The sequence below is a fragment of the Halovivax asiaticus JCM 14624 genome (assembly GCF_000337515.1).
In the GTDB taxonomy this organism is placed as follows: domain Archaea; phylum Halobacteriota; class Halobacteria; order Halobacteriales; family Natrialbaceae; genus Halovivax; species Halovivax asiaticus.
Map to the genome: position 1 here is coordinate 1 of NZ_AOIQ01000011.1, position 57,671 is coordinate 57,671.

The 57,671-nt window shown below is 66.1% G+C and carries 44 protein-coding genes and 2 pseudogenes (1 of these 46 running past the window's edge); 17 read left to right on the plus strand and 29 right to left on the minus strand.

Annotated elements, in window-relative coordinates; translation table 11 throughout:
* Positions 1-729: pseudogene (locus C479_RS06200) on the minus strand (hypothetical protein); the annotation flags it as partial.
* A 192-nt stretch (positions 730-921) separates the two neighbouring features.
* Here C479_RS06200 and C479_RS06205 point away from each other — a divergent pair.
* The 4 genes from C479_RS06205 (at position 922) to C479_RS06220 (ending at position 5,509) form a co-directional block, all read left to right on the plus strand.
* A complete protein-coding gene (locus C479_RS06205; protein ID WP_007699517.1) occupies positions 922-1,788 on the plus strand; it encodes a sulfite exporter TauE/SafE family protein in 867 nt (288 codons plus the stop codon).
* A 191-nt stretch (positions 1,789-1,979) separates the two neighbouring features.
* Entirely contained in the window at positions 1,980-3,164 is a 1,185-nt protein-coding gene (locus C479_RS06210) for a glycosyltransferase family 2 protein (protein ID WP_241430169.1), read from the plus strand.
* A gap of 2 nt (positions 3,165-3,166) precedes the next feature.
* Complete coding sequence (wecB, locus tag C479_RS06215; protein ID WP_007699521.1) at positions 3,167-4,381, plus strand: non-hydrolyzing UDP-N-acetylglucosamine 2-epimerase; 1,215 nt, start codon at positions 3,167-3,169, stop codon at positions 4,379-4,381.
* Between the two features lie 39 nt (positions 4,382-4,420).
* Positions 4,421-5,509, plus strand: a complete 1,089-nt coding sequence (locus C479_RS06220; RefSeq protein ID WP_007699523.1) for a polysaccharide deacetylase family protein — start codon at positions 4,421-4,423, stop codon at positions 5,507-5,509.
* A 77-nt stretch (positions 5,510-5,586) separates the two neighbouring features.
* Here the strand turns inward: C479_RS06220 and C479_RS06225 are convergent, their stop codons facing one another.
* The 3 genes from C479_RS06225 to C479_RS06235 all read right to left on the minus strand — a co-directional run bounded on the left by C479_RS06225 (position 5,587) and on the right by C479_RS06235 (position 9,861).
* A complete protein-coding gene (locus C479_RS06225) occupies positions 5,587-6,834 on the minus strand; it encodes a hypothetical protein (protein ID WP_007699526.1) in 1,248 nt (415 codons plus the stop codon).
* A gap of 187 nt (positions 6,835-7,021) precedes the next feature.
* Positions 7,022-8,239 (minus strand): polysaccharide deacetylase family protein, encoded by a 1,218-nt coding sequence (locus C479_RS06230; RefSeq protein ID WP_049907121.1) that lies wholly within the window; start codon positions 8,237-8,239, stop codon positions 7,022-7,024.
* Positions 8,240-8,388: 149 nt separating this feature from the next.
* Positions 8,389-9,861: a flippase gene (locus C479_RS06235; RefSeq protein ID WP_007699530.1), complete on the minus strand. Its 1,473-nt coding sequence runs from the start codon at positions 9,859-9,861 to the stop codon at positions 8,389-8,391.
* Between the two features lie 482 nt (positions 9,862-10,343).
* Here C479_RS06235 and C479_RS06240 point away from each other — a divergent pair, with 482 nt between their 5' ends.
* The gene (locus C479_RS06240) at positions 10,344-12,206 is read left to right on the plus strand and encodes a hypothetical protein (RefSeq protein ID WP_007699531.1); all 1,863 of its coding nucleotides are present in this window, start codon (positions 10,344-10,346) and stop codon (positions 12,204-12,206) included.
* A gap of 58 nt (positions 12,207-12,264) precedes the next feature.
* On the opposite strand, the gene C479_RS06245 is transcribed toward C479_RS06240, so the two are convergent.
* Entirely contained in the window at positions 12,265-14,055 is a 1,791-nt protein-coding gene (locus C479_RS06245) for a hypothetical protein (RefSeq protein WP_007699534.1), read from the minus strand.
* Positions 14,056-14,273: 218 nt separating this feature from the next.
* Positions 14,274-14,480, minus strand: a complete 207-nt coding sequence (locus tag C479_RS06250; RefSeq protein WP_007699538.1) for a cold-shock protein — start codon at positions 14,478-14,480, stop codon at positions 14,274-14,276.
* A 222-nt stretch (positions 14,481-14,702) separates the two neighbouring features.
* Here C479_RS06250 and C479_RS15805 point away from each other — a divergent pair, with 222 nt between their 5' ends.
* On the plus strand, positions 14,703-14,972 hold the full coding sequence (locus C479_RS15805) for a DUF7571 family protein (RefSeq protein ID WP_083893834.1): 270 nt from the start codon (positions 14,703-14,705) through the stop codon (positions 14,970-14,972).
* 165 nt (positions 14,973-15,137) lie between these two features.
* Positions 15,138-15,554, plus strand: a complete 417-nt coding sequence (locus tag C479_RS16225) for a hypothetical protein (RefSeq protein ID WP_161607162.1) — start codon at positions 15,138-15,140, stop codon at positions 15,552-15,554.
* A gap of 129 nt (positions 15,555-15,683) precedes the next feature.
* Here C479_RS16225 and C479_RS06260 read toward each other — a convergent pair whose 3' ends face one another.
* Positions 15,684-16,223: a metalloprotease family protein gene (locus C479_RS06260; RefSeq protein WP_007699542.1), complete on the minus strand. Its 540-nt coding sequence runs from the start codon at positions 16,221-16,223 to the stop codon at positions 15,684-15,686.
* 134 nt (positions 16,224-16,357) lie between these two features.
* Positions 16,358-17,464 (minus strand): CARDB domain-containing protein, encoded by a 1,107-nt coding sequence (locus tag C479_RS06265; protein ID WP_007699545.1) that lies wholly within the window; start codon positions 17,462-17,464, stop codon positions 16,358-16,360.
* 120 nt (positions 17,465-17,584) lie between these two features.
* On the opposite strand from C479_RS06265, the gene C479_RS06270 reads away from it, so the two are divergent.
* Both C479_RS06270 and C479_RS06275 read left to right on the plus strand, forming a co-directional pair.
* Positions 17,585-18,649 (plus strand): GNAT family N-acetyltransferase, encoded by a 1,065-nt coding sequence (locus C479_RS06270; protein ID WP_007699548.1) that lies wholly within the window; start codon positions 17,585-17,587, stop codon positions 18,647-18,649.
* A 40-nt stretch (positions 18,650-18,689) separates the two neighbouring features.
* Positions 18,690-19,604: a glycosyltransferase gene (locus C479_RS06275; RefSeq protein WP_007699551.1), complete on the plus strand. Its 915-nt coding sequence runs from the start codon at positions 18,690-18,692 to the stop codon at positions 19,602-19,604.
* A gap of 136 nt (positions 19,605-19,740) precedes the next feature.
* Here C479_RS06275 and C479_RS06280 read toward each other — a convergent pair whose 3' ends face one another.
* Positions 19,741-20,874: a hypothetical protein gene (locus C479_RS06280; RefSeq protein WP_007699554.1), complete on the minus strand. Its 1,134-nt coding sequence runs from the start codon at positions 20,872-20,874 to the stop codon at positions 19,741-19,743.
* A gap of 196 nt (positions 20,875-21,070) precedes the next feature.
* On the minus strand, positions 21,071-22,405 hold the full coding sequence (locus C479_RS06285) for a DUF1616 domain-containing protein (protein WP_007699557.1): 1,335 nt from the start codon (positions 22,403-22,405) through the stop codon (positions 21,071-21,073).
* A gap of 371 nt (positions 22,406-22,776) precedes the next feature.
* Between C479_RS06285 and C479_RS06290 the strand changes: the two genes are divergently transcribed.
* Positions 22,777-23,808, plus strand: coding sequence for a GNAT family N-acetyltransferase (locus C479_RS06290; RefSeq protein WP_007699559.1), 1,032 nt, complete (start codon positions 22,777-22,779; stop codon positions 23,806-23,808).
* A gap of 139 nt (positions 23,809-23,947) precedes the next feature.
* The gene (locus C479_RS06295; protein WP_007699563.1) at positions 23,948-25,579 is read left to right on the plus strand and encodes an alkaline phosphatase family protein; all 1,632 of its coding nucleotides are present in this window, start codon (positions 23,948-23,950) and stop codon (positions 25,577-25,579) included.
* A 116-nt stretch (positions 25,580-25,695) separates the two neighbouring features.
* Here C479_RS06295 and C479_RS06300 read toward each other — a convergent pair whose 3' ends face one another.
* The 7 genes and pseudogenes from C479_RS06300 to C479_RS17120 all read right to left on the minus strand — a co-directional run.
* Positions 25,696-26,928 carry an ABC transporter substrate-binding protein gene (locus tag C479_RS06300; RefSeq protein WP_152415825.1) on the minus strand — a complete coding sequence of 411 codons (1,233 nt, stop codon included), beginning with the start codon at positions 26,926-26,928 and terminating at the stop codon, positions 25,696-25,698.
* Positions 26,929-26,930: 2 nt separating this feature from the next.
* Positions 26,931-28,145 (minus strand): ABC transporter substrate-binding protein, encoded by a 1,215-nt coding sequence (locus C479_RS06305; protein WP_007699570.1) that lies wholly within the window; start codon positions 28,143-28,145, stop codon positions 26,931-26,933.
* Positions 28,146-28,147: 2 nt separating this feature from the next.
* Complete coding sequence (locus C479_RS06310; RefSeq protein WP_007699572.1) at positions 28,148-29,392, minus strand: ABC transporter substrate-binding protein; 1,245 nt, start codon at positions 29,390-29,392, stop codon at positions 28,148-28,150.
* A 232-nt stretch (positions 29,393-29,624) separates the two neighbouring features.
* Complete coding sequence (locus C479_RS06315; protein ID WP_007699589.1) at positions 29,625-30,590, minus strand: ABC transporter ATP-binding protein; 966 nt, start codon at positions 30,588-30,590, stop codon at positions 29,625-29,627.
* Entirely contained in the window at positions 30,590-31,750 is a 1,161-nt protein-coding gene (locus C479_RS06320) for a FecCD family ABC transporter permease (protein WP_007699592.1), read from the minus strand. Before C479_RS06320 ends, C479_RS06315 begins: the two co-directional genes overlap by 1 nt.
* A gap of 2 nt (positions 31,751-31,752) precedes the next feature.
* Complete coding sequence (locus C479_RS06325; protein WP_007699595.1) at positions 31,753-32,736, minus strand: NAD(P)/FAD-dependent oxidoreductase; 984 nt, start codon at positions 32,734-32,736, stop codon at positions 31,753-31,755.
* Positions 32,733-32,920, minus strand: a pseudogene (locus C479_RS17120) (ABC transporter substrate-binding protein); the annotation flags it as partial. The pseudogene C479_RS17120 and the gene C479_RS06325, both read right to left, overlap by 4 nt.
* 784 nt (positions 32,921-33,704) lie before the next feature.
* Between C479_RS17120 and C479_RS06335 the strand changes: the two are divergent.
* From C479_RS06335 to C479_RS06345, 3 genes are all read left to right on the plus strand, one after another.
* Complete coding sequence (locus C479_RS06335; protein ID WP_241430170.1) at positions 33,705-34,583, plus strand: hypothetical protein; 879 nt, start codon at positions 33,705-33,707, stop codon at positions 34,581-34,583.
* A 42-nt stretch (positions 34,584-34,625) separates the two neighbouring features.
* A complete protein-coding gene (locus C479_RS06340) occupies positions 34,626-37,376 on the plus strand; it encodes a heavy metal translocating P-type ATPase (RefSeq protein ID WP_007699604.1) in 2,751 nt (916 codons plus the stop codon).
* Positions 37,377-37,559: 183 nt separating this feature from the next.
* The gene (locus tag C479_RS06345; RefSeq protein WP_007699607.1) at positions 37,560-38,333 is read left to right on the plus strand and encodes an enoyl-CoA hydratase/isomerase family protein; all 774 of its coding nucleotides are present in this window, start codon (positions 37,560-37,562) and stop codon (positions 38,331-38,333) included.
* A 54-nt stretch (positions 38,334-38,387) separates the two neighbouring features.
* Here the strand turns inward: C479_RS06345 and C479_RS06350 are convergent, their stop codons facing one another.
* Positions 38,388-39,692, minus strand: a complete 1,305-nt coding sequence (locus tag C479_RS06350; protein ID WP_007699609.1) for a cobyrinic acid a,c-diamide synthase — start codon at positions 39,690-39,692, stop codon at positions 38,388-38,390.
* Positions 39,693-40,111: 419 nt separating this feature from the next.
* On the opposite strand from C479_RS06350, the gene C479_RS06355 reads away from it, so the two are divergent.
* The gene (locus C479_RS06355) at positions 40,112-40,807 is read left to right on the plus strand and encodes a hypothetical protein (RefSeq protein ID WP_007699613.1); all 696 of its coding nucleotides are present in this window, start codon (positions 40,112-40,114) and stop codon (positions 40,805-40,807) included.
* Between the two features lie 311 nt (positions 40,808-41,118).
* On the opposite strand, the gene C479_RS06360 is transcribed toward C479_RS06355, so the two are convergent.
* The 4 genes from C479_RS06360 to C479_RS06375 form a co-directional block, all read right to left on the minus strand.
* On the minus strand, positions 41,119-41,946 hold the full coding sequence (locus tag C479_RS06360) for a cobalt-precorrin-7 (C(5))-methyltransferase (RefSeq protein WP_007699615.1): 828 nt from the start codon (positions 41,944-41,946) through the stop codon (positions 41,119-41,121).
* The gene (locus C479_RS06365; protein ID WP_007699616.1) at positions 41,943-42,692 is read right to left on the minus strand and encodes a precorrin-8X methylmutase; all 750 of its coding nucleotides are present in this window, start codon (positions 42,690-42,692) and stop codon (positions 41,943-41,945) included. Before C479_RS06365 ends, C479_RS06360 begins: the two co-directional genes overlap by 4 nt.
* Positions 42,685-46,581, minus strand: a complete 3,897-nt coding sequence (gene cobN, locus C479_RS06370) for a cobaltochelatase subunit CobN (protein WP_007699618.1) — start codon at positions 46,579-46,581, stop codon at positions 42,685-42,687. Before cobN ends, C479_RS06365 begins: the two co-directional genes overlap by 8 nt.
* A 207-nt stretch (positions 46,582-46,788) precedes the next feature.
* Positions 46,789-47,412 carry a hypothetical protein gene (locus C479_RS06375; protein ID WP_152415826.1) on the minus strand — a complete coding sequence of 208 codons (624 nt, stop codon included), beginning with the start codon at positions 47,410-47,412 and terminating at the stop codon, positions 46,789-46,791.
* Positions 47,413-47,595: 183 nt separating this feature from the next.
* Between C479_RS06375 and C479_RS06380 the strand changes: the two genes are divergently transcribed.
* A complete protein-coding gene (locus C479_RS06380; RefSeq protein ID WP_007699622.1) occupies positions 47,596-49,818 on the plus strand; it encodes a VWA domain-containing protein in 2,223 nt (740 codons plus the stop codon).
* Positions 49,819-49,931: 113 nt separating this feature from the next.
* Entirely contained in the window at positions 49,932-52,025 is a 2,094-nt protein-coding gene (locus tag C479_RS06385) for a hypothetical protein (protein ID WP_007699627.1), read from the plus strand.
* Between the two features lie 10 nt (positions 52,026-52,035).
* On the opposite strand, the gene C479_RS06390 is transcribed toward C479_RS06385, so the two are convergent.
* The 7 genes in view from C479_RS06390 to C479_RS06420 are tightly spaced (at most 24 nt apart) and all read right to left on the minus strand, a layout consistent with a single transcriptional unit that may run on beyond the window.
* Positions 52,036-53,376 carry an outer membrane protein assembly factor BamB family protein gene (locus C479_RS06390; protein ID WP_338034091.1) on the minus strand — a complete coding sequence of 447 codons (1,341 nt, stop codon included), beginning with the start codon at positions 53,374-53,376 and terminating at the stop codon, positions 52,036-52,038.
* Positions 53,377-53,378: 2 nt separating this feature from the next.
* Entirely contained in the window at positions 53,379-53,756 is a 378-nt protein-coding gene (locus C479_RS06395; protein ID WP_007699639.1) for a DUF3209 family protein, read from the minus strand.
* Between the two features lie 24 nt (positions 53,757-53,780).
* Positions 53,781-55,127 carry a CbiX/SirB N-terminal domain-containing protein gene (locus C479_RS06400; RefSeq protein WP_007699642.1) on the minus strand — a complete coding sequence of 449 codons (1,347 nt, stop codon included), beginning with the start codon at positions 55,125-55,127 and terminating at the stop codon, positions 53,781-53,783.
* Positions 55,124-55,807 (minus strand): hypothetical protein, encoded by a 684-nt coding sequence (locus C479_RS06405; protein ID WP_007699645.1) that lies wholly within the window; start codon positions 55,805-55,807, stop codon positions 55,124-55,126. Before C479_RS06405 ends, C479_RS06400 begins: the two co-directional genes overlap by 4 nt.
* Complete coding sequence (locus C479_RS06410) at positions 55,804-56,118, minus strand: ferredoxin (protein ID WP_007699649.1); 315 nt, start codon at positions 56,116-56,118, stop codon at positions 55,804-55,806. The genes C479_RS06405 and C479_RS06410 overlap by 4 nt, the downstream gene beginning before the upstream one ends.
* A gap of 20 nt (positions 56,119-56,138) precedes the next feature.
* Complete coding sequence (gene cobJ, locus C479_RS06415) at positions 56,139-57,140, minus strand: precorrin-3B C(17)-methyltransferase (RefSeq protein WP_007699652.1); 1,002 nt, start codon at positions 57,138-57,140, stop codon at positions 56,139-56,141.
* Positions 57,141-57,159: 19 nt separating this feature from the next.
* Positions 57,160-57,671, minus strand: partial view of a precorrin-3B C(17)-methyltransferase gene (locus C479_RS06420; RefSeq protein ID WP_007699654.1) — the 3' portion only. Its footprint extends 418 nt past the window's final position; 512 of the gene's 930 nt are visible here — the last part of the coding sequence; its start codon lies beyond the right edge, outside the window; the stop codon is at positions 57,160-57,162.

Genomic DNA, 57,671 nt, shown 5'->3' on the forward strand with positions numbered 1-57,671 from the left:
GCCGAAGTCGTCGCCCTGGTCTCCGGTCTCCGGAACGTCCATCGCGAATGTGATGAGTCCCTCCGTGGTGTCCTCGAACGTCTCGAGGAGCGTGCCGGAGACCGGTTCTGCACCCTCGTAGCTGACGTCGAGCGACGCCGTCACGGCGGCCTTCGTGCCGATCACGTACTGGCCGTCGTCGTGTTCACCGATGTACATTGGATCGCTCATCGCATCCGGGTTCGCCGGCTTCCACAGCACGTCTTCACCAGCGTACTCGGTCTGTTCGAGGGTCGTCTCGGCGTCCTCGTTCAGCGCGTCGATAAGCGTCTCGGTGTCCCAGTCGGCGTCGATGAGGACGGCAAACTCGCTCTCGGTAGCGGCTTCGGTGTCCGTCATCCCGAACATCGTCGTCTGATTGAGATCCTGGAGGTCAAGTCCGGTTTCGTCTCTGAACTCCGTGTACATTTCTTCCATCTCAGCGGCGCTACTGCCGGTCCCGTCACCGAGACCGTCGAGCAGCGCCGTCGTTTCCTCGTCCGCAAAGATCGCCATATCGACGTTGACGAGCATATCCGCCTCGGCCGGCACTTTGACCGTCTGTTTCGAGGCGTCGGCGTTCGCCTGCTCCTCGTCGGACAGCATGCTTAGACAGCCAGCACTCGCGACGACCATGGCCACGACGGCCAGGACGAGCAGCACTCGGCGGCCCGCACCGTCCGACCACGGTAAGCGTGTAGAGAATTTCATCTATCCATCCGTTTGTCTGAATTCTAAATAAACATTCGGATCTCCGTGCCGGTTCTAGAGCACCGTCTCGCCGAACGCCCGGCGACGGCGGTCAGTTGCCGATGGCGAAGACCAGAGAGATTGTGGGAGGGTGTGAGAAAGACGCCCGCCCGAACGTAAGACGCATACGATGCCCGGCCCAAATTCCACGTAATGACGGCGTTCGCAGCGGTCCTGGCGGCGATCGGGACGGGTCGTTCGATGGCGGCACTCGACGGGGTCGTCGCCATGGCCGGCCACGGGTCGGCGGGCCTCGAAGCCAACGTCGATCTCGCGGTCTTTCTCGTCGTCGGCGTCCTCGCCGGAGCGCACTGTCTCGGGATGTGCGGCCCGCTGGTGACCACGTACGGCGATCGGATGTCCGCAGGGTCGTCGACGCGGCGAGACGACGATCTCTCGGTCTTCGAGGTTCGCCAGCACCTGCTTTTCAACCTGGGTCGGACGGCGAGTTACGCGCTGATCGGTGGACTCTTCGGCCTTCTGGGCGCGCTGGCTTTTGCCTCCCTCGACGCGACGATGGCCGTTGGCAACGGCGTTCGTGCTGCCACCGGGGTCCTCGTCGGCATCGCGATCATCGCGAGCGGACTCTACTACCTCCGCGAGCGCGCTGGCGTGCCCGGTCACGGCCTCCCGATCGTCGGCCCCCTCTTCGCGACGGTCTCGGGAGCGCTCACGAGCCACGTCGATCGGCTGGCGAACGGCCCCGGGATCGTCCTCCTCGGGGGCCTGCACGGCCTGTTGCCTTGCCCGATCATCTATCCCGCCTACCTCTACGCCTTCGCCCAGGGCACCCCGCTTCGGGGCGCGCTCTCGCTTGCCGTCCTCGGACTGGGGACGATCCCGACGTTGTTCGTCTACGGCACGCTCGTGAGTGCGATCGGCCCCAGTACCAGAGTACACCTTCACCGCGTCCTCGGCGTCGCGTTCGTCGCGCTGGGGTACTTCCCGCTCAAGATGGGACTGATGGCCTTCGGCGTCGACCTTCCCGGCCCGTCACTGCCGTTCTACAGCGGACTCTGACTCGATCTTCGGTTCGGTTCGTACGAGACAGATACCCGAGCCGTTCGCCAGGTAGCGACCACGTTCTCACGGCCGGGGGTGCAGTATCGACCGCGTACCGACCCGCGCAGACGGTTCGTACCCGGCAACTGTCCGGAATGCCGTTCGTTACTATGGCCGTGGTTCTCCGATTCTCGGAACGGTTCACCAGCATGTACGAAGGGCAAACAGTCGGTGTCGTGATTCCCGCGTACAACGAGGCGGGATTCGTCGGCGAGGTGATCGAGACGCTCCCGGCGATCGTCGACCGGGCCTACGTGGTCGACGACTGCTCGACCGACGACACCTGGTCGGAAATCGAGGCGGCAGCCATGCGCGTCACCGCCGCGGCCGAAATGTCCGGTACTGCAGAGTCGTCCGCTGCACCCGAGTCGGTCGGCGCGGCGGAATCAGCCGACACGGCGGACTCAGCCGGCCCAGCGGAATCGGCCGGCGCGGCGGGGACGATCGAGACGACTGCCGAGACGGGGGTGAGTGGACAGGCGACTGTCTCGACAGCCGAGACGGCGACGTTGCACCCCGATGGCGGCGGTCTCGACGGGCCACCGATCGTGACGGTCCGCCACGAACGGAATCGCGGCGTCGGCGGGGCGATCAAGACCGGCTACCGGCTGGCCAGCGAGGACGAATTGGACGTGGTCGCCGTGATGAACGGCGACGGGCAGATGGACCCGACGCTTCTCGAACGAATCGTCGACCCCGTGGTCCAGGGCCACGCCGCGTACGCGAAGGGCAACCGACTCGACAACCCAGACGATCGGGCGGGGATGCCATCCTGGCGGCTGTTCGGCAACGGCGTCCTGACCTACCTCACGAAACTTGTCAGCGGCTACTGGGGGATGAGCGACCCGCAGAACGGCTACACGGCCATCTCCCGGGAGGCGCTCGACGCGATCGACGTCGATCGGCTCTACGAGGGGTACGGCTTCTGTAACGACGTCCTCGTCCACCTGAACGTCCACGGATTTCGCGTCGAGGACGTCCCGATGCCGGCCCGATACGGCGACGAGCAAAGTCACATCCGCTACTCGCGGTTCGTCCCATCGCTGTCGTGGCTCCTCCTCCGGCGCGGCCTCTGGCGCTACCGGATGCAATACGCCGAAGCAGGACCGCGCCGGCCGTACGTTCTGTTGCTCGCCGGAGGACTCGGTGGCACCGTCGGCCTGGCGACGCTCGGACTCGCCGCGCTGACGGTCGGCATCGGCTCGGCCCAGGCGGCCCTGTCGCTCCTCACCGCCCTGCTCGGCGCGCTCTTCGTTACCCTCGCGGTGACGCTCGATCGCCTGCACAGTCGGACGGTCGACACCGACCGGTACGAGCCGGTCGGAGGTGACTGACCATGGGCGAATCCGGGGAGAGCGTGCCAGCAGACGACAGCGTACCAGCCAACGGGAGTGTATCAGCAGACCACAGCGCACCAGCCGACGAGCGACCGCACGTGCTCACCGTCGTCGGCGCCCGGCCACAGTTCGTCAAGGCGGCCGCCGTCTCGCGGGCTCTTCAGGACCGAATCGACGAGACGGTCGTCCACACCGGCCAGCACTACGACGCCGAACTCTCGGCCGTCTTCTTCGACGAACTCTCGCTCGACGAACCCGACTACCACTTAGACGTCGGTTCCGACACGCACGCGGCCCAGACCGCCGCGGTGATGGTCGAGATCGAACGTCTCGTCGACGCCGAGGAGCCGGACGCCGTCCTCGTCTACGGCGACACCAACTCCACGCTCGCCGGCGCGCTCGCCGCGGCCAAGCGCGAGCCGACGCTGGTCCACGTCGAGGCCGGCCTTCGCTCCGGCGATCGATCGATGCCAGAAGAAGTCAACCGGATCTGCACCGACCACTGTGCGGACGTCCACTACGCACCCAGCGAACACGCAGTCGCCACACTCGAACGCGAAGGGATCACCGACGGCGTGGTCGACGTCGGCGACGTGATGTACGACACCCTTCTCCAGGTCCGCGACCGGCTCACAGGCGGCGACGTCGCCGGCGCGCTCGTCCCCGCCGGGGAGACACCGAGCGACGGCCACCCCGCCGATCGCCCCACCCCCGGAGACGACTCGTTCGTCCTCGCGACCGTCCACCGCGCGGCCAACACCGACGATCCGGATCGGCTGGGATCGATCGTCGAGGGGCTTTCGGCACTCGCGCGCCCCGTCGTCCTGCCTGCCCACCCGCGGACCGTCGATGCGCTCCACCGTGAGGGACTCTGGGAACGAGCGACCGACGGAATCGAGCTCGTCGAACCGGTCGGCTACCTCGACTTCCTGCGGCTGCTCGTCGCGGCCGACTGCGTCGCCACGGACTCCGGCGGTGTCCAGAAGGAGGCGTTCTACCTCGACACCCCATGCGTGACGTTGCGCGAGACGACCGAGTGGGTCGAGACCGTCGAGGCAGGCTGGAATCGTCTGGTCGGGGCGGACGCCGACCGCATCGTCGAGGCGATCGAGTCGGCCGAGCGACCGGCCACGAAACCCGACCGCTACGGGAGTGGTACCGCTGCTGCGCGCATCGCCGCCGATCTGCGGCGGCGGCTCGATCCCACCACCTGACCGCGGACCTGCTGCCCACTGACCGTCCGACAATCCACCATGCCAGACGAAGCCGCCACCACAGACCCGCTCCGGCGGATCGAACGTCCGACCGAGACGCACGACCGCGAGGCACCCAAGCTCCCACCGAGTGCCTGCTGGGACGAGTCACCGCTGCCCGCGGACGCGTCGTTCGCCCTCTGTCTCACCCACGACGTCGACCGCCCGTACAAGGGTCTGCGCTCGCTGTTCTACGTCCTACAGGAACGGCCCGGCTACCACCTCCGAACGGCGCTGTCCGGCGCAAACCCCTACTGGCAGTTCGACGAGATCCGCGACCTCGAAGCCGACCTGGGCGTTCGCTCCGCGTTCTACTTCCTGAACGAGCAGCACCTGCTCGCCGAGCGGCCGGTGCGGGACTGGCTCTCGCCGACGAACTGGGTGCAACACCTCGGGCGCTACGACGTTCGCTCACCCGCGATCAACGAGGCGATCGGCGAGCTGGCCGCAGGCGGCTGGGAGGTCGGCCTCCACGGCTCCTTCCACTCCGCCGAGAATCGCGACCGGCTTCGCGAGGAAAAGAACGTTCTCGAGGACGTCCTGATCGAAGAACGCGACGCGAATCGAACGGAATTCGGAGACGAGGCGCCGACCACCGTCGCCGGCGGGCGCCAGCACTATCTCCGGTGTTCGATCCCGGAGACCTGGCGCCACCACCGGGCGATCGGCCTCGAGTACGACGCCAGTCTCGGTTCCGGTACTCGCGTCGGATTCCACCACGGCTACCGACCCATTCGCCCCTTCGGCGACGACTTCCGGGTCTTTCCGCTGACGGCGATGGAGCAGGCGCTACCCGACCCCGAAGCAGAGCCGGAGGCCGCCCGGCTGACCTGTGAGGAACTGCTGCTCGAAGCCGCGGCGAACGAGGCCGTGATGACCGTCCTCTGGCACCCGCGGTACTTCAACGAACGCGAGTTCCCCGGCTACCGGTGGCTGTACCGCTGGCTCGTCGAGCGCGCGCAGGAACTCGGCGCCTGGATCGGGACGCCGCGAGCGCTGATAGAGGCGTTCGATGGGAAGGATGACGGTACCGACCGCCAGCCGATGACAGTTGCGGAGCGACGCGTCGACCCCGATCAGATCGGGTAGCGTCCGCTCCCGAATATCGTTGCCACCTCGTGACCGCCGCTTGGTTCGTCACCGTTCGTTCCGGGCCGCTATCTCCCTCACTCGTTCTGCGGGAGCGGCTCCGCTGGAACCGACTCGGGGGTCGGCTCCGGTGCGTCGACGCCGTCGAACGGCACGAGCGCGTCGACCGATTCGGGATCACCACGCGCCGTCGCGACGTCGACGATGACCCGCGTGAGGTTACAGCGATCGGCGAGGAACGCGTCGCGACGGCGTCGCCACGTCTCGTCGGTCCCGTCGGCGGCCAGGAGCGCCGGTGCGCGTTCGAGGACCGCGTCGAACTCCGCCTCGTTGAAGATCAGTCCCTGGCGCTCGAGTTCCCGGAAGTTACCCATGTCTTCCTCGCCCACGAAGGAGTTCGACCGGATCGCGGGCGTGCCGAGCAGGGCGGCCTCGGTGACCATCGTCTGCGTGTCGGCGACGAGGAGGGCGGCCTCGTCCAGCGCGTCGTGCAATCGCGCCGGGTGGAGCGAGAACGGGCGGGCCGGGAGGTCAGCGATCGCCAGGTCGCCGCCCTCGTCCGAGACGAGGACGGTCGCGTACTCGGCGAGCGTCTCGATCAACTGACGGCGGCGATCCGGTGTGAATCCCCCTTTCCCAACGTCGTGATGGGACCCGAACGCGTTCAGCCGGACGATGGCGTAGGGTTCGTCGCGATCCAGGCCGAGTCGGTCACGGACGGATGCCAGCTGCCTGTCGGTGGTCGAGTGCTGGTCGGCGATCGGTTGGTGGTCCGTGGTCGGGGGACGGGTGATGGCCGGGGGATGTTCGATAGTCGAACGGCGGTCGGCACCGACCCTCCCGCGCTCGCGGACCTCGGGGTGCAAGTACGCACATTCCTTCAGCCCCGGGAAGACGTAGTGCTCGTCGCAGAGTTGGGTCTGGAACGTATCCGGTGTGAGGACGGTCCGGGCGAAGGGCGTCGAGATAGCGTGGTCGAGCCCAGTCACCTCGGAGTCGATGAGCAACACGACTGGTGTCCGGGTGAGTGCGCCGGTATGAGCCGCGTACCCACCCATGCCGAAGATCAGGTCCGGGTCGAATCGGCGAGCCGCCCGGAGGGCGCGTGCGTACTGCGCCGGCAGGTTGGCCAGTAAGGACCACTTCGACGTCTCGCAGGCGCCGTATACCTCGTGAGGAAGGTCGTACCACTCGGCGAGGTCGACCGTACAGCCGTAGTCCCTGGCGAGAACGAGCACGTCGTGACCCCGTGCTTCGAGTTCCGACACGGCGTTTCGATAGCAGTGGACGTGTGCCGGCGTATTGGTGAATATGAGATACCGCATTCGATGAGAGAGACGGAATCGGAGCGTTTTGTTACGGCTGACGTAGCCAGCAACCGGAGACTCGTATCGACGGACTACAGCTCCGGCAGGCGATGTGACGCGAATCAAGCACAACAATACCCAGCTCCTCGAAACACGACACATCCCAGCCATGGAATCAGGCGATTGCTTACGGGCGAGCTGACGGCTACAGACGGACGCGCTCGGCGAGGTCTGGCGGTGTCAGGACTTCGAGACGGCCCGCCGACTCAAGCTGATGGAGATGCTCGATTGACTGCCGAAAATCAGCGCGTTGCTGCCCGGCGAGTTCGTGGTAGAGAAGCCCGACGTGCCCGCCCCACCGAGCGGCGCTGTCGAGCAGGCCGATAGCCGTTTCGGCAGTGGGTTCTCCGACGCGGGTGCACAGTAACGGGTTCGCCGGCACACCGTTGATTCCCATTCCGGACCAGAACGCCAGCTCGTGATGCTCGCCGACGATCTCGAGCGTGTGCTCGTCCCACTGCCCGAACGGGTACGCGAAGTATCCGGCGCCGTCCTCGAAGCCGTGGTCGACGAGCCACTCGCGGGCGCCAACGATCTCCGCCGTCTGTTCGTCGGTGCTCAGGTCCTCGAGTCGATTGTGGGCGTGCGTGTGGTTTCCGATCGTCCACCCAGCGTCGGCCAACCGCGAGCATCGATCGAGGGTAAGCCGGTCATCGCTGCCAATGGTTATGGGGTTGACGAACGACGTAGCTTCGTATCCGTACTGATCGAGAAGGGGAAAGGCCTCTGTGTAATCGGTCGCGTACCCATCGTCGAACTGGATCATGACGGTGCCGGGCGATGATCTCGGGGTGAAGAATAGCTCGTCGAGGCGCATCGTCCGGGATTCATCACCGACCCAGAGGGCGATGCGGAGTTCGGTTATAGTGGACAGGTCGACAGGGCCCGAAACCGACACGAGACCGAACGAATAGCGAACTGGTCCCCGATTGCCCTTGATCCCGCGACGGAAGTCGGCCCGATTACCGACGTCGTCAATCAGCTGGATCCGCGGGACTATCGAATCCGCCGCCGAGAGAGTAAGTCCGGGAACGACGCTCGAACAGTCGAGCGGGTCAGACAGTGAGCGATCGATCAAGACGCGCTCGTCTGTGGGCCGGGCCGCGAGGCGTACGCCGCTCGCAGACTGCTCCAGTGTACCGGCCAGCACTGACCACGACGATGGGTCGTCGAAATCGTCAAACGGATTCCCGTGGACGAAAGGACTATTCTCATCAACGAGTCCGGTGTCGGTCCACGCGTCGATGGCTGACGATTCCGTCGTCGTGTTTCGATTCTGGTCACCCGATCGATCCGCTTCGTCACGCTCGAGGCAACCGACCAGACCTACCGTCGCTACTGAGAGGAACACCCGGCGTCTCATGTACGGCAGTGAAACTATCACGCATCTATATTGGTAAGCAGCCGATTATGCGGTAGACAGGAACGCGCTACTGAGAGGCGAACGGGCGTCCGAACGAGGGGCCAATTATTGAGGGGCGGGGACTGAAGTAATCGCCCACGTGTGCGAACTTACGTCACCACAGCGGAAACCCGTTCAATATCGAGAAGGCCAGTGACGGTCGCGAGGAACGCCCACACGGCGACTCCAACCGTGACGACGGCCGCGAGCGAGAGGATACTCGTGACGTGTGGAGAGAGGGTCAGTACCAGACCGCCCATGACGAGCGCGATCGCCGTCGCGATGGTACCGACGCGGGCAAGTCGCGTCCATCGGACGGTAAGCTCACGGTGCATGATGTATACGTTTGCGAGCGAATAGACGCCGAACGTGAGGACCGTCGCGAGCGCCGCACCGGTGACGCCCATCACCGGAATCAATACGACGTTCAGCCCGAAGTTCCCCGCGGACGTCACGCCCTTGACGATCGCGCGGTGTCTGGCCCGCCCGAGATAGTCGAGCGCCTGCGTAGTCACGCTGTTTATCGCTTTGAACAGGACGAAGAGGCTCAGTACCTGGAGTACTGGTATCGCCGGCTCGTAAGCGTCGCCGAAGACGAGCCGAATTCCCGGTTCGGCGACGACGATCACGCCGGCGACCGCCGGAACGTACAGGAGGAGCACATACCGCATCGACGACTCGTACAGGCGCGACGCACGGTCGATCCCACCGGCAGCTTTTTCCTCGCCGTAGACGGGAGAAAGCGCGAAACCGACGGCACCCGCCGGCGCCTCTACGAACTCCGAAATCTGTTTACCGAGCGTGTAGAATCCAACGGCCGCCGGATTCAGGAAGAATCCGACGAGGATGATGTCGACTCGCCTGTCTATCACGTTCGCACTCCGTGACGCGGTCAGTGGGATGCTGTATTCGAGGATGCGACGCCGAAGTCCGTGTTCAGGTCGATCGGCCCGGTCGTACGAACGGTAGACGTGCGCGAACAGGACGAAGAGGCCGACTGCCGTCGCGAGTACTGATCCGAGGACGTACCCGGCTAGTGCGCCGAGAACGCCACCACCGAGGAAGACGAACGCAACGACGAACACGAACCGGCCGACGTTGTCGACGATCGAGACGAGCGCGCTGTACTCGAGCCGGTTGAATCCCTGGAACAGGGTTACGTGATAGACCTTGATCGACTGGAACGCGAGAAACGCCGCGCCGACGACGAGCGTACCGATCAGTGCCGGTTCGTCGAGAACTGCCGCGAGAGGCTGGCGACCGAGAAGGATGGCGATGCAGACGACCGCGATGAGGACCAGCCGGTACCGAAGGGACGACGCGACGATGTACGGGACCTGACCGTCATCCGTCTCCTTGTACTCCGAAACGTATCGCGCCGCCGCACGGGCGATCCCGAGATCGGCAAAGAGCTGGGCGACGCCGACGATCGAGAGCACGAGGAACAGGAGACCATACTCGTCGGGACCGAGCAACGTCCCCGCGAGGAGGACCACTAACAGTCCGTTCGTGAGGGTGTGGACGGCGCGCGAGTAGAACGACACTTTGACGCCCCGAAGGATGTCTGCAGAGAGCGCAGTCATTCGTATCGGGCCACGAGGAACTCAGCCAGCTGGGCCACGGGACACCCAGGCGTCGACGGATCAAGCGTGCCCGACCGCCGGCAGCTGTGATTGGTACCTCCGTCCGGTTCGTGGATCGGAATCCGAGTGAAGAGAGCGAGAGGGAGTAGCATTCGTCTCGTGACTGTTCTCGTTCAGGGGCAGTATTGTTAGGTAGCCAGTGACCGCTCCGGCGCGGGTGACGCGCCGACAGTATATCAGACCCTACCCTCCATCGACTACGTCCCGCCAAAAGTGCGACAGCAATCAGTCGCAAGTTGAGTTTTTCTGCAACGACACCCCCTCAGAACCACTATTTCCTGAAAGAACAACCGACACGAATACGCTACTCGGAGAGTACGGATCCGATAGCAATCACCGAATCCAGACTAACAGGGCTCCTAATATATCGTGAACGCCTGAAGGTGAAGCGATTAGGTCGATCTGTTTTACTTGACTAACGAATGAGCGCAGACGAGACGAACGTTAACGAATCGATCGAAACGAGTCGACGACAGTACCTGTTCGGTGCCGGTGCGGCGCTCGGAACTCTCGGGCTCCTCGGATCGGCCGGCCGGATGGCCGCCGCGGAGGACTACGAGACGATCACCGTGGGGGCGGGCGAGACGTTCACGAAGAACGTCGGGAGCGGTGAGACCTGGGAGAACAAACTGATCGATATCTCCGCATCCGGAGCGACGTACCAGATTCAGGCTGACGGGAGTGACTGGACGATCCGAAACATCGGCATCGTCGGTCACTACGAGGACGGACACACCGAACCGTTCCGCGCTCGTGTGACAGACCCAAACGGCACAGGAGTCATCGAGAACGTCTACGTTGCACCCACCGTCGGCGACGGCAACGCAACGGGGCTGTACGTCTACTGGAACCACGTAGGCCACATAGAGATCGACCGGTTCAACGTTCAGAACTGGACGGACAATGGCATATACGCCTCTGGGCCGGGTAACTCCGGTTCACACTCGGTTCCCGGTGCGGGCGGTACCGTCACGATCAGAAACTCCTACTCGAAAAACAACGACACGTCGAACTTCCGGCTCGGCACGCACGGGTCGAAACTCGTCAATTGCTGTGCGGCCGGTGGATCCTCCCGCGGCCACTGGCAGTTCTACGAGTCGGCGGAGATCGTCGACTGTGATCTCGGCGGTCACACATCTGACCTCGCGCTCGGCGACGCAGTCTGGGAGAAGTCGAACCACGCGTCGCTAACGATGTCGAACTCGCGGTGGGAGACAGCTCACGCCCACGGCGGGGCGAGTACCGCAAACATCGACGGAACTCCGCAAGGATCGCCGGTCGACCGCGTTCCAGACGGCTGTCCGACCAGCGCCGAAGAGGCAGCCAACGGCTCGGGCTCCGTTCAGGAGCCAGCGCCGAAGCCGCCAACGGATAAGAATCTCGTCGCGTTCGTAACCAAGCCAGACGCCCGGTTCGCTGCCTACGAATTCCGCGCGAACGGAGCCGTCGAATTCACCGAGGCACCGTACGAGAGTCCGTCAGGTGGCCACATCGAAGGTGGCACCTACACGGCCGAGGACTTCGTCGAGCAGATTGAGGATGCCTGGCACGCCGGCGGTGTTACTGGCGGCGGTCAGGGTGACGCATTTCTGGTCGACGGCCCGGTCACCTCCGTCTCGGTCGACCAGCCCGACGCCATGTGGATCGAACTCGACGGCGAACGGGTGAGCGCGAACGAGCTCGTCGAGCGTACGGGCGGCTCCGACGAGGACGGCGACGATACCGACGAGTTCCGGACGCTCGAAATCGCCGGCCAGTGCGAGTATCGCGTCGAAGTTTCCGGCGAGATTCGGCCCGCCGAGGCCCACGCAAAGTGGCTCACCGAGGGCGAGGCCTACGGCGACGACTGGGCCGAGTGGTGGCTCTCCGGTTCTGACACTGCTCGCACCGTCTGGGAGTTCACCGGGGAGATCACGAGTCTGGAGATCGACGATCGCGTTGGCGACACCGAGCTTCGTACCCTCGCCGTCGACGGCAAGGAACTGGATCACGGCGAGTACGTCGACACCGGCCCCCACCGGCTCGAAATCGCCGGCCAGTGTGAGTACCGGATCGAGGTTTCCGGCGAGATTCGGCCCGCCGAGGCCCACGCGAAGTGGCTCACCGAGGGAACTGCCTACGGCGACGACTGGGCCGAGTGGTGGCTCTCGGGCTCCGACGAAGCCCGTACCGTCTGGGTCTACACGGGCGAAATAACGAACCTCGACGTGACCGACTACGACGGCGTCACGGACGTCCGGACACTCACCGTCGACGGCAAATCGGTCGAACCCTCGCAACTATAGCGCCGGAGCGGGTACGCCGTCGAGCGATTCGGTCGGTATCGTACTCGTTTAGTTCCGTTTAGCCCGCGTCAACGTAGTACAGGGAGAATTCGCCGCTCGAGTGAACCCGGTTCACGCCTGACTGCCCAGAGATCGACGTCAATTGCGCGTCGGTGTATCGGAGTTCACGGTACGTAGTCGTCTCGCGCTCGCGATCCATCTCCGTAACGACCAGGTACCGATCCGATTCGAACGTCGTCAATCCGTCATCCAACTCGTCGCTGGTGACGCCATCGTACGAACTAGTTCGATCAAGCGGGGAGTAGTAAGCGTCGGCGTACCGGTTCGGACCGCTTCGAATGCCGACGAAGCCGAGCTCGTCGTCCGCCGCCTCGAACGCATCCGCGTGCTCGATCATCGACTGCTCGGTGACGTGCGGGGCGGGTTTGTATACGTACGGGGAGGCGAACACGCCGACCAGCGACACGACAAGGAGTACCCCGATGGCGACCGCGGCGCCAGCCTGGGCTAGCTGTCGGGTCTGCGCTCGCGTGATCGATTCCATCCCATATGCGAGCGCCACGGCGCCGGCGATGGTGAAAAACAGCATCATGAAACCGAAGACGCGGAAGTACATCATCCCGGACGAACCGAAGAAGTACAGGAAGAACAGGACGGTCAACCCGGTGAGACCGACAGCAAGGTACGCGACGACGGCACGTAACTGCCCACGCGTCCGACGGCCCGCACCGAGGAACACGGCCAGAACGAGAAGGGCAGTCAGGAGCCCGAAGACGATGTTCGGACCCAGGAGCTTGAGGACGACGATCGCGAGACTTCCGCCCACGGCCGCGAGCGAGTCGGCCTGCGAGTCGACCGATGCCCCGGCGGTGTCGTTGGCACCGAGGAGAAACTCGACCGTGCTGACGAGGTGGAACCTGATTACGCGCTGGATGAGTTCGTGGTTCGCACTCCAGACGAGGAAGGCAACGACGAGCACGGCCGTCAGCCGATATATCGGCGCGTGTCGGGCGATCGAATCGAACCCGTGGGATCCACGAGCGACTACCTGAATCGCACAGATGCAGAGCAGCACTACCAGTAGATGTGCAGCGAGCTGGGGGTGATAGAGAACAATGGCGACGAGCAGTAATGTCCCGAGTAAGCCGTAACCGCGTCGGGAGAGGCCGTCCGATCCCTGCCTGACGTACGCGACGAGTACGAAGACGAATGCCGCGGAGAAGAGAATCGCCTGCGACATCGCGTGTGGGGTGATGAACGTGCTGAGCGTTGTGATCGGTAACAGCAGGAACGCGGAGAACGCGCCGAAGACGGGGCTGTATCGACTGTCGAAGACCCTCGTCGTTGTCATCGCGATGAAGCCAAAAAAGAGCCCACACAACATGACGATGGCGAGCATCATCGCGTGCGCGAGTTCGACTCCGAGTACGTTGCCAGTCACCGTCGTCACCGTGTGCAAGCCGGGGTATCGGAGATCTATCGGGTCATACGCCCCGGAGGCGATCCCGCGCGCCCAACCCAGGTGGGTGAGCGCGTCACCGCCCGAGATGAACCAGTACCCGCGAAGAACGGGCATCCCGACGACGGCGAGCGCCGCACCGCCACCCAGACAGAGTGCCAGGCGTCGAACCCACCTAGATTCCGTCCCCAGCGCGAGCGACAGCGAGAGCACGAACGCGACGCCGAGCAACCCCCAGACCATGGTTGGCGTCTCCGCGTAGATCGAGAGCTCGTAGCCGGTCGCCGGCGAGCCGTGCGCCAGGGCGACCGCTCCCGTGAGGGCGAAAAAGCCGATCGCGAGGAGGCTCCGTTCTCCCGGCGTCGCCAGCTCCGAACGCTGCGTCTTCATTCTCTCGATCCGTCGACCGTCTCGGCCCTTGTAATGGAGCGTGTGGATGAACGTAACGAGGTGCTACCTATCAGGGTGCGCAGTACTCCTGTTTCAGTGGAGAAAAAACGGATCGAGACGACCAGCTGACGCCGCGAACCACAGCAGTCACTATCGGAGCGTAGTCGGTGAAAGAATCGAAGTGGTGCTATCGCCGGTTGCGATAGCGCTCGGGCGGCTTACAGCCGTTCGAGGTTCGTCGCACGCGGTCCCTTGGGGGATGATTCGATGTCGAACTCGACGTCCTGCCCCTCTTCGAGGTCTGGACCGCCGACGTCTTCCATGTGGAAGAACACGTCCTCGTCGTCGTCGACTGCGTCGTCGTCTGTCGAAATGAAGCCGTACCCGCCCGTGTCGTTGAAGAAGTCAACCGTACCGTTTGCCATTACACCCAGACAGAGCCCCCACACAGTGATAACACTTTCGAGGGTGCCAGTACCACGATTGGACGGTGTCCAATGCGGGAAAACCGGCAGTCGACGGCAGAGAAGCGGTGAAACTGATGGGAAAGCGTGAGCCAACAACGCGGCTCCAATCGATCGATCGCAAAACGCGACGCGGCCCGGGAGTACTTATAGGACGGTCACATGGTAGCAACTTGCATCGTTATGAAATCGTGCCAACACTGCCAGGCGGTCATCGACGAGTATACATTGGACAAACAACTCGAACCCCTGCGCGACCTCACAGTCGACGACTTCAACGTCTGTGCGGACTGTGCGACTATCGTTCCCGATGCGTGCGTGGAGTGTGGCAGCGCGGTATACGTCCCCCGAAGCGAATCCAGCGTCCCCGACTACTGTCCGGCGTGTCGATCCGACGTGCTCGTCCGCACGGGGCAGGACCCAGGCTGGAATCAGGACTCGGTCTCCACCTGAACCGGCCCCGGCAGTTGCGTTTCGGCGAACCAATCGGCGAGCGGTGCCGCTGGACGGAGCACGCGCCACCGAACACCGATTCAGTGGCGCCGAACGGGCGTCAAGTGACGCGTAGCGTACAGCCGACGACAGTCGGCCCCGCGCACACTGAACGAGATCGGATACGTGTCGCGACAGCCAGTCCGCGAGATACCAGCCGAACAACAGCGGCGACACCAGCAGTGTGAGCGGCACGAGGATCCAGATCTGGCCCGCAAGCACGTTGTACTGGCCCAGCGTTGTCGAGACCGGCGTGCCCTCGAGATTGCCCACGAGGAACTCGAACCCGGTCGTCAGGAGGACCCATACGACACCGATCAGTACGAGCTCCGCCCGGGTGAACGAGATCGCAGCGCGCGAGAAGTAGAGGAAGGAGATGAGGGCGATCGCGACGACGAGGACGAGCGTACTCACGACGTGGCCGGGATACGAGCCGAGACGGGGAACGAGGACAATCTCCCGGAACCCACCGTTCAGGACCGCGACGACGGCCATGGCAACCCACGGGACGAGCGAATACGGGAGGACGGATGGTCGAATTGACTGCGCCGTTGCGGTGACAGTGAGAAGTCCCGTCACGTTGTTTGTCTCACGACGGCGTCGGAGAAGTAACTAGGGCAAGACGGCGAAGCAATGATGGCTGCAGGGAGTCGTCTGAACCGATTGGTCGACTCAGACGGGGACGCTCGTCACCGTAGACGTGACCAGAACGAACAGTGCGACCGCGTAGACGAGATCGAGCCAGAGAGCCCGAAGCAGGTTCACGACGTGGATCAGGGCGATCACCGGGAGGCCGAGCAGGACCGTCGGCGAGGTGCGCCACTTCGACTTCGTCTGCCCCCACAGCGCCGAGGCGTCGCCGGCGCTCGGGAACGCGTGCATCCCGAAACTGAGCCCGAGCCAGCACAGGACGCCCCCGACAATCCCCACGTCGGTGACAGCGCCGCCGGCCGAGGTCGACAGCACGACACCGCCGAAGGCGACGAGCGCGAGGACGGTGTTCAGCAGGAACGGTGCGACCGTGATCATCGTCGCGTGTCGATACCGACGGGGTTCGGCGTGGCGAACGTAGCCGGCGGGATTGCCGATTCGGAAGTAACACACCTCGAGGACGGGGATCCCGAACAGGTCGCAGACCCGCTTATGTGCCAGTTCGTGAACGATCACGCCGGGAAACGTCACGAGCGTCAGTAGAAAGCCGAGCGACCCCATGCCCCCGAGTTCGACCGTTCCATCTTGAAGGTTGGTGAGCGTGGCAGGTGAACCGGTCGTTGTGATCAGTCGCCGGTCGCACTCGGCCAATCAACGTGCAGAAAGAACGACGGCGTCACCAGATCGGTAACCCCCTATCGCCGGCGGACGGCGATCACTGCGACGCCGATCCCTGCCAGCACGATGACCACGCCAAACCCGGGGAGAAATGAACCGAGGGTCCCATCGGCGACGTCAATCGTGGCCCCGCGATCGCCCACCGAAACCGTCCGTGTCCCCGGTTCGTCGAACGTCACCGACGTCGAGAGGGTCCGGGTCTCACCGGCGGCGAGCGTCACGGTTCGCTCGTCTACGACGCCACCGTCGACGACGAACGGAACGGTCACCGTCTCCGGCCCCTCGCCGTCGTTCGTCACCGTCGCGCCGAGGGCGATCGGTTCCTCCGCGTCCGCCGTATCGGCAACGTCGAGTCCGGTCACCCTCGAACACGCGCCCGAGCGCACGGTGATCGGTTCCTCCATCGCGAGCGACGTCCGCGTGGTGGTCCCGTCGTTCGAAACGACCTGCCAGTCGGTGATCTGGCCGTCGTAGCCATCGTCGGTATAGCGGACGTCTGCCGCCTCGTTGAACGCCGGCGTCACCGTTACAGCGAACGACTCGTCGAAGCCGGTGAACGCCGCGCCGTCGGACCGGCCCTCGGTCCAGACCCACGAAATACGGCTCGATGTCTCTCGGTGCGTAAAGACGTCATCTCGCCCCTCGTAGTCGTCGTCTTCGACAGTCCACTCGCCGTCGATCGGCAGCCCGTCGAACTGCATCGTGGCGGACCCACCGTCCGTGTCGCCATCCAGGCGATCGTGAAGGACGACGAGGGAGCGCCCGTCGGTGCCGTCGTAGAAGAAGAGGGAGCTCGTGTCGTCTGCCTGAAACTCCGTCGTTCCGTACGAGCTGTACGTGTACGATGACGGCGTCGTGTTGGGCGTTCGGTAGTCGTAGTAGTCAGAGACGGACTCGGTCCCGTTGCCGAACGCAGCGACGGGGATACAGCGGTCGCCCTGCTCGACGGTGACACCCGCAGATTCGAGCGAGGTCGGTCCTTCGCTGGCCAACTCCTGGTCGGTGACCTGCCCAGCGACGATCGAGCTGCCGGTCACCAGCCCGACCGTTACGGCGACGAGTGCCAACACCGTCAGCAACCGCGACGTGTCGGCCCCGAACCCGTCCGTTTTCCTGTCAGTCATGGACGTTCGTACGTTGGGGGACCCGAACCTCGCCAGTAGTTATCCCGAACGTTATTCGGCAGTAGTCAGTCGCTACTTTTCGGTGAATCGGTCGTTGGTGAGACGAGCGAACACGCACGAATGATTGACGTTCACCGATTACCTGCCGACGACGAGTGGAACACGTACGTCGATAGATCGACACAGAGTGCAGCCTTCCACCGAGCCGAGTTCCTTCACGCCATCGCCGACGAGACGGACACGGAGCTCACGCGGCTCGTCGGGAAGAACGGCGACCATCCGATCGGCATCCTTCCGCTGTTCGTCGACTCGAAGGGACCACTCCGGCTGCTCTTCTCGCCGCCGCCGCACGCCGGCATTCCTCACCTCGGGCCGGCAATGATGCTCGATCCGAATATCAAGTATCGAAAGGCAACGCTCCGGACGAAGGAGTTCGTTGAAGCCTGCCTGGAGTGGATCGACGACGAGGTCGACCCCCACTACGTCCGGATCATCACGAATCCGGCCTACGACGAGGTTCGCCCCTTCAGCTGGCGCGGCTTCGACGTGACGCCCCGGTTCACCTACGAACTGGACACCGACCGGGACGAGTCCGAGCTGCTCCGATCGTTCTCACGCGACGCCCGAACCTCCATTCAGGACGCGTACGAGCCGCACGCCGTAGCCGACGGCGGCGAGATCGTCCACGCCGACGAGGAATCGGCAGCTGAAGCGGCGTACACGATCGAGCGCGGCGGCGAGGCGACCGTCGAGCGACTCGCGGGCCAGCTCGATCGACGCTTCGCCGAGCAGGGCGAGACGTTCCCGCTCTCGACGGACTTCTTGACGCGGATCTACCGGGAGCTGCCACCGGGTGCGATCGAAGCCTACGAGCTCTCCGTGGACGGTGAGCCGGTCTCCGGTCGGCTCTCACTCACGTACGGCGACCGACTCACGTTCTGGCAGGGCGTGCCAAAACCTCGAGCGGAGGTCGACCTGCCGATCAACGACCTGCTGAACTGGCACTCGATGCGTCGCGCCCGTGACGACGGCTGCGAGGTGGCCGAACTCTCCGGCGCCAACGTCGAACGGCTCTGGGACTACAAGGCGAAGTTTAATCCCGATCTCGCCACGTACGCCATCCTCGAACGGACCGCGACGGGCGTGCAGCCGCTACTTTCGCTGTACAAGTGGTGGAATGCGTGACCGAACTGACCACGCGCCACCGTCTCGGAGGCGACTGCCAGTGCGCGTCCTCCAGTTGACCACCAACGCCGAAGCCACCTACGTGACCAATCAGGTCGCGGCCCTGGCCGATCGTGGGGTCGAGAGTGACGTCCTCGAGGTCCCCCGATCCGGCCCGGACGGGCGGCGCGTTACGGATTACCTCCAGTTCTGCCCGACAGTACGAGCGCAGGACCTGAACGCGTACGACCTCGTCCACGCCAACTTCGGGTTGACGATCCCGGCGGCCATCGCACAACGACGCGTCCCCGTCGTGACGAGCCTGGTCGGGTCCGATCTGATGGGACGGTTCGGCGGCCTGACGAAACAATTCGCCCGGTTCTGCGACGCCGTCATCGTGGTGAGTGCAGAGATGGCCGAACTCCTGTCGCGGGACGCCCACGTCATCCCTTACGGCATCGATCTCGACGAGTTCCGGCCGATCGAGACCGAACGCGCTCGCGGCGTCGTCGACTGGCCGACAGACGGCCGGCACGTGCTGTTCCCCTATCACCCGGATCGGCCCGTCAAAAACTATCCACTTGCCGAGCGCGTCGTGGAGCGGGCGGCGGAGCGGACGCCGTTCGACATCGAACTGCACACGGTCTCAGGCGTCGAGTACGACCTGATACCGTACTACATGAACGCCGCCGACACCCTCCTGCTCACCTCTCACCGGGAAGGTTCGCCGAGCACCATCAAGGAGGCGCTCGCCTGCAACACCCCGGTCGTGTCGACCCCCGTCGGCGACGTTCCGGAACGCGTCGGCTCCCTCGATGTCAGCGGCGTGGGATCATCGGTCGAGGAACTGGCAACGAAGCTCCGGCAAACACTGGACGCCGCGGAAGAACCGGGTGGTCGCGACGCCATTCAGCCGTTCGGATTGGACCGAATGAGTGAACGCATTCTCTCTGTCTACAGACAAACAATCACCTGATAGCGCCGGGTGCGTACCGACCGATACGCCCACGCATTGCTACTCGAATCGACGCTCGACAGCGGGTAGGTGACGGTCAACCCTGGGTCATCACTGGCCAGCGGAAGCGCCGACTGCAAGTCGAAAAAAGACGACCTTAGCGCCGTTGCCTCGCACCGAGCGCCAGCACGAAGACGAGGGCGGCGAGAGCGACCGGCACCCCGAATCCGGGTAGCCGACTGGCAAAGCCGCCATCGTCAGGTTCGATGCTCGCCGACGCGCCACCGACGGAGACCGTCTCCGCGCCGTCTATCGAGACGCTCGCGTTGAACGTCACAGCGCCGTTCGGTGCGACCGTCAGCTCGTGTTCGTCGACGACCTCGCCGTCGAGTGCGATCGGGACGGTGACGGTCTCTTCGGCGTCTCCCTGGTTCGTCACGGTCGCGTTGACCGAGACGGAGTCTCCGGACGATCCCTCGACGTCGAGTGCCGTGACGGCCGTACAGCCGCCAGATCGGAGTTCGATCGGCTCGGTCATATCGAGCGACGTCGTCTGCGGGTCGCGATCGTCGCCGGAGACGACCTGCCAGTCAGTTATCTCGCCGTCGTTCAGTTGCAGATCCGCCGCGTCGTTGAACGCAGGCGAAATGGTGATCGAGAAGTCGTCGCCGAGGCCGGTGTACATGCCGCCGTCGGTTCGCCCATCGGCCCAGGTCCAGCTGACGCGACTCGCGTCGGCGCGGCTGTCCCAGACGTCGTCGTTCGTCGCGGAGCCGTTCTCCGTGTCGATATCGTACTGATCGTCCGTAACGGCCCACTCGCCGTCAGGGAGGCCGGAGAACACGAACGTCGCCCCGCCACCGTCGCCGGAGCCTTCGAGTTCGCCGTGGACGATACCGAGATTGAGGCCGTCACCGCCGTCGTGGAGGAAGAGGCGGCTCGTATCGCCCTCCTGAAGGTGCGTCGTCCCGTGGGAGCTGTACATATACGAACTCGGGTTCGTCTCCGGATGTCGATAGTCGTAGTACTCCTCGGCGGTCTGGTAACCGTCCCCGAGCGGCGTGATCGGGATGCAGCGGTCACCCTGTTTCACCGAGTACGTGCCGTCGTTGTACGCGGTCAGTGAGAGATTGTCCGAAACCTGTGGCTGTACCCCGACCGCGTCGGCCGTCGGTGCCGGCGGCTCTGTCGTTGCGTCGGCGATCGGCGTCCCGACCGCGAAGACGCTCAGTCCGATCGTGACGAGGGCGAGCCCCACCACGGCGAGGGTCGTTCGATTGATGCGGATCATACCTTGCCTTCGGACGGAGACCGAGACGGTGATTTGTTATGACGACGTTGCACCGCGGTACGACCGTCTTACGATTTTTCACGAAACGTGCTGCAGCCTACCGAGGTCACGAGTCGCGGACATATGTCGCGAGCGGGAGAAAATGGAGAAGGGGTGAGGGACGAGTGAGTGAGAAAGAGGGAGAAAAGACGAGAAATCATCGCCCGAGTAGTCTGAGCCCGATATCCCCGTCGAACCCGGCCTCGTCTTCGTCCTCGTCGGCAGCACCCGGGTCGGTACCGCTGTCGCCCGTTCCGGACTCGTTCCCGCCGCCACCACCCGATCCGTCGTCTGGTGGAGCGGGGGAATCGGATTCGTTCCCGTCTCCATCGCCGGGTTCGTCGTCACCGTCGTCATCGTCACCGAGCCCGCCGTCACCACCGTCCGACTCGTTGTCGTCATCAGGAGGACCTTCGTCTCCGGCACCGGGCTCGCCCGCTCCGGGCGGCGGAGCGGTTCCGTCGGAGTCGTCACCGGCCGATCCGTCGCCGACGTCGATCCAGAGGTGCGTGTACCGGTAGGCGTTCTCGGGCGCCGGGTCCGACGGGACGTCGTCCGTGTAGAGGAGGTAGACAAGCCGGATCTGGCCCGAGTCGGCCGTCGGCGTCACGGCGACGTCGCGATGGACGGTCTCGCCGTCGGGCACCGAGAGATTCGATTCGTGGATCACCTCGCTGTCGCGGCGGTCGCCGTCGACGTAGCGCTCCTGGCGGACGACGAGGTCGTAGGTCACGTCGCGGTGTTCCTGATTGTCGACGGCGACGGTGAGCGGGACCGACTCCCCGGGTTCGATCTCCGTGGGATAGCCGGCGGCGACCAGCTCGCCGCCCTCGTCCTCGGCGAGCAGTTGCATCCCCGTGTAGCGCTCCCCGTCCTGCGGCGAGAGGAGCGCGTAGCCGCCGGTCGTGATCGCGAGCACGACGCTGACCGCGAGCACGACGTTCGTCGCGGCGAGCAGTGGCGAACCCGTGGGCAACAGGGCCCATCGCAGCGTCGACCACCGGCGAGCGAAAGCGGGACGGTATCGCCGTGCGGGCGCGAGTCGCAATCGACGGAGCCACGCGCCGACGGCCGCCAGGACGGTAACCACGGCGATACTACCGACGACCGGGGCCAGCTCGAAGGAGGCCACCGACGGGATCGCCAGTCCGAGGATCGGCAAGATCGCCAGGCTCGAACCGAACGAGAGGGCGAGGCGCTCGCCGTCGGACGGCGTCCTGGTCCCGAGTGCCCCCCGAGCCGTCTCGGCCCCGGCCGGCGACGACCCAGCGGGAAAGCAAAGCGAGACGAACGCGTAGCCGGGCGCCAGAAACAACAGCGGGAGGCCGACGATCGCCCGGATCGGCGGTGACGCGGGATTCCACCCGACGAGGACGACGACGGCGACGAGGACGAACCCACAGAGCGTCGCGAGGTCGGCCGGGCCGGTGGGCCGGGATCGGTCGGTCGACTGGGCGTGGCTCGACCGCGATCGTTCGAACGGCTCCTTCATCGGTCGAGGAACCGACCCGTACGGGGTTTGTTACGACTCGAATACCGGGCAGTCGTCTGGCCGTGGTAGTCAGGTCCGGAAAACAGTCGGCTTGCAACCTCGCGACGGCCGGTCTCCGGACGGAAGCGTGCGACTACTTGGGGGACGACGCTCCCCGATACCGTGCGTGGCTCGGTGAAGTGGCCCGACGGATCGGAGCGGAACGAGCCGGACGCCGCGGGAAGGCGGTCGATTACAAAACCGAATCGTCACGAGCCCTGACGTATGCTCACCAGTGCGAGTGCACAGCCAGGAATCGATACTGTCGTCGCGGGCGGAAGCGCCGCGCGTCGGCTGACCGACGCCGACAGCGGGCGCGGAGGTGACGACCGGTGGTAGACGTCCGCCTCGCGACCGACGAGGACGTCTCACGGTGGAGCGACTACGTCTCGCGGTCGCCGCAGGGAACGCTCTTCCACGAGTACGACGCCCTGCGAACGCTGGCCGAGTACGCCGGCGCACGACTTCACCCGCTCGTCGGCTTCAAGGGGCAGGAACCGGTCGGCGTCTTCCCCGTCTTCGCCCTCCGGAAGGGGCCCGTGATGACGGCGTTCTCGCCGCCCCCGAACCTCCGCGTGCCCGCGCTCGGCCCCGCGACGCTGAACCTCGGCAAGCTGAAACAGCGAAAGCGCGAGAAGCGCCGCGAGCGATTCGTCGACGGCTGTCTCGAGTGGATCGACGACGAGCTCGGACCGCGCTACACGCACGTCCGGACGGGACCGGCCTATCCCGACGTGCGCTCGTTCAAGTGGGCCGAGTACGACGTTACCCCCGAGTTCACCTACCACGTCGACCTCTCGGCGGACGAGGACACCCTGCTGGATCGGTTCAGCAGCGACGCCCGCCGGAACGTGACGAACACGCCGTCGGACGCCTACGAGATCGTCGACTGCGGGAGTGATGAAGAGGGGTGCGACGCCCCCACCGCGATCCGGCGAATCGTCACCCAGGTTCGCGAACGCTATCACTCGCAGGGCGTCGACTTCGACGTCCCCGCCGACTTCGTCGTTACCCTCCACGAGAGCGCCGAGCGGGGTGCGATCCGGCCGTACGTCTGCCGCGTGGACGGCGAGTTCGTCGGCGGTATTCTCGCCGTCGAGTACGGCGACACGATCGGCCGGTGGATGGGCGGCGTTCGGACGGACCGTGACGTCGACGTGCCGGTGAACGACCTGCTCGACTGGGCGGTCATGCGCGACGCTCGCGAGCGCGGCCTCGCCACCTACGACCTCGTCGGCGGCGAGACGCGTCGGATCAACCGCTACAAGGCGAAGTTCGACCCGTCGCTGCGAACCGTCTACAGCATGGAGCGAGGGTCCTGGGGCATGCAGACGCTCGCGCACCTCTACCAGTCGGTGAAGTGATGGTGGTGACCGAGTTCTCGTCGGCCGACGCGGTGACGATGGCGACCGAACCCACGCCGGCACAATCCGTCGGGTATCGTGACCGTACCCGACCGAAGTACGTCACTACCCAAACGACGTCGGGTGGTCGTCGGGGGCGATGACAGCCGACACCGGGCTCCGGACGCTGCTGGTCGGGATCGACGCGGCCTGCGAGCGGGTGCTGGAGCCGCTGTTCGCCGAGGGGGAGTTGCCGACGCTCGCCTCGATCGTCTCGACGGGCGCGAGCGGGCCGCTGCAGTCGCAGGTCCCGCCGTGGACCGCGAGCGCGTGGCCCTCGCTCTACACCGGGATGAACCCCGGCAAGCACGGCGTCTTCAGCTTTCTCACGTTCGAGGGCTACGACTGGGACGTCGTCAACGCGACCGACGTCCGCGAGCGAACCCTCTGGGAACTCCTCGACCGCCACGGCTACCGCAGCGTCGTGGTGAACGCACCGGTGACTCACCCGCCCAGATCCTTCGACGGCGCCCTGATACCGGGCTACACCGCCCCCGAGGACCCAACGTGTCACCCCGAGGGGCTGCTGGACGACGTACGCGACTCGATCGGGAATTACACCGTCTACCCCGACGACGATTCGACCGACGCCTATCGCCGAGCCATTCGCTCGCGCGGCGAGGCGTTTCGCTACCTCGCCGAGCGGTTCGACCCGGACTTCGGCTTCCTGCAGTTCCAGGCCACCGACTCGATATTCCATCGCCGGCCCGACGACGAGGCGGGCATCCGCGCGCTCTATCGCGAGGTCGATCGCCAGCTCGCGGCGACGATAGAAACCTGCCATCCGGAGACGATCGTCGTCGCGAGTGATCACGGAATGGGGCCCTACGAGGGGTACGAGTTTCGCGTCAACGACTTCCTCCGGGAACTGGGTGCCGTCGAGACGGTCCGCGGCGGTCGCGGCATGCCGACCTGGTCCCGTGCGCGCGAACGAAGTCTTAAAGCGGGCGAGGAGACGACGAGAGCGGGTGACGGCACAACGAGCGACGAGAGCGGGCCCGGAACCCTTCAGCGATCGATGGCCGCGCTCGCGTCGGTGGGGCTGACAAGCCAGCGCATCGGCGCCGCCCTCGACCGCGTGGGTCTCGCAGACGCGGTCGCGCGTCGCGTCCCCGACGCCCTCGTCAGCGCCGGCACGGAGCAGGTCGACTTCCGGAACTCGGCCGCCTACATGCGCTCGCGGATCGAGTGCGGGATCCGGCTCAACCTGCAGGGTCGCGAGCCGAACGGCGTCGTGTCCGAATCCGACTACGACGACGTCCGCGTCGACCTGATGAACGAGCTCCGGGCGCTCACGGCGCCGGACGGCGAGCCGGTCTTCGAGGCCGTCGCGCCGCGAGAGGCCTACTTCCACGGGCCGGAAAGCCACCGGGCGGTCGACATCGTGACGATCCCGGCCGACTACGACCACTTCCTCTCGACGACGCTGCACGGCGAGCGCTTCGGCCAGCCGACCGAGCCCTGGAACCACAAACTCGAGGGATTCGTCGCCGTCGCCGGCGAGACGGTCGACCTCCGGGAGGGCATCGGGCACGCCCATCTCTGCGACGTCGCGCCGACCGTCCTCTCGACGTTCGACGTCCCCGCGGACGAGCGCATGGACGGGACCGTCCTCCCTTGCGTCCCCTACACTGGCGAGCAATCGTACCCCCGGTTCGAGAACGACGAGTCGGCCGCGACCGACGACGCCGTCGTCGAACGGCGCCTGGCCGATCTGGGATACATCGAGTAAACGGGCCAGCGCTCGTCCGGACCGAACACCTCTCGACCGCGAGCGGTGAACGGAGCCGCCGACCGACCGACGGCGCCGACAACCACCGCGTCCGACGGGGCGGCCGAATTCGTCTATCAGACGCCACCCTCGACGATATCCACGAGCCGCTGGCGGTCGAACAGTCGCTCGTCTTCGGGAATCTCGGGGTACGGTTCGCCATCGGTGAACCCGGGCCACTCGCCGAAGATGTCGGGATAGAGTTGCTTGGCGGTCATCTCGGACTGGAAGAGGTTGCTGATCGGGCCCTGATACGGCGTCCCGCCGACGTACAGCGCGTCGTCTTCGACGGCGGTGACCTTCCGGGCCACCGGATGGTCGGCCAGCAGGTCGATCGTGGGCCGCACCAGATTCGCGCCGCCGAGGTCGCGGTGGACGACCCCGAGATGAAAGATGATGACGTCGGGATCGTACTCGAGCAGCGTCTCGTAGTCCACCGTGACGCTCGACCGCCCGTCGTAAATCCCGGCGAAGGCGTCGCGCACGTCGAGATCCCGATACTGCTTCTTGCCGTACGTCTTCTCGATTTCGGACGCCGGGTTGTAGACGACGAACCCGCTCCGGTTTTCGGGAGTGTAGCGCCCGTTCAGGACGCCGACGGTCGGTCGATCCGTGCCGGTCGGAACGCGATCCGTGATCCCGGTGAGCGCCCGTTCGTAGATCTCGACGAGCGCCGTAGCTCGGTCGCTCGCGTCGAACGCCTTGCCGTACAGCCGGACCATGGTCGGGATGTCGTAGTAGCCGTAGGGCTCTCCGTCCGGCCAGTTGGGCCACCCCTCGGCGCGTTTTCGCCGACTGGCGTTGCCGAGAAACGGGGCGACTCCGTCGATCAGTCGGTCGAGTTCGGTTTCCGAGACGCCGTACGAAAGCAAGACGTTCGGATCGACGGTGAACACGTCCGGATCGGTCTCGTAGAGCGTTTCGAGGTCGATGGTCCAGTCCTCGCTCGAAATCTTCGGTATCTCGCTCGGGTCCGGCGTCTCGACGCCGAGTGCGTCGTAGAACCCCTGAAACCAGAACGATGGGCCGGCCATGCCCGCAACCCCGTCGGCCCGGCCGAGTGCGGTCAGCACGTCCGCCGTGAAACCGAAACCGCCGACCCACGACGCCGGTGCCGTCTCGAACGATACGGTTCCGACGGGTTCCATCGTCACCGAGTACGACCCCTCGCCGCCGGAACCGTTCCCGTCGTCGGAAGGATCGCGCACGCCGGTACAGCCGGCGAGCAGCGCTCCGCCGACGGCCGCCCCGGCGTATTTCACGCACTCTCGCCGCGTCGGTACCGTCCTCGCACTGGTGTGGTCACTCACGGTTAGATCTCCCCGTTGATGATGTCCGCGACGCGCTGTCGGTCGAACAGTTCAGTATCGCTCGTAACCGGCCCGAACGCATCGGGATAGAGTTGTTTCGCCGCTCGCTCGGTCAAGAACAGGTTGTGAATCGGTCCCTGATGCAGGTAGCCACCGCGGTAGACCCGACCGGTCTCGACGGCCGTCAGTTCGCTCCCGACCGGATGGTCTTGCATGTACCCCAGGACCACGTCGCGGAACTCCCGCGGTGACTTTCGCTCGTGGCCGCGGACGAGGATCGCATCCGGGTCGATCTCCAGGAGGGTCTCGTAGTCGAGCTCGCCGCGGTTCGTCGTGCTCAGTTGATCGATATCGGTCCCGTCGAGCGCGTCTTTCGCGCCAAGATCTCGCCACTGCTTCTTGCTCGTTCCCCGGTCATCGAGCCTGTAGGGGGAAAACGACGACGGCTCGGCCGTGTGTTCGTAGGTGAGCAAGACCTCGGGACGGTCCGATTGGGGCGGCAGCGCCGCCCGAAGCCGGCCGATGTACTCGTCGTGGAATCGTTTGAGTGCGCGATACCGATCGCGCTGGCGAAACATCGTTGCCACCGCCTCAAAGGCTTCGTACAGCGTGTAGTACCGGTAGTCGTGCCAGTCGTCGGATCGGCGGAAGATCAAATTCCCGAAGAAGGGCCCGATGTTCTCGGTTATCTCGGTTACGTCCGACCGAGACCAGTCGAACCAGTTGACCAGCATCTGCGGGTCGTAGAGGTGGACGTCGTTGTCGAGTTCGTAGAAGGCTTCTTTCGTCCGCACCTCGGGATAGTTCTCGATCGCCTCGGTCGGCGCGGACACGCCGGGAAGGTCCTCGTAGACGTACGTATAGTACTCGTTCAGGTTGCCGCCGCCGGTCATCGTTTCGGCCTGCCCGAGCGCGACGCCCATGTCCGCGAAGCCGCCACAGTACGCAGCCCACCGATCGGGGGGCGACTCGAACGCGACCTCGCCCATCGGTTCCATCGCCACCGAGTAGGCACCGTCGCCGGTCGTCCCGGTCGGGGTCCCGTACTCGTCACTGTCTGCGATGCAACCGGCGAGTAGCGCCCCGCCGACGGCCGCCCCGCCGAGCGTGACGCATTCCCGCCGCGTGGGCGTCCTGTGGGCCTGCTGTCCCGTCGTTGCGTCCTCTCGCCGCGTCGGTGCCTCGTACCGTATCGTCTCCGCCGTTTCGTCGCTCACGTTCAGATCTCTCCATTGATGATGTCCGCAACCTGCTGACGATTGAACAGCCGTTCACCGGCCGGAATCTCGGGATACGGATCACCATCCGTGTAACCCGGCCACTCGCCGAACTGGTCGGGGTACAGCTGTTTCGCGGTCATTTCAAGCTGGAAAAGATTGAGGATCGGACCCTGCCGTCGCGCGCCCTGCGTGTACACGTGGCCGTTCTGAACGGCCGAAAGTTCACTGGCGACCTCGTGACCGTTCAGCGATTCCCTGATTTCGCCGATGTCGTGATACCCCGTCATCGGACCCAGAACGAGCAACGCGTCCGGGTCGGCTTCGAGGAGTAGTTCGTGATCGAGGGTAAGGTTCCGCCCGTCATCGCCGTATCCCGGTCCGGCGGCGGCTCCCAGCGCGTCGGTGACACCCATCGGCCGCGTGTGTGCGGCGTAGTAGCCCGGATGATCCATCTTGTAGCCCCACATCGAGTCGTCGGACGTCGAGAACAGGACGAGCGCCGCACTCGGCCGCTCGCTCTGCGGCGGGAGGTTCCCCTCGATGGTCCGAATCACGGCGTCGTGGACCGACGCGAGCGCCTCGTACCGTTCGGTCTCTCGAAAAACCCGGGCGATCGAGGCGAAGATTTCCCACAGCGAGTAGTACCGGTAGCTATCGGCGAACGCCTCCGGCGGCTCTTTCCGGGTACCGCTGAGTGTGTTCCCGAACCACGGACCGACGCTCGTTTCGATCTCCCGGAGGTCTCCGTCGTCCCAGCCGTCGGCCGTCGCGACTTTCGCCGGGTCCGCGATGTGGACGTCGCTGTCGAGGGCGTACAGTTTCTCCTTCGTCGGCGGCCACGACGAGTACAGGCCGTCCCAATCGACCGAGACGCCGTCGAGGTGCGACACCAACTTGCGATACAACGACTGGTGGAATTTGGGCGCGTGCATCGCGTTGATCGCATCCCCTCGCCCCAGCGCCAACAACATGTCAACGTGGTGGCCCAGAATCGTGAACACGTTCTCCGGGACCGCGTCGAACGCGACCTCGCCCATCGGGGCCATCGACACCGAGTAGGCGCCGCCTGGGGTCGCCCCAGGCGGGGTCCCGTACTCGTCGCTATCGGCGACACAACCGGCGAGAAGCGCCCCGCCGGCAGCCGCCCCGCCGTATTTCACGCACTCCCGCCGTGTCGGCGTCGCGTATTCTCGCCGCGCCGGTACCTCGTCCCATGTCGGATTCGTCGTCTCAACCCCATCCATGTCACTAGTTTAGGTCCACCTAAAAGTTATAACTCCACCGATTTTTCGGTGAGCCTAAAACACTACCCGCGTTCCCAGTATGTCTCCACGACGCGTCGAACACCGGGCGAGACCGCAACCCGCGTCACGGAACGGAAAGCGCGCCGAAACGGGCGAAGACGCAACGGAGCGAACCCGGCGCGAAAACCGAAGTTGTGCACGCCGCGGACGGACGCGGCTGTCGGCCCGCAGCTCATCGATCGGCTCCCGGATCGCCGCACTGTCCCTCCGGTTCGTCGTCGTGGCGCGGCCGGAGAGGCTCGATTCGCGGACCGCGCGCGGTCTCCTCCACCCGCGCGTCGATCTCGAAGACGTCGGCGAGTAGCGCTTCGGTGACGACCTCTTCTGGCGGCCCACGGGCGTAAATCGATCCGTCCTCGAGCGCGACCATGTAGTCCGCGTATCGGGCTGCCTGGTCGATGTCGTGAAGCACGAGCACGACCGTGATGTCGCTCTCGTCGCGAAGGGTCTGAACGATCTCCATCACCTCGAGTTGATGGTGCAGATCGAGGAAGGTCGTCGGTTCGTCCAGAAGGAGCACGTCCGTCTCCTGAGCGAGTACCATGGCGATCCAGACGAGTTGCTTCTGCCCGCCGCTGAGACTGCCGACCGGCCGTTCCCGGAGGGGCTCGACGCCGGCCAGCGAGATGGCGCGGTCGACGGCGCGGCGGTCTTCGTCGGTCAGCGCGTCGAAGAAGCCGCGATGTGGGTACCGCCCGTGTTCGACCAACTCCTCGACGGAGATGCTCGTAGGGGACACGTTCTCCTGTGAGAGCAAACCGAGTTTGCGAGCGAGGGCCTTCGTGTCCAGCTCGTGGACCTCCTCGCCGTCGATCAGGACGGACCCGTCGTCGAGGGCGAGTTGCGTGGCGAGCCCCTTGAGCAACGTGCTCTTGCCGCTGCCGTTCGGGCCGACGAGCGCCGTTACTTCACCTGGGGCGACGGCAACGGACTCGTCACCGATGACCGGCTCGTCGGTCGACGGATAGCCGATGACGAGATTCTCTCCGGCGAACTCGCTGGCGCCGCGTTTCGAAGCCGAAGCGGGTTCGTCGGTCAGGTCGTCGCCCGACCGGTCCGAATCGTCGTCGGGCCGATCCGTCTCTCGCTCGAGAGCCGACTCGCCGCCGTCCGTTCTGGGGGGCCGATCGTCAGGCATCAGATCTCACCCATTCGGTCCTGGGTGCGCATCAGGTAGAGGAAGTACGGTCCGCCGATGAGTCCCGTGACGATTCCGACCGGAATCTGGACCGGGCTGAGCGCGAGGCGGGCGCCGACGTCGGCGGCGACCATCAGCGCCGGCCCGACGAACAGACAGCCGATGACGAGCTTTCTGTAGTCGCTGCCGACGATGTTTCGGACCATGTGGGGCACGATCAGACCGACGAACCCGACGATTCCCGCCGCGGCGATGCTCGCCGCGGCGGCGAGAACGGCCACGCCCGAGAGCGCGAATCGGACCTTCTCGACGTTCATTCCGAGCGAACTGGCCGTGCTCTCCCCGAGCAACAACACGTTCAACTGCCGGGAACTGACGAGCGCGAGCCCCATCGAGAGAACGGTCCACGGGAGGATCATCCGCACCTCTTTCCAGTCTGTCCCGGTCAGGGACCCCGTGGTCCACGAGATCGCGGACTGGACGATGCCGATGTCCTCCGCGAAGAAGAACATCGCCGTCTGGAGGCTACCGAAAACGGTGCTGACGATGACGCCGGCGAGGACCAGTCGGACGGGCGAGGTGCCGTTCTTCCAGGCGATGGCGTAGACGACGAGAAACGCGGCCGCTCCGCCGAGCGCGGCGAGTACCGGCAACAACTGGGACGTGTTGAAGACGAACGTCCCGACGAGAAACGGAACGACGATCGTCACGCTCGGGAGGACGACGAGCGTCAGCAGGATCATCAGCCCCGCGCCCGAAGAGACACCGAGGATGAACGGGCTGGCGAGTTCGTTGCGGGTGACCGCCTGGAAGATCGCCCCCGAGACGGCGAGATTCATTCCGACGAGGATGCCGACGAAGACGCGCGGGAGTCGCATGTGCCAGACGATGAGGCTGTCGTGTCCCATCTCGGGCAGTTCGGCACCGAACAGGAACGCCTCCCAGACGTACCAGTTGAAGATAACATCCGGGTTGAAGACGGCTCGCCACGTCTGGGCCAGCGTCATCGAGTACGAGCCGAAACTCGCCTGGAGGAGTCCGCCCACGAGGACGACGGCGAGGCTCCCGAGACAGAGCGTGAACAGCGATCCACCGACCCAGCCGAGCCATCGTTCTCGGCGGGTGAGAACGTCCGCGCCGGTAGCTTGCGAACCGGCCATGGTCAGTTGTCCACCGCCGTCGTCCGTCGGTCGGTCTCGATTTTTCTAGCCGTTTCGAGAATCAGGTCGTCGTCGATGTGGTCGAGCAGCCGTCTATGACCGCGTTCGACCCGGCGATCGATCTCTTCGGTGGGAACATACGTTGCCAGTCGACGATCGATCTCTCGCTCCCGAATCTCCGCGAGTTGTTCCTCAGAAAGCTCGTGCTCGTCAGGTACTCGGTCGTGGAAAAGCTCGCGCCAGCGATCTCGATCGCGCCACTCGTCGTCGAGTTCCGTCTCTCGGCGCACCCAGTCGTAGTGGTTCGCCAGGGCCTCGGGGTACCCCCGTTCCCGCCTTCCGTCCTCGATGAGCGTGATGCCGACCCGCGCGCCGCGACCGGCAGCCATACTCGTCTGATAGCCTGTTTCGCCGTACGGTGCGGCGATATAGAGCCCATCAACCGGTGTCGTGCCGTCGCACTCAGCGTACTGTTTGTCGAAATGTTCGTGTTCCTCGCCATCGTGGTCGTGGACCTCGAACATCGCCGCCTCGTCGTCGAGGCCGCGCATGTACTCGCCGTCGTACCGCGTGGCCGCGACGACCCGCCGAGCGGTCACCTGCGGCCCTTCCTGCGGCGTCACGACGAAGCCACCGCCGTCGGTGGGTTCGACCGCCTCGTCGCCATCTGCGGGGTCAGCCGACTCGACGGGTTGGGTGCGCTCCACCGACTCGACGAGGTCCGTGACGATATTGCAGCCCGCCTCCTCGGCGTGGTCGTGCATCAACTCGTACAGGGTCTCGATGTCGATACCGCCGGGGAACCCCAAGTAGTTCTCCAGGTGCGCGCACCGCTGGATCGAGGAGCGCCCCCGGTCGAAGATGACGGTATCGAGACCGTCCCGAGCGGTGAAGATGCCCGCCGAACAACCGGCCGGGCCGCCGCCGACGATGACGACGTCGTGGTCGTACTCTGTACTGTCTCGTGGTGTGGTCGTTGTGTTCATTGGTTGCCGTCTCCGTTCACGATGGCTGCGAGCCGCTGTCGGTCGAACACCTGTTCGTCTCCGAACTCGTCCGGGTAGCACCCTTGAGCGGCTTGCTCGAGTTGAAAGAGGTGGATAATCGGCCCCCGATAGGGCTACCGCCGTAGCTGACGCAGTCGTTCTGCACCGCCTGGAGGCCGTCGGCCTGTCCGAGTGCAACCCCCATGTCGGCGTACTCGCCCGTGTACTGAACCAGCGTTTCGGGGACACGGTCGAGCTCGACGGTTCCGACGGGTTCCATCGAGAGCGAGTACGCCGAGTCCGGTGTGGTCGTCCCGTTCTCGGTTCCGGTCGGGGTTGAGGCGGTCCCTGGCACGCCGTCTCCCGTACAGCCAGCGATCAGTCCACCGCCGACCGCTGCACCGCTGTACTTTAGGTACTCTCTGTGCGTCGATGCCGCGTGGCCCGTTGAACCCCCCATGAATTTTAGGGTAGCCTAAATAGTGAAAACGGTTTCGGTTTTTTGGCTGGCCTAAAATTGACGCGTCGAGCGCGCTACCGGTTTCAGATCGTCAGCGCGGCACGCCACAGCGCGGACACATCGGCGGCCCGTCAGCCGATAGATCGAGCCCGCAGTGGGCACACCCGTCTTCAGCGTCGGGTCTCGTAATCTCCGTCGGCGGTGCAGTTAGCCAGGCGATCCGGCCCCGGTGGCTGGGTGGGTGCGGTCATCGGCGTAATCGATGTGCGACGACGTCCCACGACCAGCCGTTTCAGTGCAGTGGTTTATGTCACATGACAGAAAGCACACCCTTGGTGTGGGCGGCGGCGGGAGACACACGTCGTCTCGAACCGACGATCGAACACCGACCACTCTCACGACGATCAGACACTCGGCACCCTGTAGTAGTCACTCTATTCCGACCGTCACCGATCCCGAAACGATCGGTTTCTCGCTGGTACGGGTGTCATATCAATAGCCGTGATCGATGCCGACTGGGCTACACATGCAACGGAGCGGACTTGCACTCGGCGGACTCGCAGCAGTCGCAGGCATCATCATCGGCGCCGTCGTCCTCTCGTCGGTGTTCGGCATTGGCTTCGGGGGCGATCTCCTCGCCGACGACGATCCGGGAGACGACAGCGCTCCGACGGACGTCGACGCCAGCGACCCGGGTGACGGCCCATCGTCGAACGAATCGGACAGCGCGACCAACGAATCCGACGGCACCCCAGCGATCTCCGAACCCGCGGCGAACATCCCCGTCCCCGAAGAGGGAGATCCCTACTTCGAGGCTCGCGATCCCGACGGGGAGTGGGTGAGCTACGTCAACCCGCGCGACGAGTACCGCGAGCCCTACCTGGGCGCCGGCTCCGGGAAGCTCTGTATGACGCTGCTCAACGCGGACGGCGAACCGATCGTCGGGGAGTCGGTGCCGAACACGACCGTCACGGTCCCGACCGGCGAGAGCCTCTCCTGGCACTCCCTGGCCGATCCGTTCGCGGTCGAATTCCCGGTCAGTGACGAGCGCCAGCCACTCGACGCCGATCAGTTCGGGACGTCGTCGTCACTCGCACAGGGCGACGGGGTCATGGACAGCCACTGCATCGAATTCCACGGCCTCCCCGAGGACGGCACGATCTCCTACGGCGAGGCGGAAGTGACGGGAGACTACGCGGACGCCATCGATGTCGTCGGCTACATCCAGCAGGCCAACGACAACTGGGACACCGACGTCGATCCGATCGAGGACGCCGTCTCCTACGAGGAGGCCGGTGGTGCCTGGACGTACGAACCCGGTGGCTCCCACGGACAGGCCGTCATCGTCCTCCAGCTCTCGCCCGACGGCGCCGAGGCGAGCGGGTAGCCCGATCGCCAGCGTTATTGACGCAAGTACCCAACCGCCGCCGTGAACTCCGGCGACACCGGGCCGAGCCGGCGGTGTTCGTTCTGTGGCACAGCCGTCACGGACGATAGCACCAACGACGCATACGGACCGACACAGCTCCACGCCGACGAGGATGTGGCCGAGGAGTCGTTTTGCTCGCCCGGCTGTCGACGACTCGCCGACGCGCTCGACCCAGCACCTGCGAATCGTGCTGGTGACGATTCCGGACAGCCGACCGCCGGATCTGGACCGGACGCCAGTCCCGTGTCCGAGGTGTCGCCCGACGACACCGACCGGGCGCCCGACGAACCGACGGGCGATCTCGTCCGGTCGCACTTCCGGATGGACGGCATGCACGCCGCCCACGACGAACGATACCTCGAATCGGTCGCGACGGGGATCGACGGCGTCGACGACGCCTCGGCCAGTTACGTGACCGAGAGCGTCAGCGTCGATCACGACCCCGTACAGGTCTCGGCCGAGAAGCTCGCAGAGCGACTCACGGGACTCGGATTCACCGCGTTCCGGCGGGATCGCCAGGGCGACCAGCACGGGCGTGACGAACACCACGAGCGCAACGCCCGGCACGAGCGGAACGACCCGACCGAAGCCAGTGACGCGAGCGCGGGCTCGGACGACGGATCGATCGGTGCGGACGTCACCGGACGGACCCATCGCGGTCGCGAGGTCTCCGGGTTCAAAAAGCGCCGGGCCGACGACTTTCTTGAGATGCGCTACGTCGTCGGCGTCGTCTTCGGCTCCTTCCTCTTGGTTCCGTACGCCGTCCTGTTCTACCCCGCCGCACTCGCCGATCTCACCGGCTGGGCGGCGCTCTCGATCTTCGGCGGGTCGATGGAACTCGACTGGGGCGTCCTGCCGCTGTTTCTCGGTCTGACCGGCGCCATCCTGTACCTGACCGGTCGGCCGTTGCTGCGCGGGGCCTTTCTCGCCCTCTCGCTCCGCCGGGCAAACGCCCACCTGCTCGCGACGCTACCGATCGTCGCCGCCTACCTCTACGGGGCGGTCGCGGTGCTCACCGGCCGGTTCGACCTCTACTTCGACCTCACGATCGTCGTCGCCGCGACGGTCATGGGCGCGATCTACTGGGAGGCGACCGCCAAACGCGACGCCGCCTCGCGGCTCACCGCACTCACCCGGGCCTCCGTCGCCGAAGCACGCCGGCTTGCCCCGGACGGCTCGACGCAGGTCGTCCCCACGGACGACCTATCGGCGGGCGATCGGATCCTCGTCCGACAGGGCGAACGCATCCCGGTCGACGGCGTCCTCGCCGACGGCGGCTGTACCGTCGCGGAGGCACTTCTGACCGGTGAATCGCTCCCACAGGAGCGCACCGCCGGAGACGAGGTCGTGGGCGGGTCGACCGTTACGACCGGGAGCGCCGTCGTCACCGTCGGGAATCGATCGACGAGCCGACTCGACGGGCTCACCCGCCGCGTCTGGAACCTCCAGAGCGCCACCCACGCGGCGTCCGATCGGACGGACGACCTCGCCGGCCGCCTCCTCCCGCTCGTCGTCGGCGCCGCCCTCCTCGCCGCCGCAGCAACCCTGCTCGTCGGCGATGGCCCGATCGCGGCCCTCCGACACCTCCTGCTCGCCCTGCTCGTCGCGAGTCCGTGGGCGCTCGCGTTCGCCACTCCCGTCTCCGTCGCTACCAGCCTACAGGAGGCAGCCAGGAAGGGCGTCGTCGTCTTCGACGAGACCGTCTTCGGCCGGCTCAGGGACGTCGACACCGTCGTCTTCGACAAGACGGGCACGCTCACGACCGGCGAGATGACCGTCCGCGACGCGACGGGGCCGGAGCGGGTCCTGCGAGCCGCCGCGGCGCTCGAACGCCGTGCCGCACACCCGGCTGCCGACGCCATCGTCGAGGCGTTCCTGCCGGACGCGGCCGATGGCTCCGGCGGAGGCGCTGGGACGGACGGGGCGGGTGACGATCTCGTCTCGCAGGCCGACGGCGCGACTGACGAGTCGATGCCCACGGACGGGACAGTCGCCGACGGCGTGCCGACGGTCGACGCGTTCGAGACCGTCCCGACCGGTGTCGCCGGCGAGGTCGCCGGCGAGCCGACCCTCGTCGGGCATCCGTCGCTGTTCGCCGCCCGGGGCTGGTCCATCGACGAGGCGATCGAAACGCGAGTCGAGGCGATCCGGGAGGCGGGCCACCTGCCGGTCGTGGTAGGTCAGCACGGACGGGCCGAGGGCGTCGTCGCGGTCGGCGACCAGCCACGTGAGGCGTGGGCCGCGACGGTCGAGTCGCTCGCCGATCGCGACGTCGACGTCGTCGTCCTCACCGGCGACGACGCAGCCGGAGCCGACTTTCTGACCGACCGTGACGCCATTACGGCGATCTACGCCGACGTGCCGCCGACGGGGAAGGTCGAGGCGGTGCGGCGACTCGCCGCCGAGGGACGCGTCGCGATGGTCGGCGACGGGACGAACGATGCGCCGGCGCTCGCGGCGGCCGATCTCGGGATCGCCCTGGGCGGCGGGACCGCGCTGGCGGCCGACGCCGCCGCCCTCGCGATCGCGGACGACGACCTCGCCGGCGTCGAGCGAGCGTTCGCGCTCGCTGCACGCGCACGAAGACGTCGTCGCGGCACGCGCTGGCTGGCGTTCTCGTACAACGCGATCGCCATCCCCGCCGTGCTCGTCGGCCTGGCGAGCCCGCTGGTGACGATGGCCGGTGCCGTCGTCGCCACGGGATCGATCCTCGCGTACGCGTCGTATCCGGTCGGCTTCGGATGGGACTGAGACGCGGCCTCGAACGCGACTGAGCAACCGAACATCGACCGACGGAGCGGCGCTTTCCGAGGGTTCGGCGAGACGCGACGGGTCGGAGGGCTGTCGGACGAGTCGAGGGGCTGTCGGGCAGGGCGGGGCGGAGCGCCGCCCGAGACGAACAGGATTATGCCACCCTCGTGAGTGGCGAGTCGTATGAGCACGATCGTCACCGAGCGACTCGACGACGACCCACTGGCACGCGTCGTCATCTCGAAACCCGAGCGCCGCAACGCCGTCTCGCGCGCAGAGACGCAGGAACTGGCCGCGACGATCCGCGACCTCGACGCGGACGACGGCGTCCGGGCGGTCGTCCTCACCGGCGAGGGCGACGCCTTCTGTGCGGGGCTCGACCTGACGACCGTCGGCGAGGAACCCTCGACTGGGCTGGTCAACCGCAGCTTCCACGCGGCGGTGCGCGAGATCGCGACGGCGTCGATGCCCGTGATCGCCCGTGTCGATGGCCCGGCGGTCGGCGCCGGCGCGGCGCTCGCGATCGCCTGCGACCTCGTCTACGCAGACGAAGACGCCAGTATCGGGTTCTCTTTCGCGAAGATCGGCCTCTCGGCCGACACCGGCGCGACCTGGACGCTTCCCCGGCTCGTCGGCGTCCAGACCGCCTTCGAGCTACTCGCGACCGGCCGCATGGTCGACGCCACGGAGGCAGCGTCGATGGGGCTCGTCACCGAGACCGCGAGCGGCGACGCGCTCGACAAACTCGTCACGACGCGCGCGGTCGAACTGGCCAACGGTCCGACGCGTGCGTTCTCGGCCATCCGCCGACTCCTGCTCCGGGCCAACGCGAACACCTTGGAGGAACACCTAGAACGCGAGGCCACGGCCCAGATCGAAGCCTACCACACCGACGACTCGTCGGAGGGCATCGAGGCGTTCGTCGCCGACCGTGACCCGGACTTTCAGGGCCAGTAGGGGTTCGACGGTACCAGATGCAGCGGCTGCGTCGCCAGTGTGGCCGCTACCACCTCACAACCGGTCGAGAAACGCATCGAACGCGCCGCTCTCGGGGTGGACGTGGGCGTAGGTGCCGAGGGCCCGGTACTCGGTCAGTCCATCGTGCGTCCCGTCGATCCCTGTCCCCCGGACGGTCTCGAACGCGAACCGCGCATCGCCGTCGACGGTCGCCTCCGAGTAGTGGAACTCGTGGCCGCGAAGTCGTTCCCCATTTCCTGCCGTCAGCGTCTCGTCGATGGCGACGAGTTCGACGTGATCGAGCGCCTGGTACCGCTCCCGCATGGTCACGTCGGCGGGGAGAACGCCGGCCATCTCGTGCGTGTCACCCTCGGTCGTGGTCAGCGTTTGCGACAGCGCCATCAGTCCGCCACACTCGCCCAGGATCGGGAGGCCGTCACTCGCGAGTCGCCCGAGTTCGGAGAGTGTCCCCGCCGATTCGAGCGCCTCGGCGTGCAGTTCCGGATAGCCGCCGGGAAGGTAGACGCCATCGCACTCGGGAACGGGGTCGCCGGCGATCGGTGAGAAGGTAACCAGGTTGGCTCGCTCGCGAACGCGCTCGATCGTCGCTGGATAGCGAAAGCAAAAGGCCGCATCGTCGGCGACCGCGACGATGGGGTCGCCCGGAGACGAACCGGTCTCGCAGGCTGTTGACGGCGGTGCCGGATCCCGCGCGACGTGGACGAGCTGCTCGACGTCGATCGTCTCCGCGGCCTCGGCGAGCGCATCTTCCGGGATCGGCGCCTCGTCGGCCATCTCGAGCCCGAGGTGGCGATCGGGGATCTCCAGGGCAGAATTCGGCGGAATCCGGCCGAAATACGTGAGACTGTCCGGCAACGCCTCCCGGATACCCGTCTCGTGGCGGCCGCCGTGGGCTCGCTGGGCGACGATCCCGGCAACCTCGATCTCCCGCCCGATATCGTCGGCGTAGGTCTGGAACCCGCGGGCCGTCGCCGCAACGCTCTCCATCCCCGCACTCGCGTCGACGACGAGGACGACCGGCAGGTCCAGCGCCTCGGCCACCATCGCCGTACTCGACCCGTCGCCGTCGTACAGCCCCATGACGCCCTCGACGACGCAGACGTCGCCCTCGCCGCGGTGGTAGTTGCGCCGGAGGCCATCCTCCCCGCAGAGCCACAGGTCGAGCGTCCGGGATGGGCGACCCGCGACCGCCTCGTGGTGACTCGGATCGATGAAGTCCGGACCCGCCTTCGCCGGCTGGACGTCGTGACCGGTATCTTCGAGGGCTGCGGTGATCGCGAGCGTCGCGACGGTCTTTCCGACGCCGGAACTGACGCCGCCAAGGACGAAGCCGTTCATCACGCTTTTCTTTCTGCAAGTGAACTTGAATTCGTCGGTGCCTCCCCGGCCGTCTGTCACGTCCCGTCGGCCGACGGGAGGCCAGTGGCGCCGAGTCCGGTCATGGCGTCCCGGCCGCGAATCGATCTCCAACGCTACCTGCATCGCTCGACCGGACATGGACGACCATGTCCGAGAACGGCGTCTCCTCCGGACCGTCGCCGCGGGCGTAAATTCGTCGCCTACCCCGATATATCGGCCTGCCCCGAAGTGATCGATCGACGGTCACCAACGGAAATCCGCGAGAGTCGCCCGAATCGCGATCGCTGTCTCGTCTCGACCGGTCGCTTGCGTGTCCGCGAACTACGCTGACCGTTCATGAGAATTATTTTATAGCATGACATACGTTTCTGACAAGAAGCGCCTATGAGAGGTGTCGAATGACATCCGAGACACGACGGGAGTCGGAAGATGCCACGAGAACGGTTCGCGGTCCCAGACTCGTCGGACGAGGACTTCTCCTCGTCGGGGCGCCGCTTCTCCTCGCGATCGTTCTCTGGTTCCACCCGAGCGCTGGCCACGAGCCGTTCGCGACCCTCTCTCCGGTCGTTGACACGTGGTTTCTCGTCCACGCGCTCCTCTTGCCGCTCTTCGGCGTACTTGGAATCGGTCTCTACGTATTGCTGAGCGATTACCACGGGACCGTCGCGACGATCGGACGGATCGGTGTCGCGGTGTATCTCGTCTGTTATCTCGCGTTCGAAGCGATCGCCGGCATCGCGACGGCCGTGTTGATTCGGGAGTCGAGCGGGCTCGCTGCCGACCAGCGCGAGGGCGTCGAAACGGTCGTCGACATCGTGCTGTCGGACCCGGTCGATGGCGTCGCGGGCGTACTGGCGTTCGTCGGGACCGTCGGCAACCTCGTCGCGGTACTCGCGATAGCCGTCCTGCTTCGGCGGTCGGGTGCGCCACTCGTCCCGGTCGTTCTACTCGCCGGTTTGCCGATCGGTCTCGTCGCTCACGGCAGCACTCCGGGGGCCACGATCAGTATCTCGGCGTTCTGTCTCGGCGTTGCATGGATCGAGTTCGAGTGGCGCTTGTCGGAATCACAGCAATTCAGCAAGCGATTGGCGTGACTTCCCTGCCACACTCGGTCGCTTGCGCTCGTTCGGCGAGGGCAGCGTGTGACCGAAAACCATACCGATCGTACGAACGGGCGTTTCGCGCCCGCGACCGGATGAGGCTTCCTGCTTCCCAGAAGGTGTCAGACTACATCTGATAGCCCGTCGAGGGTCCCTCGACAAACGCACTGTGCAGAACGTGGGGGAACGCAGTCTCCACGGCGTTCGAAAATTACACAGCGATTTTCGCAACCTCCCGGAGAGTTACGCCCACCGACGGTCGGCAAAACTGTGATTCGCCTCGGTACCGATGGAGACCATCGATTTCAGCGCCGAAGTACCTCCGCTCCGACCGACCGTCGAACCACGAGTACGTTCAGATCAACGAACGGCGTGTCTTCCGATCCGCTCCCACCAGCGTGGTCGGACAACTCGGCCAGCGTGAACCGGTGGATCCGCTCGTCCTCGTGGGTCAGTTTCTCGAGTACGAGTGCCTCCAACCCCGGATCTGCGCCGTTTTCGAGGAGGAAGTCGGCGATGTCGCCGGGCATGAAGTCGTACGGCCGGGGCAGCACCAGCAAGTGCCGGTCGCCGACGGCCGCGGCGAGTCGCGACAGGTCGGAGTCGATATTCCCGCTCTTGTGCAGCGTGACGAACTCGCTTCCCTCCATCGGCGTCCGGGCGCGGCTGGCGGCCAGCTGGAGCGAGGAGATGCCGGGAATCACGCGGACCGGCGTCTCCGGAGCCGCTGCGGCCACGGCCCGCTGGACCTTCCCGACGAACTGGTAGCCCGAGTGGTTCGGATCGCCCATCAGGACGGCCGTTCCCGCCGCGCCGCTCGCCACGCGTTCGGCGAACGTCTCGAGCGCCTCCCTTTCGTCGGCGTACCCGCAGGTGAGCACGTCGGTCTCCGAACCCGCAACGTCGGCCACGAACTCCACGACGGTCGAAAACCCGACGACGACGTCGGCCTCGCGAATCGCCCGTTTTCCACGTGGGGTGAGGTACTCACTGTTCCCGGGGCCGATCCCGACGGCGAAGACCGGTGCGGTCGACGCGCCGGATCCGGCGTCGATAGCGCCTGTCGGCTCCGCCGACGCCGCGGCGACCGTCGCGGGATCGGGGCCCGCTTCGAGATCGTACTCGTCGCTCATGGGGTCTGTTCCCCGTCGTCGATCGACACGTCAAGATCGATTTCGCCCGTGCGAACGTCGGTCGCGACGTGGATCAGTTCGTTCGTCAGCGCCGCGGCGAGCCCGCTCCCGCCCCGACGGCCGACGTGGGTGATCGCAGGGACATCGTACGTCTCGCTCACCTCGCGGATCCGCTGGCGGCTCTCCTCGGCCTTGACGAACCCGACCGGGTGAGCTAGGACGACGGCCGGCCGAGTCCCGTCCTCGATGCAATCCGCGAGCGCGAACGCCGCCGTCGGGGCGTTGCCGATCGTGACGATCGCGTCCTCGAAGGCTCCATCCTTGTCGAGTTCGAGCATCGCTGCCGCGGTCCGAGTCATGCCGGTTCGTTCGGCGAGGTCCGTCCCGTGGCCGATGGCCTTCGAGACCTCGCAGTCGTGGCCACGGCCCGTGACGCCGGCTTTCACCATCGTGATGTCGGTGACGATGGCCGCCGAGTCGATGACGGCCCGTGCGCCGGCGCGGACGGGCGCGTCCTCGCCGTCCCCGCCGGTGAACTCGATCAGGTGCTGGAACTCGATGTCGCCCATCGAGTGGACCGACTTCTGGCGAATTCGGTCGGCCAGCGTCTCGTCCGGGACGAACTGCCGGACGATATCCATGCTCGTCTCCGCGATGGCCATCGCGTTCTCCGTCGTCGCCCCGAGATCGGCGTACGCCTCGTCGATCTCCCCCTCGGACTCGGCTCCGCGCTCGGCGTCAGTCATCGATCGTCACCTCCCCACCGCCGACCTCGTTCGTCGTCCGCGCTTCGAGGTCACCCTCGACGGAGAGGTTCAGATCGCGCAGTCGATCCCTCGTCTCGTCGTCAGCGTCCCACAGGCCTCGGTCGATCGCTTCGAGGAGCGTGTCGGTGATCGACGCCAGCGCCCACGGGTTCACGTCGCGCATCCATGCCTGGCGGTCCGCGTCGAACGCGAACTTCTCGGCGACGTCCCCCCAGAGGTGATCGCTCACGACGTCGGTGGTGGCGTCCCAGCCCAGCGTCACGTCGACCGTCGTCGAGAGGTCGCCCGCGCCCTTGTAGCCGTGTTCCTCCATGGATTCGAGCCAGTCGGGGTTCAACACGCGCGATCGCATCGCCTTGCGGACCTTCTCCTCGTTCGTGTAGACGTCCACATTGTCGGGATCGGAGGAGTCGCCGACGTAGGAAGCCGGCTCCTCGCCCGACGTTTCGGCCACAGCCGAGATGAAGCCGCCGTGGAAGGCGTACCAGTCCGAGGAGTCGAACTCGTCTTGCTCCATCGTGTCCTCGATCTTCACCGTGGCGTCGACGGAAGAGAGGCGCCGCTCGAAGGCGTCGTGGGCGTCCGAGACGCGACCGCGCGAGCCCATGGCGTAGCCGCCCCACTGAACGTAGACGCTGGCGAGGTCCGCGCGGTCGTCCCAGTTGCCCTCGTCGACGGCCTTGTTCGTCCCGGCACCGTAGCCGCCGGGTTTCGTCGTGAAGACGCGGTGTTTCGCGGTCTTGCGGGCGTCGGATTCGTCGAGCCCGTCCTCGGCCTGCAACGCGTCGGCTTCCGCCTCGACGTGTTTCTTCACGTAGTTCAGCTCGTGGGGTTCGTCGAGATCGACGACCGCGTCGACGGCATCGTGGATGACGCCCGCCGCGGCGGGGAAGGCGTCGCGGAAGAGGCCGGAGACGCGGGTCGTGACGTCGATACGGGGTCGGTCGAGTTCGTCGAGCGGGATCGGTTCCACGTCGTCGATCCGTCCGGCGTCAGTCCACCGGGGCTCGACACCCATCATCGCGAGCACCTGCGCGATCGTCTCGCCGCGGGTGCGGACGGTCGGGGTTCCCCAGGCGACGACGCCGATTTCCTCCGGATACTCGTCGTTCTCGTCGTGGTGGCGCGCTAACACGCCTTCGGCGACCTCGCTCCCGACCTGCCACGCGGGCTTCGCGGGGACCTTTCGCGGATCGAGCGTGTAGAAGTTTCGCGCGGTCGGCAGCAGATCGACGCCGCCGCGGGTCGGCGCGCCGGAGCCGCCGGGCGGCACATACTCGCCCGAGAGTGCATCGGCAGTTCGCGGAATCTCGTCTTCGGCGCCCTGCACGCGAGGCTGCGCTTCCTCGCAGATGTAGGCCAGTACCTCTCGGAGGTCGTCGTGGGCGCGCGATTTGGCTCGCGCGTCGCCGATCGTCTCGAGATCGACGACGAGCAGGTTCATGTTCACTTCGTCCTCGGGACCGGCCTCACGCTCCGATTCGGGAATATCGAAGTCGTGTTCGGCGAGCGTCTCGATCAGTTCGAGGCTGGTCTCGTGGACGACGTCGGCTGCCTCGGCGTAGGTCATCCGGAGATCGTCGTCGTAGGTTCCCGGCGAGTCGAGCATCGTCTGGTAGTCGACGCCCAGCACACCGGCCACGCTCTCACGCAGGCTCGGCGCGCCGGGGTTCTCGAGTCGCGTGAGCGCGACGAGATACTCGATCAGTCGATCGGCCTCCGGTGGTTCGGACATCGTGTGCAGTCCGAGTCGGATCTGGGTCGTTTTGACGTCGGTGAGGTACTCGTGAATCCGTTCGGCGAGTTCGTCGATGTCGACTGCATCTCCTTCCACGTCACCGTCCGCGAGCGTCGAGCCGGCTTCCTCCGGGCCGCGGACGTCCGCTTTCTGGTCGATTGTCCCCGAAATCCCGAGTTCCACCGCGAGGTCGAGTTCCTCGACTTTCTCCCGAATGAGGGCCTCGAGGTGGTCGCCGTCGTCGGCGCGGGCGTCCTCCATCCCGGCCTCGCGGTACTGGTTGGCGAGTTCCTCGAGTTCCGAGAGTTCGTCGTAGGTGCCCGCGTTCCGCATCACGGGCGTGAGGTAGTCGACGATGGCGGCGTAGGAGCGGCGCTTGGCCTGGGTCCCCTCGCCGGGGTTGTTCACGATGTACGGGTAGACGTTCGGGATGTCGTCCACCAGTTGATCGGGCGCGCTTGCGCCGTTCAACCCGACGGTCTTGCCGGGGAGCCACTCGAGACTGCCGTGGGTCCCCAGGTGAATCACCGCGTCGGTCTCGAAGGTGTTGCGCAGCCACGCGTAGAACGCGTAGTAGTCGTGGGGCGGCTGGAGGTCCGAGTCGTGGTACACCTTCGACGGGTCCATCCCGAACCCGCGGGGGGGCTGGACGGTGACGAGGACGTTACCGAACTCGACGCCCGGGATGGCAAACGGGCGGTCGGGGGCCTCGCCCCATTCCTCGATGACGTTCTCCTGAAACCGTTCGTCCGCGTTGCTGAACCAGTCTTCGTACGTCTCGGGTGGGATCACGTCGACCGAGAGATCGCGGACGTCCGCCGGCGCGACCCAGCGGTCCTCGAGGGTCAATTGAGAGGTGAGTTTCTCCACGAGGGACTGCCCGCTGTCGGGCATGTCGTCGCCCAGATCGTAGCCGCGGGCCTCGAGTTCCTCGAGCAGGTTGACCGTCGACTCGGGCGAGTCCAGACCGAACGCGGTGCCGATCCCGTCGTCGCTCGGCGGATAGTTGTGCAACACGACGGCGACTCGCTTCTCCTCGTTCGGCGTGTGCCGAAGTTCGGCCCAGTTGACCGCGAGGTCGGCGACGTGGTCGATCCGGTCCTCGATCGGGAAGTGCTGTTTCGGCGCGGTGCCGATGTCGGCTGCGTCCTCGGTTCGTTCCTTGCCCGAGATCGGGTGCGTGATGACGGTCCCGTCGAACTCCGGAAGCGCGACGGAGAGGGCGAGTTCGAAGCCCATCACGCCGGTATCCGCGGACTCGTAGCGCGAGCGCGAGCGCATCGTCGTGATCGCCTGCAAGACGGGAACGCCGAGTTCACGGAGGAAGAGATCCGCCGTGTCGCCCTCGTCGCCGGCCGATCGACCGCGTTCGCTCATCCCGAGCGAGAACATGAAGCTACTCACTACGGCGTCGACGATCGGCCCGTCGGCGTCGCTGAACCAGTTGCGAGCCACCCACTCGGCGTTTTCCTGCCCTTCCTCGTCGGTCGCGGGGTTGCAAAAGGCCGGGAGAACGTTCGCTCCGCGGGCCTCGAGTGCCCGGACGAGGGCGTCGACGTAGCGCGTGTTGGCGTGGGTCCAGTGCGATTCGTAGAACCAGATGCCGACCGTCGGCTGGCCGGGGTCGTGCGTTTCGAGCAGTGCGTCGTACCCGATCCCCGGATGATCGGGGTGATAGACGCCCTCCGTCGGTAGTTCGACCGGAGCGTCCCACGGGCCGTCGTACTCGCCGTACGTCGCCGCGAGGTAGCGACAGCACTGTTCGACGTTGACCGTTCCACCCCGCTCCAGATAGTTGGAGACGGTCTCGCGGCGATCCGCCGTGACGGTGGTGTCCTCGATCGCGTAGCCGTCGCCCGTCGACTTGACGATCAGCGGAACGCGCTCGTTCGCGAGTTCGCCGACCGCGTAGTCGTAGCCGGGCATGCTCTCTTCGGCCCCGTGGAGCCAGAAGACGGTCGCCGCCGCGTCTCGCAGCTCGTCGACGAACGCCTCGACGGCGGCCTCGTCCTCGAGGTCCGAAGCCGACCGTACCACGAGATCGACGTCGTCCCCGAGTCGCTCGGCCGCACGCTGGATCGCTCCGAGTTCGTTCTCCGTCGCCGTGTAGATCCCAATCCGTGCACACATGATGTAAACTGCTATTGTATTAGCTAAAGTGCAGTTGTAGTACGCCGCGGCAAAAAGGTATCGGAGGGGTGCCGAGTACGGGACCGACCGGTGGGAGTGCGAACGGCCGAGGCGGTCCGGTTCGGTCTCCCTGACCAGCCCCCGAGCGTCACCGCGTGACAGTTGGAATAGCCGAATCGGTCGTCGGATTCGACGAGGCGCGAGTTCCTAACAGCAACCGTTCACCTCGACACACGGAAGCCCGCCGGTGGATTCGACCCAGCAGACCTCCATCCTACCGCCGCCGATCTCGCCGCACGGGTAGTTCTGGTGGCAGGTACAGTCCGGACACATGTCCGCCGCTCCGACGGCAACACGCTCGGGACCGTGACCTGGTGCGTACAACAGCGTGACGTCGTCCCCATCCGGTTCGAACGTGGCGTACGCGAGGTCGCGTTCGGGCTGGACGTAGAGCGTCAGGACGCCATCGTCCGTCGGCGTTTTCGTTCCGAACAGCCTCCGTTGGCCGATCTCGTCGTCGATGGACAGGCCGAACGTGCCGCGACCCGCCCGACCGCCGTGGATAGCCGCGACGTCCATGTCGAGCGCGGACGCGGACGCCGTCTCGACCAGCCCTGCGTCGGAGAGCTCCGTCAACAACTGTCCGGCAAGATCCTCGTAGATCCGTTCGACGTCGAGACGCTCGACGGGCAGCGGCCGGATCGTTCTCCGCGCCGCGCTGGTTGCTGCGCCGGATCCGCTGGCCGCTCCGAACGCCGTTACGGCCGTTCCCGTCGCACCGAGCCGTTTAAGCACCGATCGCCTGTCGACGGATATGTCATTCTGTGACATACACACAATAGTCAATGGATATTGTATATTAATATTTTGGTTGCCGATAGCACGGTTCGGCTCGAATACCGCCGACGTGACGCTGGATCGGCCGGTCAGTTCCGTATCCGTCGATCGGTTTCGTGTCGACTGTCGCGACGAGGTGACAGCACCTTCATAAACCCGTATTGTATTATCGAAAGTATGGTTGTAGACCCCGTTGATGGGGCGCCATCAGCGACCACCCCGTTCCCCGCGATCGTCGGGCAGGAAGAACTGAAACGGGCGCTGGTGACCATCGCGACGAACGATGCACTCGACGGACTGCTCGTCCAGGGAGAGAAGGGAACCGCGAAATCGACGGCGGTCAGGGGACTCGTCGATCTGCTCCCGCAGCAGCGGGCCGTCGCCGACTGTCCGTACGGCTGCCCGCCCGACGACCCCGACCGCCAGTGTGCGGACTGTCGGTCACGCCAGCCGAGCGAGTTGCCGACCGAAAACCGACCGGTGCCCCTCGTGACGCTCCCCCTCGGCGCGACACGCGAGCGTGTCGTCGGAACGCTCTCGGTCGCCGACGCGCTCGATGGCGAGGCCACCTTCGATCCCGGTCTCCTCGCCCGGGCGAATCGCGGCATCCTCTACGTCGACGAGGTCAATCTCCTCGACGACCACCTGGTCGACGTCCTGCTCGACGCGGCCGCCGACGGCGTCAACCGCATCGAACGCGACGGAGTGAGCGTCGCCCACCCCGCCGACTTCACCCTCGTCGGGACGATGAATCCCGAGGAAGGCGATCTCCGCCCCCAGCTCCGGGATCGGTTCGCGCTCCAGGCGACCGTCGTCGGCTGTCGCGACCCGGCCGATCGCGTCGCCGTCATCGACCGCGCTCTCGATCGCGACGGCGATCCGGACGCGTTCGCCCGCGACTACGAGGCCGAGACGGCCGCCATCGAGGCACGGATTCGCGAGGCGCGCGAGCGCCTGCCCGACGTCGACCTTCCGCCGGAATTCACGCGCGACATCGCCGATCTCTGTCTCGACGCCGGTATCGACGGTCATCGCGGGGACATCGCCATCGCTCGCACCGCCCGAACGCTCGCGGCGCTTGCCGGCCGGCACAGGGTTATCGAACCGGACGTCGCGGACGCCGCCCGACTGGCGCTTCCCCACCGGATGCGGAGCCAGCCCTTCGACGACGCGCCCGATCCGGAGGCCGTCCTCGACGCACACTTCGACGATCACGCCGACGAGAACGGGACCGACGACCCTGACGAGGATGGAGCCGGCGGCGACCGTGGCAGGTCTGACGCCGGCGACGGAGGCACGTGTGAGGCCGACAGCGACCGGGACGGGGAGCCCGGTGACGGCCGGGAACCCAGTGACGACCGCGGCGGGGGGAGCGCTTCCGAGCCCGAAGAGCGCGGAGATGACGACACGACGCAGGGAAACAGGCCCGACACCGCCCGAAGTCGCGCGGACGACGAATCGCGTGGCGAGAGCGACGCAACCAGGGGCGGCGCGACCCAGCAGGGACCTGCGGAGACTGCTGGAACGGAGAAAGATGCCGTCGGACGAAACGACGAATCAGACGATCCCGACCGCGGCGTCGAGGAGGAACCGGCGACGCCGCTGGTTCCGGGACAGCGCCGGAGCGAGATTGGCGACGCGACGCGTCCACCCGTCGAGGACGGAGACGTGACGACCACCACGGGAGACGGAGATCGCACCCGAATACGGCCGTCCGAGACCGGTCGGGGCGCTCGCGTCAGAACCGAGCGAGCACGCGTGGGCGACTCGGTCGACGCGGCCGCATCGATCCGTGCGGCTGCAGCGAACGGACACGCGACTCCAGAGCGGGACGATCTTCGGACCGCGGTGCGCCACGAGCGTGCGGGGACGACGATCGTCTTCGTCGTCGACGCCAGTGCCTCGATGCAATCAGCGATGGCGGCCGCGAAGGGGACCGTCATGTCGCTGCTCCAGGACGCGTACGAGCACCGCGAGCAGGTGGCGTTCATCGCCGTCGCTGGTGATGCCGCCGAAGTCGTCCTGCCGCCGACCGACAGCGTCGCGCTCGCCGCACGCCATCTAAAGGAACTCCCCGCTGGCGATCGAACACCGCTTCCCTCAGGTCTCGACGCCGCTGCCCGCCTCGCCGATCACAACGACGCGACGGCGACCCGCGTGGTCGTCGTGTCCGACGGCAAGGCGACCGTCGCCGAGGGAAGTCCAACGGACGAGGTGCGCCGTAGCGCACGCCGTTTGAAAGCGGCCGGGGCCGACGTCCTCGTCGTCGACGCAAGCGACCGCGGAGATCGAGCGGGACTCCTCGAAATCCTCGTCTCGGAAACCGGCGGGCGGCGTATCCCGCTCTCGGCGCTCGCCGTATCGCAGGTGACCGGATCTGCGACCGATGCCCCCGAGTGACAGCGGGCCACCGAACCAGACTGCGACCGGCTCGTAATCTGCGGCCATCTCCACGCCGGGCCCGGTCCGAAGCCGGTACAGGTTTATTCGTCGACGCAGAACGGTTCGATAAAATGGACTCCGGGAGTCATCGATCGCCGGTGTCCTTCGAACAGGACGGGGCGATCGTTCGCGTCGGGGACGATATCGAACGGGCAGAACTGCGTATCGAGATCGACGGAGCGTCGGGACTCGAGCCGGCCCTCCCCGACGTATTCCTGTTTCCCGTCGACGAGGCGGTCTCGGTTACCGTCTCTCAGCTGCGCTTAGAGGAGACGTTCGGTCAGACGCTCTGGGATGCAAACGGAAACCAGATCGGAACCATCGCGGACGGAATCAGCGATGTGCCGCGTGGAACGTACTACGCCTCGCTCACCGGCGCGGTGAAGCTCCACCTCCGGATCGAGGACGCCACCCTCTGGGCCGAGGAACATCTGGACGAGACGGGGCGATCAATCGTCGAGATGCGCTTCGAGGAGCCGACGTCGGTGGCCATCGGCGCCCGCTCGCTTCGCTCGCATCCGACGGCGACGATCACGGTTCCCGACGATCCCAGAGCACTCCTCGACGCGCTCCCGTACCTGGCGGCCTCGATCAAGGAACACACCTGTGAGCGGTCCTGGCCGACGATCAGGCAGCACCCGCCGGCGCTCGAACGGGGCGAGCAGCTGGAGGTGCCAACCGAACTCCGGGCGCCGGAGACGGGCATCGAAATCCGCATCCCGCCGACGTACGAGCACTGCTATCGGGTGGCGCCGCTCGCGTTCTACCTCGGAGCAGACGTAAGCGCTGGCGAGTCGCCGGCGTTGGTCCTCGAAAACGGTCACGTCGAACCGCTGAAGACGCGCCGCGCGGACCTGGCCGAACGTGTCGGGGATCTCCTCGACCGATGTCTGTTGCTCGACTCGCTGGTGCGAGAAGCGGGCTACCAGCCGATGGGGAACGCCGAGTACGAGCGGTTGGCCCCGCAGCTTCCGTTCTACCCGCCGAATCTCTACGACCTGCCCCCGGCTGACCAGTTGCTCGAGTACCTGGAGGTGCCACGCGAGGTGCTCGACCCCTTCACCCCGTGCTGGCCGAAGCGCGCCGTGTTGCGCCCGAATCCCGAAGACGTCGCGGTACTCCCCTCGTTGCTTCACGAACTCGCGCGGATCGACGTCGCGCACTCACCCGACGCGATTCCCCCGACGGTCCCGTCCGACTCGACGACTGGAGGGGGCCGTGATCGAGGGGGTGAAAAACGTCGGTCGGATGCGCTACTGACCGCCCACACGTTCCCGGCGCAGGTACCGGGAACGTGCCGGTTGCACCCGGAGGCGATGGAACGGGCACGGACCGTCGAACGTCCCACGCCGGACGGCGCGTCGCTGACGCTCGCGACGGTTGACTCGGCGCGGGCCCGATCGTTCCGACAATTCGCCGACCAGGTTCGCCACGAGACGGCGGTCACGGTCCTCGAACAGCCCACGGCGGCCGCTCTCCGCGACGCGGTCGAGGCGGATCGAACCGCCCTGTACTGTGAGAACCCGACCACCGAAGCGGGGATTCACTGTGCAGACCGGACGCTCCCGTTCGACGAGCTGGGGGCCGTCGGCTCGCCGGTCGTCTGGCTCGCCGACGTCGCGCCCGGCGTAACGGGTGAGGCGCTCGTTTCCGCCGGGGCGATCGCTGGCATCCTTTGCGACGAACCAGCGAACCAGGATGCAGTCTTCGGGGCGCTCGACCAACTGTGCGCCGGGTTCTCGGTCGCCGACGCGGTGTACACGGCCGACGTCGATCGCGCGGTCGACGTCAGGTTCGTCGGCGACGCGTCCGTGACGATCGTCCGGCGCGTGAGCAAAACACCGACGGTCGTCGACGTCCGCTCGGTCGACGAGGACCGCTACGCCTTCACGATCCGGAGTTACCCTACTGACGTCGTCCGGCAGGGCACGGCTGTCAAACCCGTCAGTGCGGAGGACGTCGTCGGCCGGGTACTGGAGGAGTGTAACCACGACGGCTACTGGTTGATCGGCGCGGACGCGAAGCAGGCCCTGCCAATCACGACGGCGGAGGTCGCCTCGCTCGTCGAGAACGACGGGTTCACCGTCCGGCTCGATGGCCGTCTCCTGACCACCGCCGACATCGGCGAGTGCCCGCTCCAGGAAGTCGTACAGGACGGACCGTAGCCGGGAGCGATCACACCACTCGGCCCACGTGCAACGCGTACGCTCCGAGCGTCCCCTCGTCGTCGTGGTACGCGATCGGTTCCTCGATGGCTGCGAGGAACTGGCCGTCTGTCGATGCCGCCGTGACGATTCCCTCCGTCGGACTCGCCGCGACGGCACCGGTCGTGATATCGAGTACTCGGATCGCGTGTGTCGCCGGGTCCCGGTCCCGGAAGTGCTGAGCGGAGGGGAGCACGACCGTCGAGCCGGCGGCGGCGAGTTCGGTGACGAAGCCGCCGGTGGAAGCCCGGAACTGCGGCGCGTCAGTGTCGCCGTCGACGTGATAGCCGAAAGCCGTATGCTCGCCAGGGTGGCGCCCCGCTATCTCGCGAGCATCTCGCGCGTACGTGTTGCCGGTGACGAACACGACCCGACCGTCGTGGGCGTACGCGTGCGTCGGATAGGCGTAGAGCGTCTGGTCTCCCACCCGGTGTTCGGTCGCGAGTTCGACCCGGGAACGCTCACTCCCGGACCCGGTCGCGTCCACAGCCCCATCCGAATCGAACAGGTAGCCGCAGTAGTCGCCGTGGCTGGCCGCGACGAGCGCACCGGTTTCACGATCGAAAGTGACGTCGCCGACCCGCCTCTCCCCCTCGGTCCCGGGATCCCAGTCCCAGACGACCGACCCCGAGGCTGCCTCGAGGACGACTAGGCCATGCTGGTGGTCGCCGCCACAGCGGTTGTAGGCCACGGCGAGGTGGTCGCCAGCCGCGTCGCGATCGATCGCGATCACGGAGGCGTCGGTCTCGTCGCGCCACCGGACCGCACCGTCGGCATCGAACCGCAAAATAGCGCTGTGCCAGCGACGATCCTGCCCGTCGTGCTCGTACCGGCGAACGGCCGCGACACAGCCGCCGTCCCCGTCGTCGACGACGGCCACGACGTACGGCCAGTGGAACACGCTGTCCGAACTCGCCTCGCCGACGTCGGCGACTCCCTCGTACGACCAGTTCGTCGTCCCGTCGGCGCGGTCGAGTGCGGCGATTCGCCCTCTGTCGCCACGGCAGCCGACGACGAGTGCGTCATCGACAGCGGCGACGGTGACGGGATGGCCCGCAATCGAGCGTCGCCACCGTTCGGTGAGCGCGCACTCGTCGGAACCGCCATCGACATCGAACGCGACGATCTCGCCGTTCCAGGTGCAAGCGACGACCAGGCCGTCGTGAACGCAGACGCCGGATCGGCGCCACATGTGGCGACTCCGTGCGGGTTCGATCTGACCGAGGGGCGTGATCGCGTCCAGCGCCGGTGGCCCTGGCCCGTCGGTCGTCGATTCCACGCTCCCGGCGTCGCTCCTATCGACCCCTGTCATGGTCACTCCTCGGTCGGGAACGCCTCGTGCAGGGTATGATGCGTCTCGCCGAGGTCGGAGAGAAGGCCGTCGGTCCGTTCGCGAAGCCGGCGAAGCCGTTGTTCGGCGTCACGGACGGCGACGAGGCGGCCACGAAGGTACGCCCCCTCGGGATCAGTCGGGTCGACCGTCGAGGCGTCTTCTTCGAGGTCGACGAGCGCCGCGTCGAGATGGCGCTGGATGTCGTCGATGGTGCCGGCGGACGCCAGCGCCGCGATGGGGCCGTTCTCGTCGAGCGCGTCGCCGATCTCGGCTTCGGCGTGGCGTTTGACGGTTTCGTCGACGGTGCCGTTTACGTTCATCAGTGCGAGTCGAAGTGCTTCGAGTTCAGCGCAAGCCATTGGTGTTGTATCGTGTTTTTCGGTCTACAGCGTCTGCTGGACCAGATCGGAGACGATGCGATCCCGTTCGAGGTGGGACGAAACGATGCGTTCGGCGTCGTCGGGGGTCACTCCACCGTACCAGATCCCGTCGGGGTAGACGGCGACGATCGGCCCCTCGCCGCACTGATCGAGACAGGAACTGCGAGTGAGGTGGACGTCACAGCCATCGGCGTCGCGTGCCGCCTGCCGGAGGCGCTCTAGTACCGTGGTGGCGCCCGCCGCGGCGCAGGTCTGGTTGGTACAGACCGCGACGTGGTGGGCCGGCGCGTCGTGGACGTGTGGCTCGTCGTCGACGCGGTCCCGATCGGCGTGTTCGGCCTGATGGACGAGCGAGCGCAACGTCGCGCGGGCGCCGCCCCGATCGTCCTCGTACCCCTGGAGTTCGACCTTGTACTTGCACGTATCACAGGCCATCTCGACGCTGTCGGTTCGGGCCTCGCGGACGCGATCCGCGAGTACCGTCACGATTCGGTCGTCGGTGCCAAGCGGGTCGCCCGCCGCCGCGGCGACGTAGGGGGAGGATGCGTCGAAGTCCGCGGTTCGCTCTCGCACCCGCCGGGTCAACACGCCGTCGCCGAGCATGTAGGGAAGGACGACGACCGCGTCCGGTCGATCCTTCGCGACGGCGTGGAGCGCGTCCTGGGTTCGGGGGGTCGTCACCCCGACGAAGGCCGTCTCGACCCGCGTGAACGACCGGCCCTCGTAGAGCAGCCGGGCGAGTTTGGAGGCGTCCGCGTTGGCATCGGGATCGCTCGATCCCCGCGCACAGAGGACGACCGCGACGTCGTCTCCAGCCCGATCGACGCCCAGCTCGGCTTCGACCGATCGCACCCGGTCGTCGAGCAGATCGACGAGCGCGGGGTGAACCCCGAGGTGAGCGCCGTAGTGAATCGTCAGGTCGTCGTGGCGGGCGCGAGCGGTCTGGACGGAAAGCGCCACGTCGCTCTTGGTGTGGCTCGCACCGAACAGCGCGAGCGGGACGACCGACAGGTGCTCGCAGGCCGGTGTGAGCCCCTCGATGGCGTCTGGGATCGAGGGTTCCGCGAGTTCGAGGTAGGCGGCATCGACCGGCACGCCCAGACGCTCTTCGAGGCTCACCGCGACCTCGCGGACCTGCTCGTTCGAGCGCTCGCGCCGGGAGCCGTGGCCGACCACGAGGACGGCGTCGGTCGCGAGCGCGTCGGCAGCGAACTCGCCTTCGGCGTCGAGTGACCGGTCCTCCGCTCCGATGCCTCGCCGCTTCGCTTCGGGTTCGAGCCCTCGATCGCCGTCCCCGGTTTCCAGCGCTCGATGCTCGTCCGCGGCGGGAGCGGGTTCACCGTCGGTCATGCGTTCTCGGCCCGTTCGAGACTGCGCCGGAGTTTCCGTCGCCGACTCGGCGCGTACAGTCCCGTCGCCTCGCTCTCGCCGTAGACCCACCTGCCGAAATCGGGGGCGGCCGCGTCCGAGAGGCCGAACCAGTAGCCGCCGGACGACGTCTCGGCGATCTCACCCGTCGGCGCGTCGACTGGACAGGCGGCTAGCGCGTCGTCGACGGTTTCGAGTACCTTGCGGTCGTCGTGGACGAACGAGATTCCCACGGTGTCACTCGAGGACTTGTAGCAGACCGTCCCGCAGCCTTCGAGCAGGCCCCGGAGGAGCGCTCGGTCGTGAGCGGCGAACGCGGCGAATCGGTAGTTCCCGCGGCCGTCGACGGGCATCCCGAGGGACCCGCTCGGGCCGTCGCAGACCGAGCCGTCGATCGAGACCGCGTACTCGTCCTCGGTTCGGGTGATCGAGGCGTCGTGAGCGTACTCGCGGGTCACCGTCTCGCAATCGAGATCGGCGGACTCGCCGCCGGCGATGGCCGCGAGGGTTGCGGCCGACGCCTCGTCGTTCGCCACGACCTCGATCCCGTCCGCCGTGACCGTCCCGCTGGCGGCGACGTGACCCCAGAAGTACGCCGTGGCGGGATGACCGGCCAGGAGGTCCGACGGTCGCTCGCACGCCAATGGCGATGCGTCGGTCATTCGTCTACCTCGGTCGGTTGTTCGTCCACACCGATCGTCGGGTCGTCCACGTCGCGGACCTCGATCGCACCCGTGGGACACGCCGCAGCCGCCTGTCTGGCCGCCGCGAGTCGCTCGTCGTCGAACGTGGCGACGACCCGATCGTCGTCGACGGCGACGGTCTCCTCGCCCGTCGCGTCGTAAATCGGATCCGCGTCGGGGTCGATCGTCGCCAAACCATCGTCGGCCTCGACGAACCGCGGATCGCGGGTGAGGCAGGCGAAGATACCGTCGCAGGCTTCCTTTTCCAGGGTAACAACGTATTCAGTCATGGTGTGTCCTGCTCGAGTCCTCAGTAGTCGTACTTCGTCTCGTAGCCACGCGGGGTGACCATCCGGTCGTCCCAGACGTACGTGTCCTCGGTGCCGACGACGATCGTGGTGGTCATGTCCACGAGTTCGCTCTCGCCCAACTCCTCGAGTTCCGCGAGTTCGGTGATCATCACCTGCTCGTCCTCGCGACCGGCGCCGTGGACGATCCCGACGGGCGTCTCGGGCTCGCGGTGGGTGAGCAGGATCTCACAGGCCTTCTCGAAGTTCGCCCGGCGCTTGCGGCTCCAGGGGTTGTAGATCGTGATCGCGAAGTTCTCGCTCGCGACCGCGTGCAGTCGCGACTCGATCTCGGGCATCGGCACGAGGTGGTCCGACAGCGAGATCGAGACCGTGTCGTTCACGAGCGGTGCGCCGAGGCGGGCCGCACAGGATTGCGCCGCGGGGACCCCCGGCACCACGTCGAAGTCGACCATCGAGGCCGTCGCTCCCTTCGACTCGAGGATCTCCAATGCCAGTCCCGCCAGCGCGTAGACGTTCGGGTCGCCGCTGCCGACGATGGCGACGTCGTTGCCCGCGAGCGCGCGGTCGATCGACTCCTCGGTCCGGGAGACCTCGCCGCACATCGGCGTGTCGTAGATGTCGTCGGCCGCCTCGGTGATCTCGTCCGGGATAAGTTCGATGTAGGTCGTGTAGCCCACGATGTGGTCGGCCTCGAACAGCGCCGTCTTCGCCCGGTCGGTCATCCCCTCGGGGTGGCCGGGCCCGAGACCGACCGCGACCAGTTGGCCGGGCTCGGCATCGAAGTCCTCGATCGTCGCGCCGACCTCCTTCTCGGTGCTGCCCGAGTCGTTGGCGGTCGAGGCCCCGCATTTCGAGCCGCTCGATGACGAGGACGAACTCGAGGAGCCGCCGCACGTCGAGCCCGAGTCGGCGCTCTCGGTCTCGGGTTCGGTACTGGCGCTCGAGCCGCCGCATTTGGAAGTCGGTTCGGCGTCTGCGTCTGCGTTGGTATCCGTACTCATGGGTTCGTGTCTGTCAGTTTCAGAAGTCGTCGACGTCACGCCCGCCGCGCGGGGTGACGAGGTACGTTCGGTCGTCGTTGCGCCAGGTCTCGGTCTCGTGGGTGCCGATGATCAGCGAGGTACCCATCCCAGACACCTTGTCGTCGTGGTCGGCGGCCTCGCCGAGTGTCGTAATGAACTGGCTCTCGCCGTTCCGGCCCGCATCGGCTCGGCCAGCGTCGTTGACGATCGCCACGCGGGCGTCGTCGGTTCGCTCCTCGCGGACGATATCGACCGCTTTCTCGTAGTTGCGCCAGCAGTTGTAGAGGACGATCACGAAGTCCGAGATCGCGGCCGCTCGGAGCTTCTCCTCGATCTCGTCCCAGCCGCGCCACTTGTCCGACAGCGAAACCGTACAGAAGTCGTTGCACAGCGGCGCGCCGACGTTGGCCGCGCCGCCCAGCGCCGCCGTCATGCCGGGGACGATCTCGATCGGCACGTCCGTCGCGTCCTCCTCCTCGGCCATTTTGAAGACGAGGTCGGACTTGCCGT

What these genes read in the sequence shown, in the direction of transcription:
- C479_RS06205 (WP_007699517.1), top strand. Translation starts at nt 922, where the DNA reads ATGACGGCGTTCGCAGCGGTCCTGGCGGCGATCGGGACGGGTCGTTCG.
- C479_RS06210 (WP_241430169.1), top strand. Translation starts at nt 1,980, where the DNA reads ATGTACGAAGGGCAAACAGTCGGTGTCGTGATTCCCGCGTACAACGAG.
- wecB (WP_007699521.1), top strand. Translation starts at nt 3,167, where the DNA reads ATGGGCGAATCCGGGGAGAGCGTGCCAGCAGACGACAGCGTACCAGCC.
- C479_RS06220 (WP_007699523.1), top strand. Translation starts at nt 4,421, where the DNA reads ATGCCAGACGAAGCCGCCACCACAGACCCGCTCCGGCGGATCGAACGT.
- C479_RS06225 (WP_007699526.1), bottom strand. Translation starts at nt 6,834, where the DNA reads ATGCGGTATCTCATATTCACCAATACGCCGGCACACGTCCACTGCTAT.
- C479_RS06230 (WP_049907121.1), bottom strand. Translation starts at nt 8,239, where the DNA reads ATGAGACGCCGGGTGTTCCTCTCAGTAGCGACGGTAGGTCTGGTCGGT.
- C479_RS06235 (WP_007699530.1), bottom strand. Translation starts at nt 9,861, where the DNA reads ATGACTGCGCTCTCTGCAGACATCCTTCGGGGCGTCAAAGTGTCGTTC.
- C479_RS06240 (WP_007699531.1), top strand. Translation starts at nt 10,344, where the DNA reads ATGAGCGCAGACGAGACGAACGTTAACGAATCGATCGAAACGAGTCGA.
- C479_RS06245 (WP_007699534.1), bottom strand. Translation starts at nt 14,055, where the DNA reads ATGAAGACGCAGCGTTCGGAGCTGGCGACGCCGGGAGAACGGAGCCTC.
- C479_RS06250 (WP_007699538.1), bottom strand. Translation starts at nt 14,480, where the DNA reads ATGGCAAACGGTACGGTTGACTTCTTCAACGACACGGGCGGGTACGGC.
- C479_RS15805 (WP_083893834.1), top strand. Translation starts at nt 14,703, where the DNA reads ATGAAATCGTGCCAACACTGCCAGGCGGTCATCGACGAGTATACATTG.
- C479_RS06260 (WP_007699542.1), bottom strand. Translation starts at nt 16,223, where the DNA reads ATGGGGTCGCTCGGCTTTCTACTGACGCTCGTGACGTTTCCCGGCGTG.
- C479_RS06265 (WP_007699545.1), bottom strand. Translation starts at nt 17,464, where the DNA reads ATGACTGACAGGAAAACGGACGGGTTCGGGGCCGACACGTCGCGGTTG.
- C479_RS06270 (WP_007699548.1), top strand. Translation starts at nt 17,585, where the DNA reads ATGATTGACGTTCACCGATTACCTGCCGACGACGAGTGGAACACGTAC.
- C479_RS06280 (WP_007699554.1), bottom strand. Translation starts at nt 20,874, where the DNA reads ATGATCCGCATCAATCGAACGACCCTCGCCGTGGTGGGGCTCGCCCTC.
- C479_RS06285 (WP_007699557.1), bottom strand. Translation starts at nt 22,405, where the DNA reads ATGAAGGAGCCGTTCGAACGATCGCGGTCGAGCCACGCCCAGTCGACC.
- C479_RS06295 (WP_007699563.1), top strand. Translation starts at nt 23,948, where the DNA reads ATGACAGCCGACACCGGGCTCCGGACGCTGCTGGTCGGGATCGACGCG.
- C479_RS06310 (WP_007699572.1), bottom strand. Translation starts at nt 29,392, where the DNA reads ATGGATGGGGTTGAGACGACGAATCCGACATGGGACGAGGTACCGGCG.
- C479_RS06315 (WP_007699589.1), bottom strand. Translation starts at nt 30,590, where the DNA reads ATGCCTGACGATCGGCCCCCCAGAACGGACGGCGGCGAGTCGGCTCTC.
- C479_RS06320 (WP_007699592.1), bottom strand. Translation starts at nt 31,750, where the DNA reads ATGGCCGGTTCGCAAGCTACCGGCGCGGACGTTCTCACCCGCCGAGAA.
- C479_RS06325 (WP_007699595.1), bottom strand. Translation starts at nt 32,736, where the DNA reads ATGAACACAACGACCACACCACGAGACAGTACAGAGTACGACCACGAC.
- C479_RS06335 (WP_241430170.1), top strand. Translation starts at nt 33,705, where the DNA reads ATGCCGACTGGGCTACACATGCAACGGAGCGGACTTGCACTCGGCGGA.
- C479_RS06345 (WP_007699607.1), top strand. Translation starts at nt 37,560, where the DNA reads ATGAGCACGATCGTCACCGAGCGACTCGACGACGACCCACTGGCACGC.
- C479_RS06350 (WP_007699609.1), bottom strand. Translation starts at nt 39,692, where the DNA reads ATGAACGGCTTCGTCCTTGGCGGCGTCAGTTCCGGCGTCGGAAAGACC.
- C479_RS06355 (WP_007699613.1), top strand. Translation starts at nt 40,112, where the DNA reads ATGACATCCGAGACACGACGGGAGTCGGAAGATGCCACGAGAACGGTT.
- C479_RS06360 (WP_007699615.1), bottom strand. Translation starts at nt 41,946, where the DNA reads ATGAGCGACGAGTACGATCTCGAAGCGGGCCCCGATCCCGCGACGGTC.
- C479_RS06365 (WP_007699616.1), bottom strand. Translation starts at nt 42,692, where the DNA reads ATGACTGACGCCGAGCGCGGAGCCGAGTCCGAGGGGGAGATCGACGAG.
- cobN (WP_007699618.1), bottom strand. Translation starts at nt 46,581, where the DNA reads ATGTGTGCACGGATTGGGATCTACACGGCGACGGAGAACGAACTCGGA.
- C479_RS06375 (WP_152415826.1), bottom strand. Translation starts at nt 47,412, where the DNA reads ATGTCACAGAATGACATATCCGTCGACAGGCGATCGGTGCTTAAACGG.
- C479_RS06380 (WP_007699622.1), top strand. Translation starts at nt 47,596, where the DNA reads ATGGTTGTAGACCCCGTTGATGGGGCGCCATCAGCGACCACCCCGTTC.
- C479_RS06385 (WP_007699627.1), top strand. Translation starts at nt 49,932, where the DNA reads ATGGACTCCGGGAGTCATCGATCGCCGGTGTCCTTCGAACAGGACGGG.
- C479_RS06390 (WP_338034091.1), bottom strand. Translation starts at nt 53,376, where the DNA reads ATGACAGGGGTCGATAGGAGCGACGCCGGGAGCGTGGAATCGACGACC.
- C479_RS06395 (WP_007699639.1), bottom strand. Translation starts at nt 53,756, where the DNA reads ATGGCTTGCGCTGAACTCGAAGCACTTCGACTCGCACTGATGAACGTA.
- C479_RS06400 (WP_007699642.1), bottom strand. Translation starts at nt 55,127, where the DNA reads ATGACCGACGGTGAACCCGCTCCCGCCGCGGACGAGCATCGAGCGCTG.
- C479_RS06405 (WP_007699645.1), bottom strand. Translation starts at nt 55,807, where the DNA reads ATGACCGACGCATCGCCATTGGCGTGCGAGCGACCGTCGGACCTCCTG.
- C479_RS06410 (WP_007699649.1), bottom strand. Translation starts at nt 56,118, where the DNA reads ATGACTGAATACGTTGTTACCCTGGAAAAGGAAGCCTGCGACGGTATC.
- cobJ (WP_007699652.1), bottom strand. Translation starts at nt 57,140, where the DNA reads ATGAGTACGGATACCAACGCAGACGCAGACGCCGAACCGACTTCCAAA.